Below are 54,369 nucleotides of genomic sequence, written 5' to 3'. Positions count from 1 at the left end.
TCGGCGGCGACCCGGGGCGGGTCACGGTGTTCGGGCAGTCCGCCGGCGGCGACGCGGTGGCGCACCTCCTGGCCGTGCCCGCCGCGGCCGCCCTGGTCTCCCGCGCGATCGTGCAGAGCGCGCCGCTCGGCATCTCCCGCGGACGGGCACGGATGAACGCCGCCATGGCGCGCGCGGCCGCGGGCATCTCGCCCCGGACGCCCGTGGCGGACGTCGTGGCGGCGGAGGCGCGGGTCGCCCGGGCGGCGACGGGGGCCGGCCTGCGCGCCGCGATGCCGTTCGGCACCCAGTACGGTCACGACCCGCTGCCGCCCGAGGACGAGGTCGACGCCGCCTGGGACGCCGCCGCGCCGCAGGTCGCGCTGCTCGTCGGGAGCACGGCCGAGGAGGCGCGGCTGTTCGTCCGCCGGATCCCCGCGGTCCGCCGGCTCGCCGCGCTGCCCGTCGTCGGGCCGGGGATGCGACGCGCAATGGTCGCCGCCGTCACCGCGGCGGTCTACGGGCGGCCCGCGCGCCGGTTCGCGGCCCGGCACGCGGCGGCCGGCGGCACCGCCTACCGGTACGTCGTGACGTGGGGCGCGCCGGGCAACCCGTGGGGCGCCGCGCACACGGTCGACCTGCCGCTGCTGTTCGGCGACGAGAAGGCGTGGGCGACGGCGGCGCTCACGGACGGAGCGTCGTGGGACGACCTCCAGCGCTCCGCGCGGCGGGTGCGTGCCGTGTGGGGCGCGTTCGCGCGGGGCGAGGACCTCGGCGACCGGCTCGACGTCCCCGGCGCCCTGACCGTCCGGCGGGTGCGGCGATGACGCTCCTGCTCGACCCGCCCGCCTGGCCGGCGCACGGCACCCTCTGGTCGCACCTGGTCTCGGACACGTCGCTGCACGAGCTCCGCTCGTTCGCGCGCGCCCAGGGCGTGGGCGACCGGGCCTTCGACCTCGACCACTACGACGTCCCCGCCGAGCGCCACGACGCCCTGGTGGCCGCCGGGGCCGTGCCCGTGACCGGCGGCGAGCTGTCCCGCCGCCTCGCCGGCTCCGTCCTGCGGGTGCCCGGGCACGAGCGGCGGCGCGCGTCCCACGACGAGCTGCTCGCCCGGTGGGCGACGCTGTGGGAGCCGGGCGACGGCGCGCGGGCCGCGCCCGCCGCGGCGCACGACGTCGGGACCGACCTCGTGGGCCGCTGGCGCGAGCCGCACCGGGTGTACCACTCGCGCCTGCACCTGGCCGACTCCCTCGACGCCCTGGACCTCCTCGTCGCCGACGGGGCGCCCGGCTCGCGCTGGCACGCGGCGGCCGCGCTGTGGTTCCACGACGCGGTGCACGACGGCGAGGCGGGCCGGGACGAGGAACGGTCGGCGGCGCTGGTCGGCGCGGCGCTCGGCCCGCTGACGGGCGCCGTCCGGCCGGCGGGCACGGGTCGCGCGCTCGGGGAGAGCGACGTCGCCGAGGTCGCCCGGCTCGTGCTGGTGACCACGGCCCACGACCCCGTGACGGCGGACGCCACGGGCGCCCTGGTCAGCGACGCGGACCTCGCCGTCCTCGGCGCCGAGCCCGGCCGGTACGCGCGCTACGCGGCCCAGGTCCGCGCCGAGTACGGCCACGTGCCCGACGACGCGTTCCGCGCCGGGCGGGCCGCCGTCCTGGACCAGCTCGCCGGGCTGCCGAGGCTGTACCGCTCGCCCGCAGCCGTGTCCCGGTGGGCCGACGCCGCGGGACGCAACCTGCGGGCCGAGCGCGCCGCCCTCCGCCCCTGACGTAGGTTGCGGGCGTGACCTCGACCCCGCCCGCCACGGACCCGATCCCGGCCTCGCTCCCCGTCCGTGCCCGGCGCCGTCGTGCGCTGCGGGTCTCCGCCGCGACCGCCGGGGCGCTCGCCCTGGCCGTCGTCGTGCCGGTCGCCTGGGTGCAGCTGACCGGCCAGGCGCGGGTCCGGCCGTCCGTCGAAGCCGTCGAGCCGGTGGACGCGATCCTCGTGCTCGGGGCGGGCATCCGGCCCGACGGCACCCCCTCGCCGTACCTGCAGCGCCGCCTGGACGCGGCGGCGGAGCTGTACCACGCCGGCGTCGCCGACCGGGTGGTGCTCAGCGGCGACGGGCAGCCACGCCGGGACGGCACCCCCTACGACGAGCCCGCCTCCATGCGCGAGTGGATCCTCGGGCGGGGCGTGCCGGACGAGGCGCTGACGCTGGACCGCGAGGGCCTCGACACGACGGCGTCCTGCCGCCGCACCGCCGAGCTGGGTGCGCGCACCGCCGTCGTCGTCACGCAGGACTACCACCTGCGCCGCGCCCTGTTCAGCTGCAACCGCGCGGGTCTGGACGCGCAGGGCGTGGGCGTCTCGGCGGCGAGCGCGAGGCCCCGGCAGTGGGTGTGGTGGCACGTGCGAGAGATCCCGGCGTCGTGGCGCGCGGCGGTCCGCGAGCTCTGACGAGGACTCGGACGGGAGCCACGGCGGCCGCTATCGTCGCGGCATGACCGACGACGTCCTCACCAGCGCCGCCGAGGGCGTCGCCACGGTGACCCTGAACCGGCCCGCGAAGAAGAACGCGCTCACCACCGCGATGTACGCCGCGCTGGCCGACGCCCTCGACGCGGCGGAGGCCGACGCGGACGTCCGGGCCGTGGTGCTGCAGGGCGACGAGACCGTGTTCTGCGCGGGCAACGACATCGGCGACTTCCTGGACCGCCCGCAGGCCGGCACGGACGACCCGGCGTTCCGCTTCCTCCGCACGATCGCGCGGTTCCCCAAGCCGCTCGTCGCCGGGGTCTGCGGCCCGGCCGTCGGGGTCGGCGCGACGATGCTGCTGCACTGCGATCTCGTGTACGCCGGCGAGGGAGCGACGCTCCTCTTCCCGTTCGTGGACCTCGGCCTGGTCCCCGAGGCGGGGTCCAGCCTGCTGCTGCCGCAGGTCGTCGGGCACCAGCGCGCCGCGGCGGCCCTGCTGCTCGGGGAGCCGTTCACCGCCGCCGCGGCTCTCGACGCCGGCCTGGTCAACCGGGTGCTGCCGGACGCCGAGGTGCTCGGTCTCGCCCGCGCGCAGGCCGCCCGGCTGGCCGCGAAGCCCGTCGCGGCGCTCGTCGAGACCAAGCGCCTCCTCAGGTCCGGCACGCAGGCCGCCGTTCTCGAGCGGATCGACACCGAGGGCGCGGTGTTCACCCGCCTGCTCGGCGAGCCCGCGGCGCAGGCCGCGCTGGGCTCCTTCCTCGCCCGGCCCTGAGCGCGGCTACGGCAGGCGCAGCCGTCGCATCGCGCCGAGCGCGACGGACAGCACGCGGCTCGGCGTCTCCCCGCCGAGCGCGTACAGCGTGTCGAGGGACAGCCCGAGCCGGGCGCCGCGCTGGACGGCGACGGTCTGCACCTCGGTGACGGCCTCGATGCCCTCGCGCCCGTGCCGGCGGCCCTGCCCGGAGGACTTGAAGCCGCCCATCGGCGCGGCCGCGGAGCCCCAGGCCGAGGCGTACCCGTCGTTGATCACGACGGTGCCGGACTGCACGCGCGCCGCCAGGCGCCGGGCCCGGGCGACGTCGGTGGACCAGATGCTCGCGTTCAGCCCGAACTCGGTGTCGTTCATGACGCGCACCGCCTCGTCGTCCGACGCCACGCGGGTCACCGCGACGACCGGGCCGAACGTCTCCTCGCGGGCGCACAGGGCGTCCGCGGGGACGTCGTCCAGCACGGTCGGTGCGTAGAAGTACGGGCCGACGTCGGAGCGGTGTACCCCGCCGACGACCGCGCGGGCGCCCTTCGCGAGCGCGTCGTCCACGTGCCGGGTGACGCGCTCGAGCTGCGCGGCGGAGACCAGCGAGCCCACGTCGGCGGTGTAGTCGAGCCCGGTGCCCAGGACGAGGTCGCGCACCGCGACGGCGAACCGCTCGAGGAACGCGTCCGCGATCCGCTCGTGCAGCACCAGGCGCTCGATCGACATGCACAGCTGGCCGGCGTTCGAGAAGCAGGCCCGCACCACGCCGGGCACGGCCGAGTCCAGGTCCGCGTCGGCCGCGACGTACAGCGGGTTCTTGCCGCCCAGCTCGAGCGTCGTGCCGATGAGCCGCTCCCCGGCCCGCGCCGCGACCTTGCGACCCGTCGCCGTCGAACCGGTGAAGGCGATGTGGTCCACGTGCTCCACGAGCGCCGCGCCGACGTCCCCGCCGCCGGCGACGACGAGGAACAGGTCGTCGGGCAGCCCCGCCTCCTGCAGCAGCTCGGCGGTCCACAGGGCCGACAGGGTGGTCTGCGGGTCCGGCTTGAGCACCACCGCGTTCCCCGCCAGCAGGGCCGGGATCGCCTCGGACAGGACCAGGGACAGCGGGTAGTTCCACGGCGCGATCGCGCCGACCACGCCGACGGGACGGCGGTGCACGCGCACGCCCGTGAGCACCGGCAGCATGCCCGGCACGCGCCGCTCGCCGAGGTACCCCGGGCCGCGCACGGCGTAGTGCCGGCACGCGATCGCGACGTCCGCGACCTCCTCGAACGCGCTGCGCCGCGCCTTGCCCGACTCCATCTGGATCAGGTCGAGGATCTCCGACTGCCGCTCCAGCACCAGGGCGCCCAGTCGTTCCAGCACGGCCGTGCGCTCGCGCAGCGTCGCGCGCGCCCACCCGGGCTGCGCGGCCCGGGCGCGGGCCGCGGCCGACGCGACGTCGTCGGGCGACGACAGGGGGAACGTCGCCAACGGGGCACCCGTGAAGGGGAGGATCGAGCGGTGCGTCCCGACGGTGTGGGACGTGACGATGCGCCGCGTCAGCGGCTCCACGACGTCGGGCTCCAGGACATAGGTGGCGGCGGGCAGCTCGGGGTCAAGAAGTTCCCCGAGAGCGCCTTCGCCCTCGTGCGCGGTGGACATGGCCGACACCCTACGCGGGTCGCCCGACACCGCGGCAACCGTCGTCCCCGTTCGTCCGGGTCGTTCGCTCTCAGCGCGACCCGTCGAACCACTTCCCGAGCACGACCGTCTCCTGGTCGCCGTACCCGAGGCGGTCGTAGAAGCCCACCACCTGTGCGTTCGTGGCGCGGACCATGAGCTGCACCTTGCGCGCCCCGGCCGCGCGGAGCCAGTCCTCGGCGGCGGCCACCGTGGCGCGGCCGAGACCGCTCCCCTGCTCCTGCGGGTCGACCGCGACGTAGTACAGCCAGCCGCGGTGCCCGTCGTACCCGGCGAGCGCGGAGGACACGACCCGGTCGCCCGCCACACCGACCAGGACGGTCGACGTCGGGGTGCGGCGCGCGTCGGCGACGTCGCGCCGCGGGTCGTTCCACGGCCGGGTCAGGCCGCAGGCCTCCCACAGCGCGACGACCTGCTCGACGTCGCCGTCCCCGACCTCCCGGAACGCGACGGCGGGCGCGTCCCGGGTCGTGGCGTCGGCCGTCATCAGGGGATCACCGCGGCTGGTACGGGGAGACGACGACCTCGACCCGCTGGAACTCCTTGAGGTCGGAGTAGCCGGTCGTGGCCATGGCCCGGCGCAGGGCGCCGACGAGGTTCAGGGTGCCGTCGGCGGAGCCGCTCGGCCCGAACAGGACCTGCTCGAGCGTGCCGGCCGTGCCGACCTCGACGCGCTCGCCGCGCGGCAGCGCCGGGTGGTGGGCCTCGGGCCCCCAGTGCCAGCCCTGGCCCGGCGCCTCCTCGGCGCGGGCGAGCGCGGCGCCCAGCATGACGGCGTCGGCGCCGCAGGCCACGGCCTTGACGATGTCGCCGGAGCGGCCCACGCCGCCGTCGGCGATGACGTGCACGTACCGGCCGCCGGACTCGTCGAGGTAGTCGCGGCGGGCCGCGGCGACGTCGGAGACGGCCGTGGCCATCGGCGCGTGGATGCCGAGGCCCACGCGCGTGGTGTGGGCGGCGCCGCCGCCGAAGCCGACCAGGACGCCGGCCGCACCCGTGCGCATGAGGTGGAGCGCCGCGGTGTACGTGGACGCGCCGCCGACGACGACGGGCACGTCGAGCTCGTAGATGAACCGCTTGAGGTTGAGCGGCTCGGCGTTGCCGGACACGTGCTCGGCCGAGACCGTGGTGCCGCGGATGACGAACAGGTCCACGCCGGCGTCGACCACCGTCTGGTAGTGCTCCTGCGTGCGCTGCGGGGACAGCGCGCCGGCCACGGTCACGCCCGCGGCGCGGACCTCCTTGAGGCGCTGCGTGATGAGCTCGGCCTTGATCGGCTCGGCGTAGATCTCCTGCATGCGCTGCGTCGCGCGGTCGGCGGGCAGGTCGCGGATCTCGGCGAGCAGCGTCTCGGGCGACTCGTACCGCGTCCACAGGCCCTCGAGGTCGAGGACGCCCAGGCCGCCGTGGTTCCCCAGCGCCACCGCGGTGGCGGGGCTCATCACGGAGTCCATCGGCGCCGACATGATCGGCAGGTCGAAGTGGTAGGCGTCGATCTGCCACTCCACGGACACGTCCTTCGGGTCGCGCGTGCGCCGCGAGGGCACGATCGCGATGTCGTCGAAGGAGTATGCGCGGCGGCCGCGCTTTCCGCGCCCGATCTCGATCTCGTTGCTCACCCGGACAGCCTACCGGCGCGTGCTGTCGGTGGCCGGTGGCACAGTCCGGGGGCATGACGACGTACGCGGAGCCCGACGCACCGCAGGCCGCTCCCGACCCGGGCTGGTCGCGCGGGCCCCTGCTCGGCTTCGACACGGAGACCACCGGGCTCGACGTCGAGGCCGACCGCATCGTGACCGCCGCGCTCGTGCTGCGCGGCCCGGACGGCAGCCGGTCCGTGCGCACCTGGCTGCTCGACCCCGGCGTCGAGATCCCTGCCGAGGCCACGGCCATCCACGGCATCTCCACCGCCGAGGCCCGCGCGCACGGCCAGGACGCCGTCGGGGCGCTCGAGGAGATCGCCGCGATCCTCGTCCACCACGTGCGCGGCGGCGTCCCCCTCGTCGCCTACAACGCGTCGTTCGACCTGTCCCTGCTGGACAGGGAGCTGGCCCGCCACGGGCTGCCGACGGTGCCCGAGCGGCTCGGCCGGCCCGTCGCGCCGGTGCTCGACCCGCTCGTCCTCGACCGGTGGCTGGACCGCGCCCGGGAGGGCAAGCGGCGCCTCGGCGACCTGTGCGCCCTGTACGGGATCGAGGGCGACGGCGAGCTCCACCAGGCGGACGTCGACGTCCTCGCGACGCTCGACGTCCTCGACGCCCAGCTCGTGGCCCACCCGCGGCTCCGGAGCGCCGCGCTCGACGCGCTGCACGCCGCCCAGGCCGGCGCCCACCGCGCGTGGGCGGAGCGAGTGAACGCGGAGCGCGACGCGACGCCCGGTGGTCGACCGCCCACGTCGCCCGCCTGGCCGGCGTCCACCGGCTCGGCTCACCTGGGCGCCGTCGCCGGCTCCTGACCGCGCCAGGCGGCGGCGCAGCGACAGCCCGGGTCGTCGCACAGGAGCGCCCGCGGGTCGGCCAGGAGGGCGGCACGGGCCGCGGCGAGCACGTCGGCCACGCCCGTCCGGCGCAGGCGGGCGCGCCCGACGCGGACCTCGCGCGTGCGTGACCGCAGCGTGGGCTCGAGCTCGTCGAAGCGGTGACTCTCCCCCGGCAGGTTCGGCAGCTCGGCCCAGGCGCCGGGCCCGACCTTCGCGTAGCGGTGGAACCGCCCGCGGCCCCGGCGCTGCTCGGCGAGGTGGATCGCCGTGCTCGCCGTGTGCCCGACCCCCAGGAGGAGCACGTCCCCGCCGGCGTCCGCCACGGCGTCGACCGGCGCCAGCGGGTGGTCGAGGGTCTGCGCCCCGACGACGTCGGCGGCCCGCTGCCCCGTCGCGACGAAGCCCTTGAGCGGGTGCTCCGTGCGCCGGTGCGGGTGGCCGAGGCGGACGGCCTCCGGGACGGCGCCCATCTCCCGGTCGACCGGCAGGTCGGGGACGAACGCGTCGGCACGGGCGACGGCCTCGTCGTGCTCGGCCCACGTCGCGGCGTTCCCGTAGGCGTTCCACGGCCGCTCGAGGCCGGGCGGGGCCGGGACGCCGGTCCGGTCCCACGTGTCCGCCGGGACGACGACCGTGCCGCACACGTCGACCAGCGCCCGTGCGACGGCCGCCGCGCCGCCGTCGACGTGCCCGAACGCGCGCAGCGAGCTGTGCACCAGCACCGTGGACGACCGGCCCAGCCCCAGCTCGCGCAGCCCCGCGGCGACCTGGTCGGTCGTGACGGCGGGCTCTCCCGCCCGAGCACCGTGGTCCATGGTGCCCAGCCGACCACGACGCCGTCCTGACGTCACGCCCTTTCGCGCGGCGGACCTACCGGTCGTACACCGCGTCGACCTCCACCTCGACCAGCCAGCCGTCCACGGGCAGGTTCTCGATCTCCAGCGCGAACCGGGAGGGCCGCGCCTCGTTGACGACCATGGGCTCACCGGCCGCCGACCCGAGCTGGACGTCGAGCGTCTCCCCGGTGGCGAGGTTCGTGTTGGCGAAGAACTGCCGGTACGCGCGGTTCCAGCCGGCGAAGTCCATGGCCTCCTCGCCGTCGGGGTTCTGCAGGAAGACGCGCATGGAGACGACGTCGTCGTAGGACAGGCCCGCGCGCTCGAGGTTCTCCCCGATCCGCATCAGCGCGTTGATCCCCTGGGCCTCGGTGAGCGTCACCCCGTCGGGCAGCTCGCCGCCGGGGAAGACGTCGGTCGGCACGTAGCGCTCCTCGGCGGTCGCGCCGGGCGCGCGGTTCAGGGCGGACGGCCCCAGACCCGACGACTTGTACCAGGCCACGTTCTTCCCGAGGGCCACACCGTCGGCGATGGACGGGGTGTCCCCGGTGACGAAGGAGTGCGCCTCGGTCGGCCTCGGCTCGAAGAGGCGGCCGCCCGCGACGGCGGTGGCAGGGACGGCGACGGCGGTCGTGACGGCGACGGCGAGGACGACCTTGGTGGTGTTCTTCATGCGGGGAACGTAGGGGCGCACCGTTTCGGCCGGATGACGGGGGCGGGTCGCGCACGATTCGCTGACCTGGGGCGACGCCGTCGAAACGCGCCCGTTACCCGGGGCGACGACACGGTAACCCCGCCGACCCCGGGGCGTGACGCGGACCTCCTACCGTCGGGCCCGGTGCTGACGGCGGCGCCCGGCATCCAGGGCCGCCCGCGTCCGTCCGTCAGACCTTTCGACACGAGAGGTAGTGCCACATGGTCTCTGACACGGTCACCGACGGGGTCACCGACGGCCGCCCGTCCGGCGTCTCCCGCCGCGGCTTCCTCCAGGCCGTCGGCGTCGGCTCCAGCGCCGGCGTCATGTTCGCCACGATGGGGGCGATGGGGCTCGCCCCGACGGCCGCCGCCCAGCCCACGGCCGCGGCCTGGACACCGCCCCGGGGCAGCGACTTCACGCTCACCGGCCGCGCGGCGAAGAAGGTCGTGGTCGTCGGCGCGGGTCCGGCGGGCCTCGCGTCCGCGTACGAGCTGCAGAAGGCCGGCTACCGCGTCACGGTGCTCGAGGCACGGCACCGGCCGGGCGGCCGCACCCTGACGATCCGCGGCGGCGACTCCGAGACGGACGTGGACGGCGTCACCCAGACGGCGCGCTTCGACGACGGCGTCTACATGAACGCCGGCGCCGGCCGCATCGCGCAGTGGATGGTCACGATGGACTACCTGCGCGAGCTGGGCGTGCCCTACGAGGTCTTCACCAACGCGAACGCCGACGCGTACCTCTACAACGAGAAGACCGGGGCGACCCCGGGCCACCCCGTGCGCTACCGCACCGCCAAGGCCGACGTCTTCGGCTACACCTCCGAGCTGCTGAGCCACGCCACCGACCAGGGCGCCCTGGACCAGCGGCTCACCGCCGAGGACAAGGAGAACCTGCGGTCCTTCCTGCGCAGCTGGGGCTCGCTCAAGGCCGACGGCACGTACGCGGGCGGGGACAACCGCGGGTTCGCGACCTACCCCTCCGCCTGGAACGAGCACGGCACGCCGCTGCCCGGCCCCGGCACGGTCTCGGAGGTGCTCGCCTCGAAGGTGGGGCAGTACTTCCCGTTCGAGATCAACTGGGAGCAGTCGATGCTCATGTTCCAGCCCAAGGGCGGCATGGACACGACCTACCAGTACTTCGTGCGGGCCATCGGCAAGCAGAACGTGCACTTCGGCTCCCCCGTCACCGCCGTGGAGAACACGAGCCACGGCGTGCGGGTCACCTACACGCCCGGCCACGGCCGCCCCCGGCAGATCGAGGCCGACTTCGCGATCGTGGCGGCGCCGGCGGGCGTGATGCGCCGCTGGGACACGAACTGGGGCGCGGGCGTGGACGCCGCGCTCGGCGAGTTCTCGACCGGCTCCCCCGCGGGCAAGATCGGCCTGCAGTACCGGTCGCGCTGGTGGGAGGACGACCACCGCATCTACGGCGGCATCACCGAGACCGACATGGACCTGGCGCACGTCTGGTACCCCTCGTACGGGTACGGGGAGCGCAAGGGCCTCGTGGTCGGCTACTACAACACCGGCACGAACGCCCGGACCTACGCCGACCTCACGCCCCGGGAGCGCGAGCGGCGCGCCGTCGCGCAGGGCGTGAAGATCCACGGGGAGAAGTACCGCACGGAGCTGGAGTCGTCGTTCTCCATCGCCTGGCACAAGGTCCCCTACATCGAGGGCGCGTGGGCCTACCCGAACACGGAGTCCTCCGGGTTCAAGCAGCTCCAGCAGGGTGCCGGTCGCGTCTACTTCGCGGGCGACTGGATGTCCGAGGTCTCCGCCTGGCAGCACGGTGCGTTCTGGTCCGCCCGGTACGCGGTCCAGGCCCTGCACGCGCGCGTCATGGCGAGCTGACGGCGGGACGACGGAGGCCCGGCACCCCTGGGGTGCCGGGCCTCCGTCGTGACCGTCGTGCGGGTCGGCTCAGAACCCGGCGTAGTTCGGCGCCTCGACCGTCATCTGCACGTCGTGGGGGTGGCTCTCCTTGAGCGACGCGGAGGTGATGCGCACGAACCGGCCCTTGGCCTGGAGCTCGGGGATGGTGCTGGCGCCGACGTAGAACATCGACTGGTGCAGCCCGCCGACGAGCTGGTGCGCGACGGTGTTCAGCGTGCCCTTGTACGGCACCTGCCCCTCGATGCCCTCCGGCACGATCATGTCGTCGCTGGTGACCTCGGCCTGGAAGTAGCGGTCCTTCGAGTAGGACTTCTTGCCGCGCGACGACATCGCGCCCATCGAGCCCATGCCGCGGTACGCCTTGTACTGCTTGCCGTTGACGAGGATCGTCTCGCCCGGCGCCTCCTCGGTGCCGGCCAGCATCGAGCCGAGCATGACGGTCTCCGCGCCCGCGACGAGCGCCTTGCCGATCTCGCCCGAGTGCCGCATGCCGCCGTCGGCGATGACCGGGACACCGGCGGCGCGCGCGGCCAGGGACGCCTCGTACACGGCGGTGATCTGCGGGACGCCGACGCCGGTCACGATGCGCGTGGTGCAGATGGAGCCCGGGCCGACACCCACCTTGATCGCGTCCGCGCCCGCGTCCACGAAGGTCTGCGCGCCCTCCTTCGTCCCGACGTTGCCGCCGATCACCTGCACGTGGCGGGTGGCGGGGTCGGTCTTGAGCTTGCGGACCATGTCGACGAGCATCCGCACGTTGCCGTGCGCGGTGTCCGCGACGAGCACGTCGACGCCGGCGTCGACCAGCGTCGTCGCGCGCTCCCACGCGTCGCCGAAGTAGCCGATCGCCGCGCCGACGAGCAGGCGGCCCTGGCCGTCCTTCGACGCGTTCGGGAACTGCTCGGACTTCACGAAGTCCTTGACGGTGATGAGGCCGGCGAGACGGCCCTCCGCGTCGACCAGCGGCAGCCGCTCCAGCTTGTGCTTGCGCAGCAGCAGCGTGGCGTCCTCGCGCGAGATGCCGGCCTGCCCGGTGATGAGCGGAGCGGGCGTCATGACCTCGGAGACCTTGGTCGTGGCCCACTCGGCGACCGGGGTGAAGCGCAGGTCGCGGTTGGTGACGATGCCGGTGAGGTGGCCGCCCGCGTCGACCACGGGGAAGCCGGAGATGCGGTACTCCCCCGCCCGCTTGTCGAGCTCCTCGAGGGTCGCGTCCGGCCCGATCGTCACCGGGTTGGAGATGATGCCGGTCTGCGTCCGCTTGACCAGGTCCACCTGGTACGCCTGGTCCTCGATCGACAGGTTGCGGTGCAGCACGCCGATGCCGCCCTGACGGGCCATCGCGATCGCCATCCGCGACTCGGTGACGGTGTCCATCGCGGCCGAGACGAGCGGCACGCGCAGGGAGATCTCGCGGGTGAGGCGCGAGGTGGTGTCGATGTCCGACGGGGCGAGGTCGGAGTACCCCGGCAGCAGCAGGACGTCGTCGTAGGTGAGGCCGAGGAATCCGAACGGGTCGTGCGCGGGCGAGGTCGAGTCCGTCATGACAGGAGTCTACGTTCTGGGCGGCCCCGTTATTCCGGCCCGTCCGGCCTTCGGGGCCCCGCCGTGGCGGACCTCACGTCACGGCTCGCCTCACGGATCACGTCACGACGGCGAGCGCCTCGTGCAGCATCGCGGTGAACGACCGCACCCGCTGCACGGTGGCTGCCAGCGGCAGCTCGCTCGCGGCGTCGTCCCGCCGCAGGCTCACGATGACCGGGAGCTCGGCGAAGCCCTCGTGCACCGCGTGGATGAGGTCCAGGTCGGGACGCCGCTGCGCCGTCGCGAGGACGAGCGCCGCCGGCCGCACCATCGTCACCAGCTCGAGCGAGCGGTGCGTGCTCGCGGGGCCGGTCACGATGCGCGCCGTCGCCCCCTTCGCCGTCAGGGCGGCGGCGAGGGCGTGCGCGGACAGCGGCACCACCTCGTCGGGGGCGGCGAAGATGAGCACGATCTTGCGCATCCGGCTCGGGTGGTTGGCCGGCGGGGCCCCACCCGCGACCATGGCGCGCTCGAACGCCTCGGTGAAGTCGCGCAGCGCGCGCAGGGCCGCCGTGGCGAGCACCACCTCGGGCACCGCGCCCGGGCCGGCGAGCACCGTCCGCTGGGCGACGCGCTGCCAGGCCGGTTCCGCGATCTCGGTCCACCAGGCGGCGGGGTCGCCCTGCGCCGGGATGGCGAGCAGGTCGTCGCACCCGGCCTGGTCGTAGGCGAGGGCGGCGTCCACCACGGCCGACACCCGGCCGGAAGCGCTCCCACCGGGCACGTGACCGGGAGCCGCGGAGGCTCCTTCGCCGCCCCCGGGCAGGGCGCGGAGGTGGCCTCGCCCGCGCGGGGCGTCGCCGTCGGCGGCGTGCGCCGGTCGCTCCGGGTCGGGCTCCGCGTCGTCGCCGTCGTCCGCCTCGGCACCGGCGCTCGCGGCCTCCTCGGTCGCCTCCTCGAGCTCCTCGACGCCCGCCTCGAGGGCGGCCTTCGCGGCGTCGACCGGCGCGACGCCCTCGAGCGTGAGCCGGCGCATGACGAGCAGGCGCGCCACGTCCTCGGGCGTGTAGCGGCGGTGCGATCCCGCGGTGCGGGCGGACGGGCCGAGCCCGTAGCGACGGTCCCACGTGCGCAGGGTCGCCGGAGCGACCCCCAGGCGCCTGGCGACCGCCGCGACGGCGAGGCCCGCGCTCGACGCGCGAGACCCGCCCCCGTGAGGAGCGGGTCGGGATGAGGTCATGGCGTCGATTCTGCCGAGAGGACCGGAGGGTCGCCACTGCTCCCCCGGGCGCGCCGCCGTAATGGTCGACGGCGCAGGTCAAAGCCGTTCAGATGCCAGGCGAACCCATTCAGCCACGGCCGTGAAGTTGAACACTGAATCATCGAATCCGGTCACGAAATCGGACCTTGAACAACTTCTGCACAACTTGTAGGTTGTTCGCCATGACGGAGATCTCGAGGCTTCCCGGTCCGGTGATGGAGCTGTGGGAGTGGCAGTACCAGGGCTCCTGCCGCGACGCGGACGACACGTTGTTCTTCCACCCCGAGGGTGAGCGCGGTTCGACGCGGCGACGCCGGGCCGAGGCGGCCAAGGCGATCTGCCGCTCGTGCCCCGTGATGATGCAGTGCCGGGAGCAGTCGCTCCGGGTCCGGGAGCCCTACGGGGTGTGGGGCGGCCTCAGCGAGGACGAGCGCTCCGCGATCCTCGCCGGAAGCGCCCGCAAGACCGGCTGACAGCACGAAGGCCCCGCACCGACGACGGTGCGAGGCCTTCTGCGTGCTGGGCGTCGTCAGGCGACGACGACCGCGAGGATGTCGCGGGCGGAGAGGACGAGGTAGTCCTCCCCGGCGTACTTGACCTCGGTGCCGCCGTACTTGCTGTAGATGACCTTGTCACCGACCTTGACGTCGACGGGGACGCGGTTGCCCTTGTCGTCGAAGCGACCCTCGCCCACGGCCAGGACCTCGCCCTCCTGGGGCTTCTCCTTGGCGGTGTCCGGGATGACCAGGCCGGAAGCGGTCGTGGTCTCGGCCTCGATGGCCTTGACGACGATCCGGTCCTCGAGCGGCTTGATGGGGACCGACACGTCGGACCTCCTTGATTCGCGATGCGTGGATGGACTAGCTGATTGACCAGGTCGCGTCCGAGGGCTGGCCGTCGTCGCGGGTGCCGGTACAGCCTTGCGGTCGCTGACGACAAATCTAGGCAGGCGTTAGCACTCTGACAAGTCGAGTGCCAGAGGTCGGCGGGTCGTTCGCCCAGGGCGTCACCCGCGCGCCTGAGACGATGGCCCGATGGACCCCTCCTCCGTGAGCAAGCTGCTGAGCCCGGACGGGTGGGCGCTGGTCAACTCGCTGCCGCCCTACGACGAGAAGCAGGCCATGTCCCTGGCCACCCGGCTGCGGGCCGACGGCGTCGACCCCGACCTCGCGGCGGCCGCGCTCACCCAGTCGCGGCTGCGGGCCAAGGCCCGCGCCAAGCTCGGCGACTTCGCGGACGGGATGCTCTTCACGCCCGACGGCGTCGAGCAGGCCACCCGGCTCGTGGTCGCGGCCCTGCACGCCCGCCGCTACCTCGCCGCCGGCGCCACCAAGGTCGCGGACCTCACCAGCGGGATCGGCGCCGACGCGCTCGCGTTCGCGGGCGTCGGCCTGCACGTGCTCGCGACCGACGTCGACGAGGTCACCGCCGCGCTCGCCACCGTGAACCTGCGGTACTTCCCCGAGGCCGAGGTACGGCACGCCGACGGCCTCGCGCTCGACCTCGCCGCCGAGGGCGTGGACGGCGTCTACGCCGACCCGGCCCGCCGCACGCGCGGGGGCCGGCGGGTGTTCGACCCGGCCGCCTACGCTCCCCCGCTCGACGCCGTGTGGGACCTGCGCGCGCAGGTCCCCGCCCTCGGGATCAAGGTGGGGCCCGGCATCCCGCACCAGGGGCTGCCCGAGGACGCGGAGACGCAGTGGGTCTCGGTGGACGGCGACGTCGTCGAGGCGGGGCTCTGGTTCGGGCCGCTCGCCCCCGCGGGGCCGGGACGGTCCGCGCTCGTGCTCGCGACCTCCGGCGGGACGACGACGTCGCGCACCCTGCGCGCCGACCGGCGTGCGGACGGCGACGGCGCCGAGCTCGTGCCCGACGTCGGCCCCGTCGGCGCCTACCTGTACGAACCGGACGGCGCCGTCATCCGCGCCGGGCTCGTGGCGCACGCCGCCGCCGAGCTGGGCGGGCGGCTGCTGGACCGGACCATCGCCTACGTCACGACCGACCAGCCCGCCCCGCCGCCCACGGACGGCACGGCGCCGCTGGCCGCCGGCTACCGCGTGCTCGACGTCATGCCGTTCAACCTCAAGCGGCTCAAGGCCTACCTACGCGAGCGCGGCGTGGGCCGCCTCACGATCAAGAAGCGCGGCACCGCCGTGACGCCCGAGCAGCTGCGCGCCCAGCTCTCGCCGAAGGGCGACGCGGAGGCGACCCTCGTGCTCACGCGCGTCGCCGGCGCGCAGCACGTGCTCGTCGTCGAGCCGCTGCGCTGACGCGCGCCGGGCCCGCGGCGGCCCGTCCGACGAGACGCGGCCGGACCGACGCGCGGCCCGGCGTCCCCGCGTGGAAGCATGGCCCGCATGGTGCTGGAATTCGCCGCCTCCGAGCGGTCGAGCGTCGGGCTCGAGTGGGAGCTCGCGCTGGTCGACGCCGACTCGGGCAACCTGCGGCAGGTGGCGCCGGCCGTCATCGAGGCGGTGGCCGACGACGTCCGGCACCGCTACGTGAAGCCCGAGTTCCTGCGGAACACGGTCGAGGTGATCAGCGACGTGCGCCGTACGGTGCCCGAGGCGATCGCCGACCTCGAGCGCGGCATCGCCGCCATCCACGACGCCACCGGTCCCATGCGCGTCGACCTCATGGGCGCCGGCACGCACCCGTTCGCGCACTGGTCGCAGCAGAAGGTGACCGACAAGAAGCGGTACGCCACCGTCGTCGACCGGGCGCAGGTCGTGGGGCGCCAGCAGATCGTCTACGGCGTGCACGCGCACGTGGGCATCGAGGACCGCGCCAAGGTGCTGCCCATCGTCAACTCGCTGCTGGTGTACCTGCCGTACCTGCAGGTGCTGTCCGCGTCGTCGCCGTTCTTCGGCGGCGACGACACCGGCTACGCCTCGATGCGCACCATGATCTTCCAGCAGCTGCCCACCGCAGGGCTGCCGTACCAGTTCGGGGCCTGGTCCGAGCTGGAGCGGTACACCGCCGACATGCTGCACACCGGCGTCATCGACGACTTCACGGAGGTGCGCTGGGACGTGCGGCCCGCGCCGCACTTCGGCACGGTCGAGATGCGGATCTGCGACGGCACGTCGAACACGTTCGAGCTCGCCGCCCTCGGCGCCCTCGTGCACTGCCTGGTCGAGCACCTGTCGACCCTGCTCGACGAGGGACGCCCGCTGCCCACGATGCCGCCGTGGTTCGTGCACGAGAACAAGTGGCGCGCGGCCCGCTACGGCACCGACGCGATCATCATCCTCGACGACGCGGGCGAGGAGGAGCTCGTCACCGACGCCCTCCCCCGCCTGCTCACGACCCTCGAGCCCGTGGCGGACCGGCTCGGCTGCGCCGCCGCGCTCGACGGCGTGCGGGAGATCGTGCGCCGCGGTGCGTCGTACCAGCGCCAGCGCGAGGTGGCGCGCGCGCACGGCGGGGGCCCCGCGGCGCTGGAGGCCGTGGTCGCGTCGCTCGTCGCCGAGCTGCACGCCGGGCGACCGCTGCCCGCGGCGGGCTGACTACTCCTTCTCGAAGTCCCACACGATGAGGGTGGGCGTCCGGGCGTACGCCGCGTGGGCGGCCGCCTCGACCCACGGCATCATCTGCCAGATGTCGGGCGGCCTGGTCGGGTCCTCGAGCTCCAGGTCCGCGCCGGGGTCGAACGCGCCGTTCCCGGCGTGCGCGGCCGCGGTGTACTCCCGGCCGCCGTCGTCCTCGTCCGCGCCGCCGCCCGCGTACTCGCGGCAGAACCGCGGCGCCAGGCCCACGGGCAGTGCCGCCTGCAGGTACTCGCTGGTGGCGTGCTGCCAGTTCGGGATGTACCCGAACTCGCCGTCCGCTCCCTCGACCAGCGGATAGAGGGGCGAGCCGACGAAGTACCCGCGCGTGTCGGAGACGACGAGGCGCCCGCCCGGCCGCAGCACGCGCGACAGCTCGGCGAACACCGGCCCCAGGTCCCGCACGTGGCACAGCGCGAGGGTGACGAGAACCAGGTCGGCGGAGGCGTCGGGGACCGGCAGGTCGTGCAGGTCCCCCTCGGCGAACCGCGCCCCCGGGACCTTGGTGCGGGCGACCGCGAGCATGTCGGGCGACGAGTCGACGCCGAGCACGTCGTGCCCCTGCTCGACCAGCCACTCCGTGTGCCGGCCCGTGCCGCACGCGGCGTCGATCGCCACGCCGCGGGGCAGCCCCTCCATGAGCGGCCGGACGAGCGGCTCCTCCATGCCCCAGAACCCGTTCGGGCCGTCGTAGCGGGGCGCCCAGTGCCGGTACCCGTCGCGGGTGCTGATCGGCGGGACGTCGCGGCCGTCGCCGAACCTGTCGGCCGCGTCGAGCAGCGCGCGCACGTCGGCCAGCCGCGCCTCGACGAACGCCCGGTCGTGCTCCCCGGCGAACGCGCGCATCAGCGCCACGCCCTCCAGCCCGACGAGGTACGCGAGCGGGTGCTGATAGATGGCGGGGCGGTCGGTGTCCACGCCCGGGACGCTACCGAGGCCCGGGCGGCGTGCCGAGGCCTTTTCCGCCAGGCCCGACGCGGCGGGGTCAGACGGTGATCGTGGTCATCGGCATCGACGAGTCGACCGGGAAGTCGAAGCTCGACGGCGCCGCCCCGGCGCGCACGACGGCGGAGCCCAGCGCGGCGATCATCGCGCCGTTGTCGGTGCAGTAGCGGATGGGCGGGATGCGCAGGTCGATGCCCGCCTCCGCGCACCGCTTCGCCGCCATGTCGCGCAGCTGGCTGTTCGCGGAGAAGCCGCCGCCCACGACGAGGGTCTCGACGTCGTGCCGCCGGCACGCGGCGATCGTCTTGGCCGTGAGCACGTCGGCGACGGCGGCGGCGAACGACGCGGCGACGTCGGCCTCGGGCACCTCGCGCCCGGCGTCGACGCAGGCCTCGATCCAGCGCGCGACGGCCGTCTTGAGGCCGGAGAAGGAGAAGTCGTAGGCATGCTCGGCCTGGTCCTTTGCAGCGGTCAGGCCGCGCGGGAAGCGGATGGCCTCCGGATCGCCCTCGCGGGCGAGCCGGTCCACGTGCGGGCCGCCGGGGTACGGCAGGCCGAGCAGGCGGCCGACCTTGTCGAAGGCCTCCCCCGCCGCGTCGTCGAGCGTGGATCCGAGCTCGGTGACGTCGGTCGCGACGTCGTCCACGAGCATCAGCGTGCTGTGGCCGCCCGAGACCACCAGCGCCATCGTGCGGCCGTCGAACGGGCCGTCGACGAGCTGGTTCACCGCGGCGTGCCCGATGACGTGGTTGACGCCGTACAGCGGCTTGTTCAGGCCGATCGCGAGCGCCTTCGCCGCGGACGCGCCGATCGTCAGCGGACCCACGAGCCCGGGGCCGGCGGTGACGGCGATCGCGTCCACCTCGGACAGGTCGACGTCGGCCTCGCCGAGCGCACGCCGGATCGTCGGGACCATCGCCTCCAGGTGGGCGCGGCTCGCGACCTCCGGGATGATCCCGCCGTAGCGCGCGTGCTCGTCCATGGAGCTGGCGACGGCGTCGACCAGGAGCTCGTCGCCGCGGACGAGCGCGACGCCCGTCTCGTCGCAGGAGGTCTCGATGCCGAGGACGAGGGGGTCGCCGACCCCGTGCGCGGATGCCATGGCCCCATGATCGCACCGGCACCACGGCGACCGCTCCGGCCACCTCTCCGGCACCGCCCGGACCAGCCGTAACACGATGGTGACACCGAACTCACCGCGGGGACACGTGGGCGTACTTGGGTTCATCTGAACCTAACCGGGCCTGGCCCACCGGGTTCGTCCGCACCTCATCGGGCCCACGGGCCACGGCCACGAAGGAGCACCATGCGTCCTCGAAGCAGCACGGGCACCACGCGTACCGGCACGCGTACCGGCACCACCCGACCTGTCGTCGCCTCGCTCGCCGTCGTCGCCGTCGCGGCCCTCTCGGCCTGCGGGGCACGGGTGGACGCGGCGAGCGGCGACGCCTCGGCCTCCGCGGCCGCGGGCTGCGTCGACACCTCGGGCGACACGGTCCAGATCGGCTTCCTCAACTCGCTGTCGGGCACGATGGCGATCTCCGAGCAGACCGTGCACGACGCGCTCCAGCTGGCCGCTGCCGAGATCAACGCGGACGGCGGGGTGCTCGGCAAGCAGCTCGAGGTCGTCTCCGAGGACGGCCAGTCGGAGCCCACGGTCTTCGCGGAGAAGGCGACCAAGCTCATCACCAGCGACTGCGTCGCGGCCGTGTTCGGCGGCTGGACGTCGGCGTCGCGCAAGGCCATGCTGCCGGTCTTCGAGGCGAACGACTCGCTGCTGTTCTACCCCGTCCAGTACGAGGGGCTCGAGGCCTCCGAGAACATCTTCTACACGGGCGCCACGACCAACCAGCAGATCGTGCCGGCCCTGGACTACCTCGCCGAGCAGGGCACGAAGTCCCTGTTCCTCGTGGGCTCCGACTATGTGTTCCCGCGCACCGCGAACAAGATCATCAACGCGTACGCCGAGGCGCACGGCATCGAGATCGTCGGCGAGGAGTACGCGCCGCTGGGCCACACGGACTTCTCCACCATCGTCAACAAGGTGAAGGCCGCCGGGGCCGACGCGGTGTTCAACACCCTCAACGGCGACTCCAACGTCGCGTTCTTCAAGGAGTACAACAACGCCGGCCTGTCCGCCGAGGACATGCCCGTCGTCTCCGTCTCGATCGCGGAGGAGGAGGTGGGTGGCATCGGCGTGGACAACATCGAGGGCCAGCTCACCGCCTGGAACTACTACCAGACGGTCGACAGCCCCGAGAACGACGCGTTCGTCGAGGCGTTCCAGGCCGAGTACGGCGACGACCGCGTGACGTCCGACCCGATGGAGGCGGCCTACACCTCGCTGTACCTGTGGAAGGCGATGGTCGAGAAGGCGGAGTCCTTCGACGTCGCGGACGTGCAGGCGGCCGCGGACGGCGTCACCTTCGACGCCCCCGAGGGCACCGTCGTCGTGGACGGCGACAACCACCACGTCGCCAAGACGGCGCTCGTCGGGCGCATCGGCGCGGACGGGCTCATCCACACCGAGTGGAGCTCCGAGGAGCCCATCGAGCCGGACCCGTTCCTCGAGGGCTACGACTGGGCCGACGGGCTCTCCTGAGCCGGGGGCGGCGGACACGACATGGACACCCTCCTCTCCCAGCTCTTCGCGGGCCTGAGCCTCGGCTCGGTGCTGCTGCTCGCGGCCCTGGGCCTCGCCCTGACGTTCGGTCAGATGGGCGTGATCAACATGGCCCACGGCGAGTTCATGATGGCGGGCGCCTACACGGCGTTCGTGATCCAGGGGCTCCTCGGCGACCCGGGCGCGAGCCTGCTCGTGTCGCTGCCGCTCGGCTTCCTCGTCGGCGGGGCGCTCGGGCTGCTGCTCGAGGCCACGCTCATCCACCGCATGTACCGGCGGCCGCTCGACACCCTGCTCGTCACCTGGGGCGTCGCCCTGCTGCTGCAGCAGGTGGCGCGGGACGTGTTCGGCGCCCCCAACGTGGACGTGGCCGCGCCCGGCTGGCTGTCGGGTGCGGTCACCGTCGGCGGCCTCGCGCTGCCGAAGACGCGCCTCTTCATCCTCGCGCTGGCGGTGACGTGCGTCGTCGTGCTGGCCCTCGTGCTGCGGGCCACGCCGCTCGGGCGCCGGATCCGGGCCGTCGTGCAGCACCGTGACCTGGCGGAGGCCTCCGGCATCTCGTCGCGGGCCACCGACCGGCTCACCTTCTTCGTCGGCTCCGGGCTCGCCGGGATCGCCGGCGTCGCGCTGACGCTGCTCGGCTCGGTCGGACCGACGCTCGGCACCGGCTACATCGTCGACGCGTTCCTCGTCGTCGTGGCCGGCGGCATCGGGCAGATCAAGGGCACGGTGATCGCCGCGACGGCGCTCGGCCTGATGCAGGCGTTCTTCGAGTACTCCACCACGGCGTCCGTCGCGAAGGTCCTCGTGTTCGTCGTCATCGTCGCGTTCCTGCAGGTACGACCCCAGGGCCTGGTCTCGGTCCGGACGAGGAGCCTCGCATGACGGGCACGAGCACCCGCACCGCACGGTTGTCCGCTCTCCTCCGCCCGGGCCGGGCACGCGCCCTGGCCGGGTTCGGCCTCGCCGCCGTCCTGCTCCTCGCCGTCGCGCCGGTGCTGCTCAGCCCGTTCCGGCTCGGCCTGCTCGGCAAGTTCCTGTGCCTGGCCATGGTGGCCGTCGGCATCGGCCTCGCCTGGGGCCGCGGCGGTCTGCTCACCCTCGGCCAGGGGGTGTACTTCGGCCTGGGCGCCTACGTCATGGCGATGCACCTCAAGCTGGCCGACGCCGGCCCCGGCGGCGTCCCCGACTTCATGCTGCTGTACGGCACCGGCGAGGTGCCCGGCTGGTGGGAGCCCCTGCGCTCGCCGGTCGTCGCCCTCGCCCTGGTGGTGCTCGTGCCCGCCGCGCTCGCCGCGGCCCTCGGCTGGGCCGTCTTCACGCGGCGCGTGCGGGGCGCGTACTTCGCGATCCTGTCGCAGGCCCTCGCCGCCGCGTTCGCCATCCTCCTGATCGGCCAGCAGCAGACGACGGGCGGCACCAACGGGCTGAACGGGTTCCGGTCGTTCTTCGGCTACGACCTCGCCGACCCGGTCAACCAGCGGATGCTCTACCTGATCGCCGCCGGGGTGCTGCTCGTCATGGTCGTCGTCGCCCGCCAGCTCATGGTGTCGCGGTTCGGCGAGGTACTCGTCGCCGTCCGCGACCAGGAGGACCGGGTCCGGTTCCTCGGCTACGACCCGGCGGCCGTGAAGACCGTCGTCTACGTGGTCGCGGCCGTGATGGCGGCGGTCGGCGGGGCGCTCTTCGTGCCGATCGTCGGGATCGTCTCCCCCGCCGACGTCGGCGTCGTGCCGTCCATCGCCTTCCTCGTCGGCGTCGCCATCGGCGGCCGGGCGACCCTGCTCGGCCCGGTCCTCGGGTCCGTCGCCGTGAGCTGGGCGCAGACGTCGCTGTCCGAGCAGTTCCCCTCCGGCTGGATCTACCTCCAGGGGGCGCTGTTCGTCCTGGTCGTCGCCTTCCTGCCCGGCGGCCTGGCGTCGGTCGTGCCGATGCTGCGCCGCCGGCGCCGCGCCGCCCGCGGGGCGGAGCCGGCCGCGCCGGACGACGCCCCGGCCTCCGACCTCCTGCCCGAAGGGAGCCGCGCATGAGCGAGCAGACCGAGCAGACCGAGCAGATCGACCTCGCCGCCGCCGACGCGCTGCTGGGGGACGACACCGCCCGGTTCCGCCACGACTACCTCGAGGTGCGCGGCCTGCGGGTCGAGTTCGGCGGGTTCGTCGCCGTGCGCGACGTCGACCTCACCGTCACCCAGGGCGACCTGCGGTTCCTCATCGGGCCCAACGGCGCGGGCAAGACGACGCTCATCGACGCCGTCACCGGCCTCGTGCGGGCCGCCGCCGGGTCGGCCCGGTTCGGCGGGACGGAGCTGCTGGGGAGGGCCACGCACCGCGTCGCCCGCGCGGGCGTGGGCCGCACGTTCCAGACCGCGAGCGTGTTCGAGCAGCTCACCGTGCTGCAGAACCTCGACATCGCCGCGGGCGCCCGCCGCCGGCCGACGACGATGCTGCGCCGTCGCCGGGGCGTCCCGGAGGCGGTCGAGCAGGCGATGGAGACGGTCGGCCTCGCGGCGCTGCGCGACGTCCCGGCCGGCGTCCTCGCGCACGGCCAGAAGCAGTGGCTCGAGATCGGGATGCTGCTGGTGCAGGACGCGCACCTGCTGCTGCTCGACGAGCCCGTCGCGGGCATGACCCAGGCGGAGCGCGAGGAGACCGGCGAGCTGCTGCGCCGGGTGGGCTCGCAGCGCGTCGTGGTGGTCGTGGAGCACGACATGGAGTTCCTGCGCTCGTACGCCGACTCCGTGACCGTCATGCACCAGGGCCGCGTCCTCGCCGAGGGGACGGTGGCCGAGGTGCAGCAGGACCCGGCCGTCGTCGAGGTGTACCTCGGTTCCCCGGCCGGAGACCGAGGCACGGCCGACGCCACGACCACGGAGGGACGCGCATGATGCTCGAGCTGAGCGGCGTGAGCACGGGGTACGGCCGCACGGCCGTCGTGCACGACGTCGACCTCGCCGTCGAGGACGGCACGCTGACCGCCGTCCTCGGCCACAACGGGGCGGGCAAGACGACGCTCCTCAAGGCCGTGCTCGGCCTGCTGCCCGCACGGGCCGGGACCGTGCGCCTGGCCGGCGACGACGTCACGCGGTGGCCGACCCACCGGCGGGTGCGCGCGGGGATCGCGTACGTGCCGCAGGGCCAGCAGTCCTTCGGCCAGCTCACCGCCCGGGAGAACCTGCAGGTGGTCGCGGACGCCCACGGGACCGCCGGCCGTCGCCGCACCGACGACGCGCTCGACCTGTTCCCCGCGCTGCGCGAGCTGCTCGGCCGTCAGGCGGGGCTGCTGTCCGGCGGCCAGCGCCAGCAGCTCGCCATCGCCCGCGCGCTCGTCACCGGCCCTCGGCTGCTGGTGCTCGACGAGCCCGCCGAGGGCATCCAGCCGAACGTCGTGAGCGAGATCTACGCGGCGATCACCACGCTGACGGCGGAGGGCGGGCTGTCCGCGCTGCTCGTCGAGCAGCACCTCGGCTACGCCGTCGAGCACGCGGCCGAGTACGCCGTGCTGGCGTCCGGGCGCGTGACCCACCGGGGGGCGGGCGGCGGCGTCGACGCCCTCGCCGGCGCCCGCGAGGCGATGGCGCTGTGAGCCGACCTGCCGTGCGAGCCGCCGTCCGAGCCGCCGTGCGAGCCGCCGTCCGAGCCGAGGAGGAACCGTGCACCTGACCCCCGCCGACACCGAGAAGCTGCTGCTCGCCGTGGCGGGGATGGTCGCGCGCGACCGCCTCGCCCGCGGCGTCCGGCTCAACCACCCCGAGACGGTCGCCCTGCTGTCGTGCTGGGTGATCGAGCGGGCCCGCGACGGCGCCGACGTCCCGACGCTCATGCAGGACGGGCGCGAGGTGCTGGGCCGCGAGCAGGTGATGGACGGCGTGCCCGAGATGCTCGTCGACGTGCAGGTCGAGGCCACCTTCCCCGACGGCCGCAAGCTCGTCACGCTGCACCACCCGATCCCCTGACCCCGACCCGACTGGAGGACCCGTGTCCGCACACGCCACCGCCGGCCCCGGCGCCACCCGCGTCGCCCCCGGCCGCCTCGAGCTCAACGTGCGCCCCCCGCACGAGCGGCTGCGCCTCGTCGTGGAGAACACCGGCGACCGGCCGGTGCAGGTGGGCTCGCACGTGCACCTGCCCGACGCGAACGACGCGCTCCGCTTCGACCGCACCGCCGCGCACGGGTTCCGGCTCGACGTGCCGTCCGGCACCTCGCAGCGGTTCGAGCCCGGCGTGAGCCGGGAGGTCGACCTGGTGACGATCCGCGGGGCGCGGCGCGTGCCGGGCATCCAGCGGGGCAAGCACGACGACGGCGCACTCGGCGCCGTGCCGACCCCGCAGGCCGCGGAGTCGCACGAGGAGCAGGAGGACTGATGGTCTGGATCGACCGCGAGCGCTACGCGGCCCTGTACGGGCCCACCGTCGGCGACCAGCTGCGCCTCGGCGACACCGACCTGTGGATCGAGGTCACCGAGGACCGCACGGTCGGCGGCGAGGAGGCGGTGTTCGGCGGCGGCAAGTCCATCCGGGAGTCGATGGCGCAGTCCACCCGCACCCACGCCGAGGGCGCCCCCGACACCGTGATCACCGGCGTCGTCGTGCTCGACTGGTGGGGCGTGGTGCGGGCCGACGTCGGGCTGCGCGGCGGGCGGATCGTCGCGCTCGGCCGCGCGGGCAACCCGGACGTCGCGGACGGCGTGCACCCCGACCTGGTGATCGGGCCGTCCACGGACGTGATCTCGGGAGAGGGCCGCATCCTCACTGCCGGCGGCTTCGACCCGCACGTGCACCTGCTGTCGCCGTCGGCGCTGCACGAGGCGCTGGCCACCGGCATCACGACCGTCGCCGGGGGCGGCACCGGCCCCTCGGAGGGGTCGAAGGCCACCACCGTGACGCCCGGCGCCTGGCACCTGCGCTCGGTGCTGCGCGCGCTGGACCACCTGCCGCTCAACGTGCTGCTGCTGGGCAAGGGCAACACCGTCAGCGCCGCGTCCCTGGCCGAGCAGGCCCTGGCCGGGGCGGCGAGCTACAAGGTGCACGAGGACTGGGGCTCCACCCCCGCGGCCCTCGACGCCGCGCTGCGGGCCGCGGACGAGTGGGGCCTGCAGGTGGCGCTGCACTCCGACTCGCTCAACGAGGCCGGGTTCGTGCAGTCCACGATCGACGCGATCGACGGCCGGGGCATCCACGCGTACCACGTGGAGGGCGCGGGCGGCGGGCACGCCCCCGACATCCTCACGATCGCGAGCCTGCCGCACGTGCTGCCGGGGTCGACCAACCCGACCCTCCCCCACACCGTGAACACCGTGGCGGAGCACCTGGACATGCTCATGGTCTGCCACCACCTCAACCCCGCCGTCCCCGAGGACCTGGCGTTCGCCGAGTCGCGCATCCGGGCCTCCACGATCGCGGCCGAGGACGTGCTGCACGACCTGGGCGCCATCTCCATCACCTCCTCCGACGCCCAGGCGATGGGCCGCATCGGCGAGGTGATCACCCGCACCTGGCAGGTGGCGCACGTGATGAAGCACCGCCGCGGGCCGCTGTCGGGCGCCGAGCCGGCGGACAACGAGCGCGCCCGCCGGTACGTCGCGAAGTACACGATCAACCCGGCCGTCGCGCACGGCGTCGACGCCCACATCGGCTCGGTGGAGCCGGGCAAGCTGGCCGACCTCGTGCTGTGGGACCCCCGGTTCTTCGGGTTCCGGCCCGAGCTCGTGATCAAGGGCGGCGTCATCGCATGGGCGGCGCTCGGCGACCCGAACGCGTCCATCCCCACCCCGCAGCCGGTGCTGCAGCGGCCGGCCTTCGGCGACGCGATCGGCGCGGACACCTCGCTCGCGTTCGTGGCGCCGGCGGCGATCGAGGACGGCCTGGCCGGGCGGCTCGGCCTGCGCCGCGACCTGGCCCCCGTCGCCCCCACCCGCGACGTCACCAAGGCCGACATGCGCAACAACGACGCGCTGCCGGAGATCGACATCCGCCCCGACACGTTCGAGATCCGCGTGGACGGCGACCTGGTGGAGCCCGCGCCCGCGGTCCGGCTGCCGCTGGCCCAGCTCTACTCGATGTTCTAGGGCCGCCCATGTCGTTCCTGTCCCCGCACCCCACCACGGTCGCGCTGCTGCTCGCGGACGCCCGCCTGCCCGGCGGCGGGCACGCGCACTCCGCGAGCCTGGAGCCGGCGCTGCGCGGCGGGATGCCGCCGGCCGACGTCGCCGCGTGGATGGTCGGGCGGGCGACGACGGTGAGCCTCGTGGAGGCCGGCACGGCGGTGGTCACCGCGCGGCTGCTTGCCGACGCCGAGCCCCGCGCGACCGCGGTCGACGACGACGGGTCCGCCGCCGGGGCCGTCGACGCGCCGGACGTCCGGGTCGACGGGGTGGTGCGCGCCTGGGCGGCGCGGACGCCCTCCCCCGCCCTGCGGGACGCGTCGCGCCTGCTGGGCCGCGGGTACCTGCGGGTCGCGCGCACGCTGTGGCCGGACAGCGCGGCGGTGCGCCTCGTCGTCCGCCACGACGCGGCGAGCCGTCGCCGGGAGAGCGCAGGGCACGTCGTCCCGCACGGCACCGGCGCGCTGCCGCGCGCCGTCGTGCTCGGCGCGATCTGCGCGGCCGCCGGTCTCCCGCCTGCGGACGTCGTCCGCCTGACCGTCTACGACGACGCCCAGACGGCGGCGTCGGCCCTGCTCAAGCTCGAGCCGTTGGACCCGCTCGCCCCGGCGAGGTGGGTCCTGGACGCGTGCGCCGCCGCGGAGGAGCACGTGCTCCGCGTCGCGGCGTGCGCCACCCCGGAGGACATCCCGGCCTCCGGCGCCCCGTTGACCGAGGGCTGGGCCGAGGCCCACGCCCTCACGACCCAGAGGTTGTTCCGTGCCTGAGACCACTCCCCCCGCGACCCCTGCGACCCCCGCCCGTGCCCTGCGCCTGGGCGTCGCCGGCCCGGTCGGCGTCGGCAAGTCCTCCCTGATCGCGACCGTGTGCCGCGCGCTGGCCGACGAGCTGCGGATCGGCGTCATCACCAACGACATCTACACCGACGAGGACGCGCGGTTCCTGCGCTCCGCGGGCGTCCTGGACCCCGAGCGCATCCGCGCGGTCGAGACCGGCGCCTGCCCGCACACCGCCATCCGCGACGACGTCACGGCGAACCTCCTCGCGGCGGAGGACCTCGAGCGCGACTTCGCGCCCCTCGACCTCGTGGTCATCGAGTCGGGCGGCGACAACCTCACCGCCACGTTCAGCCCGGCGCTGGTGGACGCGCAGATCTTCGTGCTCGACGTCGCGGGCGGCGGCGACGTCGCGCGCAAGGGCGGGCCCGGCATCGGCCGCGCCGACCTGCTCGTGGTCAACAAGACCGACCTCGCGCCGTACGTGGGCGTGGACGTCGAGCGGATGGTCGCCGACGCGTCCGCCGCCCGCGAGGGCCGCGCCGTCGTCGCGCTGTCGCGCACCGACGACGCCTCCGTCGCCGCGCTGCGCGCGTGGCTCCTGGGCGTCCTGGAGCGGTTCCGCGGCGGCGAGCACGTGGCGCAGGACCCCGGCCCGATGGCGCCGCACTTCCACGCCGACCCCGACGGCGGGGGCGTCCTGCACAGCCATGACGACGGCGACCGGTCGCACGGGCACGAGCATGCGCACACCCACGCGCACTGAGGCGCGCCGCACGCTCGTCGAGGTCCTCCCGGGCGCCGTGCCGGGCGCCCCCGTGCGCGTACGCACCCGGGACGGCCTGCTCGCCGCGCGGACCGTCGCGCGCGCCGCGGCCCGCGCGGAGGTGGCGCTGGTCGCGACCGGGGCGGTGCTGCTCGGCGGCGACCACGTGACGGTGCAGGTGCGCGTGGCCGACGGGTGCGCGCTGACCCTCACCGACGTCGGCGGCACGGTCGCGTACGACGGCGAGGGCGTCCCGTGCCGCTGGGACGTCGAGGTCCACCTCGGGCCCGGCGCGCGGCTCGACTGGGAGGGCCTGCCGTTCGTCGTGTCCACGGGCGCGGACGTGACCCGGTCGACGGACGCCGTCCTCGGCGCCGGCGCGCGGCTGCGGCTGCGCGAGACCGTCGTGCTGGGACGCGGCGGCGAGCGTGGCGGCCGCGTGGTGCTGCGCTCCTGCGTGCGCGACGACGAGGGGCCCCTGCTCGTCGAGGAGGTCGTGGCCGCGGGCGACCGTCCCGTGCCGGGGGTGCTGGGCGGGACGCGCGTGGTCGACACGGTCACCGACCTGCGCGGCACGGGCGACGACGACCCCGTCGGTGACGCCGATGTCGGTGCCGACGCCGGCACGGATGCCGGCGGGCCCGGGGCCGACGGCGCCGTGACGCTGCGCCTGGAGCGCGGCGGCACCCTGACCCGCTGGCTCGGGCCCGCCGCTCATCTCAGCCCGTTGCACCGGTCTCATCCCGTACCGGCCCGTGACGTCCCGGAGCCGCCCGTACCGCCCGTCGCACGTCTGGAGCACGTATGACCCGGACCGCCCTCGTCGTCGCCGCCCTGCACGTCGTGGGGATCGGCGGCCTCGCCGCCACCCTCGCGCTGGACGGCGGGTCCGGCGCGATCACCCTCGTCATGGCCCTCACGGCGTACGGGCTCGGCCTGCGGCACGCGTTCGACGCCGACCACATCGCCACGATCGACAACACGACGCGGCGGCTCGTGCGCGAGGGACGCGACGCCCGCGGGGTGGGCCTGTGGTTCTCCCTCGGCCACTCGACGGTGGTCGTGGGCGCCGCGCTGCTGCTCGCCGTCGGGGTGCAGGCGCTGGCCCCGGCCCTCGAGGACGAGTCGTCGCCCTGGCGCCGGTTCACCGGCGTGTGGGGGCCCGTGGTGTCGGGCACCTTCCTGCTGACGATCGCCGTGGTGAACGTGCTGCTGCTGCGTCGCGCGCTCCGCGGCGCCGGCCACCACCACCACGACCTCGACGCCGTGGGCGGCCCGGTCTCGTGGGCGCTGCGCCGGTTCGCCTGGGCCACCGACCGGCCCGGCCGCATGTACGGCGTGGGGCTCGTGTTCGGGCTCGGCTTCGACACCGCCACGGAGATCGGCCTGCTCGCCATGACGACGTCGACGGCCCTCGGTCAGGTGCCCTGGTACGCACCGCTGCCGCTGGCGGTGCTGTTCGCCGCGGGGATGTCGCTGCTCGACTCCGTGCAGGGCTCCGCCGCCCGGCGCGCGTACGCCCAGGCAGGCGTCGGCGCGGGGCGGGGCCGCCTGCGCTACGACGTGCTGGTCACCGGCGTCTCCGCGGCGGCCGCGGTGGGCATCGGAGGCGTGACCCTGCTGCAGGTGGCCGCGGAGCACGTGCCCGCGCTCGCCCGGGTGCCGGGCGCGTCGGTCGGCCTCGAGCCGTACGGCCTGGTGCTCGCCGGGGTGCTACTGGTCGCGTGGTTGGTCGCCCTGCTCCGCCTCCGCCAGCCGCGCGTCGAGGCCTGACAGCACGTCCCGCCCCCGGGACGACAGGTGGACGCGGACGACGCGACGGTCGAAGGCGTCCACCTCGCGGTACACCAGCGCGCGGGTGACGAGCGCGTCCACGCGGCGCCCGAGGGTCGCCTTGTCCATGACCGTGGCGGCGCGCAGCTCGGACATCGTCGCGCCCGGACGGCGCCGCAGCGCGTCCAGCACGAGCCACTCGTCGAGGGTGCAGCCCGCCGGTGCGAGGGCGTCGGACGCGCGACGCGCGGCGCGTCGCCCGGCCACCACGGAGCCCCGCAGCTCGGCCGCGGGACCCGCCCCGGACGCGTGCGCACCGAGGCTCGCCGTGGGGCTCTCCGACCGCGTCGACGTCCGCATGCTGACCCGCCTTCCCTCGCCCTCGTACACTACCGGCCATCACAGGCCGGGGCCCGGACCGGGGTCCCTCGCGCGGACGGGACGTCATGTCGGACTTCGTCGTCGGCGTCCTGCTGCACTTCCAGGGGCCGGGCGGGATCTACGGCCCCTCGTGCCAGGCCGTCACGGAGCTCGCGGTCGCCGAGCTCAACGCCGCGGGCGGCATCCTCGGTCGCCCGGTGCGCGCCGAGCTGCTCGACGCCGGCCAGCCGGTCGACCGGCTCCGCCGGCGCCTCGGGGCGGCGCTCGACGGCGGGCGCCTGCACGCGCTCACCGGGTGGCACACGTCGGCGGTGCGGCGCGCCGTCGTCCCCCTCGTGCAGCGCCGCGTCCCCTACGTCTACCCGGCGGCGTACGAGGGCGCGGAGACGCGCCCCGGGCTCTACGTCACCGGGGAGGTGCCGTCGGCGCAGCTCTTCCCCGCGATCGAGCGCCTGCGGGCCGAGGCGGGCACGCGCCGGTGGTTCGTCGTCGGGGACGACTACGCCTGGCCCCGGGGCACGTACGCGGCGCTGGCGCCCCAGCTGGCCGGGCTCGGCGCGGGGTTCGCGGGCGCGCGCTTCCTGCCGGAGCAGGGGGCGAGCCATGCGCAGCTGGCGGCCACGCTCGAGGAGGTGGAGCGCTCGGGCGCCGAGGGCGTGCTGCTGCTGATGGTGGGGCAGAACGGGGTGCGGTTCAACCGCCTGTTCGCCCGGCGCGGCCTGCACGAGCGGGTGGTGCGGCTCAGCACCCTCATGGAGGAGAACATGCTCATGGGCAGCGGCGCGGGCGCGACGGCGAACCTGTACTCGGCCGGCGGCTGGTTCCGCAGCCTCGCGACCGGCGAGGCCCTCGACCTCGTGGGCCGCTACACCGCGCACCACGGGCTGCACGCGCCCGCGATCGGCGCCGCCGCGGAGGCCTGCTACGAGGGGATCCTCGCGCTGCGGTCGATCGTCGAGCGGGCGGGAAGCGCCGCCGTCGCCGCGACCGACCGCTCCGTCGACGGGCTCGCGTACGAGGGGCCGCGCGGCCTCGTCCGGTTCCACGGCAACCACGCCGAGCAGCGGCTCTACCTCGCACGCGCCGACGGGTTCGACTTCGAGCCGCTCACGGCGTTGTGACCCCTGTGGGGCACGTCACGGCCGGAGGCGGAATCATGCGTCTGCATCTATGTGTTCCGGCAATCATGACCGAGACCCTCACGCACCCCTCCACGTCCCTCGCCGTCGGCGACGACGTGGCGGACCTCCTGTTCCGCGCCGCCCGCACCACCTCGCTCTTCACCGACGAGCCCGTCACCGACGAGCAGCTCACCTCCGCCTGGGACCTGGCGAAGTTCGGGCCGACGGCGATGAACACGCTGCCGCTGCGCGTGCTGGTGCTGCGCTCGGGCGACGCCCGCGAGCGCCTCGTGGCCCACATGGGCGACGGCAACAAGGACCGCGTCGCCGGCGCGCCGGTCTCCCTGGTGCTGGCCGCGGACCCGGCCTTCCACCAGCACCTCGACACCCTCTTCCCCGCCTACCCGGGCATGAAGGAGCAGCTGGAGCCCGCCGCGGAGGTCCGCGAGCAGATGGCCCGCAACAACGCCCTCATCCAGGCCGGGTACCTCATCGTGGGCCTGCGGGCCGCCGGTCTCGCCGCCGGCCCGATGAACGGCATGGACTTCGACGGCGTCGACACCGAGTTCTTCGCCGAGTCCGGCTGGAAGTCGTTCCTCGTCATCAACGTCGGGCACGCCGAGGGCGAGGGCTCGCCCTACCCGCGCGGCCCGCGCCTCTCCTTCGACGAGGTCGCGCAGGTCCTCTGACCGCGACCCCACGACGCACGAACGGCCCGGCCCTCAGGGGACCGGGCCGTTCGTTGTCCGGCTCGCGCCTACGGGTGCAGCACGATCTTCCCGACGTGCGCCCGGCGGGCCAGCTCCTCCTGCGCCCGCGCGGCCTGCTCCAGCGGGAACGTCGCCGCGACCACGGGCTCGATCGCGCCGTCGCGCGCCAGGCCCATGAGCAGGTCGAAGTGCGCGCGCGTGTGCATCGACGAACCGACGACCTGGGCGTTGTGGAGGTACAGCCGGCGGACGTCGAACGCCACCTCGTGCCCGCCGAGCGCCCCGGCGACGACCCACCGGCCGCCCTCGCGCAGCAGCGGCAGACCGTCGCCCAGCAGGTCGCCCGCGACCACGTCGAGGGCGACGTCGACGCCGTCCGGGGCCGCCGCGCGGACCTGCTCGACGACGTCCTGCGCCCGGTCCACGACGACGTGCGCGCCCGCCTCCCGCACCGAGTCGATCTTCGTGCCGCTGCTCACGGCGAGCACGCGCGCCCCGCGGGCGCGGGCGAGCTGGACGAGCGCGAGCCCGACGCCGCCGGAGGCTCCCGTGACCAGCGCGGTCTCGCCCTCCCGCAGCCCGCCGCGCTCGATCATGCCGAGCGCGGTGCCGTAGGCGGTGGGCAGGGTCGCGAGCTGGTCGTCCGTGAGGGGCGATCCCGTCATGTCGTGCACCTGGTCGGCGGGCGCCGTCACGTACCGGGCGTACCCGCCGTCCCGTTCGCTGCCCATGAGGCCGACCGGGTGGGCGTCCCGGCCGGCAGCGTCGTAGCTCGCCGGGTCGACCACGACCCGACGCCCGACGAGGCCCGCGTCCGACCCGGCGCCGACGGCCACCACCTGCCCCGCCACGTCTGCTCCCTGCGTCCGCGGGAAGTCGACGGGGCCGCGCCAGCCCGACAGGGCCGTCGGGTCGCCCGGCCTGCCGTAGGCACCCTCCCGGGTCCACAGGTCGGTGTTGTTCAGCGCCACCGCGGTCACACGGACCAGGGCTTCTCCCGGTCCGGGCGCCGGGACGGCGACCTCTTCCACCTGAAGGACCTCCGGGCCCCCGTGCCGGTGGATCCTGACCGCGTGCATCGTCTCGGGCGTGCTCATCGCTCGACCTCCCGTGTATACAGATCGGTATACATGCGACGCTAACACGGCTCCCGGGGAGCACCGGGAAGGACGACGACGCTAGGGCCGCCCGCCCGTGGCCACCGGGCGCGACGGGTCGTTCGACCACTGCGACCAGGAGCCCGGGTACAGGGCGGCGGGGATGCCCGCGCACGCCAGCGCGGCGATCTCGTGCGACGCCGTCACGCCCGACCCGCAGTAGACGCCGACGGCGAGCACGGCGTCGTCGCCCTCGTCGGTCGCGCTCAGGCCCAGGTCGGCGAACCGGCCCTGGAGCGCCTCCTCGTCGAGGAACGTGCCGTCCTCGCGCAGGTTCTCCGCGGTCGGCGCGCTCACGGCGCCGGGCACGTGGCCCGCCCGCGGGTCCACCGGCTCGGTCTCGCCCCGGTACCGCTCGGCGGCCCGCGCGTCCAGCAGGGTCCCGGTCTCGGCCAGCTCCGCCGCGTCGTCGGCGTCGAGCACCGGCAGGTGCCCCGGACGCACGACGAGGTCGCCGGGCGCGTGGACGACGTCGCCGCTCTCCAGCGCCAGGCCCGCACGCACCCAGGCGGGCAGCCCGCCGTCGAGGATGCGCACGTCGTCCACGCCGAAGAAGCGCAGCAACCACCACGCCCGCGCCGCGGACGTGCCACCCACGGTGTCGTACACGACGACGCGCGACGTGGTCCGCAGCCCCCACGCCCGCGCGCTGCGCTGGAACGAGGACGCCGAGGGCAGCGGGTGGCGCCCCTCCTCCGGCGACGCCTCCGCGGCGAGCTCGGACTCCAGGTCCACGTAGACGGCGTCGGGCAGGTGGCCCTCGAGATAGCGCTCACGGCCGTCCGTCATGCCCAGCGCCCAGCGCACGTCGAGCAGCACCGGCGCGCCGTCCGCGGGGTCGGGCCCGGCGCTGAGCCGCAGGTCCGCCGCGAGCTCCGCGACCGAGACCAGCACCCGCGAGCGCGGCGTGTCCTCGCGGGTCACGACGCCGCCCCTCGTCGCGCGTGCGGGTCGCGCAGGTCGAGGCGCATCGTGTACGCGTCCTTGTCCTCCGGCTGGTAGTACCTCTTGCGCAGCCCGATCCGCTCGAAGCCGTGCCGCTCGTAGAGCGCGAGCGCCGGCTCGTTGTCGACGCGCACCTCGAGCAGGACGGCCTCCGCGCGGAGCTTGCGCGCGCGCTCGACGAGCGCCTCCATCAGGGCGCGCCCCACGCCGTGCCGCTGGTAGTGCGGGTCCACACCGATCGTCATGACCTGCGCGACGTCGCCGTCGAACCACAGCCCGGCGTACCCGACCACCGGCTTCGGCCCGACCCCGTACACCGCGACCGCGTCCGGCCCCGCCGGCTCGGCGACGACGTACCAGCGGCCGAGGGCGGCCAGCTCGTCGGCGAGCATCCCGTACGTCCACGCCCCCGCGCCGAACAGCACCCGCTCGAGCTGGAGCACCCGGTCGAAGTCCGCGCTGGCCAGCGGGCGCAGCCGGCACGACGGCGCGTACACCTGCTGCACGGTGCGGGGCAGCCCTTCCTGCGCGGGCCGCTCGGGCCCGTCGGCGACCGGCTCGGTGGTCGGCTGCTCGGTGGTCATGCCGGGCTCCCGGTGGCGGGCACGAGACGTGCCGGCGCGGGCTCCTGCACGTCGGGACGGCGCAGGTACAGCGGCTCGGTGGGCAGCTCCTCGCCGGCGGCGCGGCGGGCGAGCGCGAGCCGTGCCAGCACCGCGGCGTCCGGGACGAGCGGGGCGTCCTCGTCGGCGGGCAGGTGCTCCGGGTACAGGGTGGCGCCCTCCCCCACGACGACCAGGCGGCCGCCGTCGGCGGGCGCGTCCGCGAGCCGCGCGGCGACGTCGGCGGCCTTGTCCACCCCCGGGCCGGCCAGGGTCTCGACGACGGGGACCCCGTGCGGGCCCTCGTGCGCGACGACGCGGTAGTGCGCCCAGTAGACCTCCTTGCGGCGGGCGTCGGTCGCGACGAGCACCTCGTCGCCCGGCGTCAGCCCCAGGTCGGCGACCGCCTGTACCGCGACCGCGTCGACGCTCGGCACGCCGAGCACGTCGATCCCCAGGGCCAGGGCCAGCGTGCGCGCCGTGACCAGTCCCACGCGCAGGCCGGTGAAGGGCGCGGGCCCGGTGCCCACGGCGACGGCCGTGAGGTCCGTGCGGTCCAGGCCGGCGTCGGCGAGCACCGCGTCGACGAGCGGGGCCAGCGACTCGGCGTGCCGGCGGCGCTCGTCGGCCGACCGCGCGGCGAGCCGGGCGCCGCCGGGGTCGACGAGCGCGACGGAGACGGCTGCGGAGGTGTCCAATGCGAGAACTGCCACGGCCTCAGCCTACGTTTCCCGCGGCCCGGCCGGGGGAGTCGCCGTCCGTGCTGGATCCCTCCGGCGGGTTCAGCGCGCGGTGAGGGCGGCCAGGTCGACGTCGGCCCAGCGGGGGCCGACGCCGCGCAGCGTCGCGTGGCGCGTCCCGGCGCCGGGGTCGGCCTCCTCGTCGGCGTCGTCGCCGTCGGCGGAGGCCGCCGTGCCGCGTGGGCGCTCCAGGTCGATCTCGAGCCGGTCGTCGGTGAGCGCCTCGGCCAGCCCGCGTCCCCACTCGACGACGGTGACGGACTCGTCGAGCGACGAGTCCAGGTCGAGCGCGTCGAGCTCGCCCAGGCCGCCGAGCCGGTAGGCGTCCACGTGCACCAGCGCCGGGCCGCGGGAGCCGTCCTCGCGCGGCAGCGGCGGATGCTCGCGCGCCACGATGAACGTGGGCGACGCCACCTGGCCCCGGATGCCCAGCGCGGCCCCCAGGCCCTGGGTGAGCGTCGTCTTCCCCGCTCCCAGGTCCCCCGTGAGGATCACCAGGTCGCCCGCCCTGAGCACCCCGGCCAGGGCCGCCCCCAGCGCGCGGGTCGCCTCCGCGTCCGGCAGGTCCGTCTCGGTCCGCACGACGACGTCGCTCACCGCTGCACTTCCTTCCAGGTCTCCGTGTCGGTCGCGTCCAGGCCCGTGTACACGCGCACCGCGCGCGCCCCGATGCCCGTGACGATCTCGTAGCTGATGGTGCCCGCCGCGCGGGCCCAGTCCTCGGCGTTCGGCAGCGTGACGCCACGTGCGGCGCCGCGCTCCACGCCGTCGGACGCGCCGAACAGCGTGACGACGTCGCCGGCGTGCTCGGTCGCGTCGGGTCCGAGGTCGAGCACGAACTGGTCCATGCACACCCGCCCGGCCACGCGCAGCACCCGGGCGGACTCCCCGCTCCCGACGCCCACCGGCCCGCCGACACCGAGGCTGCCGCCCGACGCGTGCCGCTGGATGCCGTCCGCGTAGCCCAGCGGCACGACCCCCAGCCGGGTGTCGCGCGGCGTCGTGTAGTGGTGCCCGTACGACACCCCGTGCCCGGCCGGCACGTCCTTGACCGTGGCGAGCCGGGCCTGGAGCGTCATCGCGCCGCGCAGCCCGTGGTCGCCGGGCGCGGCGAGCTGCGGCACGGGCGAGTGCCCGTAGACGGCGATGCCGGGGCGGACGAGGTCGTAGTGCAGCCGGGGGTCCGTGAGCACGGCGGCCGAGTTCGCGAGGTGCCGCACCTCGAGCGCCGCGCCGGAGGCCTCGACGACGGCCACCGCGGCGTCGAACGCCGCCGCCTGGAGCGCGATCGACGGGTGCCCGGGCTCGTCCGCGCACGCCAGGTGCGACATCACGCCCACGACCCGCAGCACGCCCTCGGCCTCGAGCACGGCCGCCCGGCGCACGACGTCCGGCAGGTCGGCGGGCATGATCCCGCTGCGGCCGAGGCCGGTGTCGACCTTGAGGTGCACCCGCGCCGGTTCGCCCGCGGCTCGCGCCCCCGCGGCCACCTCGTCGAGCGCCCACGGGGCCGCGACCCCGACGTCCACGCCGGCGGCCACGAGCCGGTCGAAAGGCGCCCCCGGCGTCGCGAGCCAGGTGAGCACGCGCGCGTCCGCGGCCGTCACGCCGCCGGCGCGCAGCGCGAGCGCCTCGGCGGGCACCGCCGTCCCGAGCCACGTCGCACCGCCCGCGAGCGCCGCCCGGGCCACCGGCAGCATCCCGTGCCCGTACCCGTCGGCCTTCACCACCGCCATCACCGCCGCGCCCGGCGCGTGCCCGGCCAGGGCTCGCACGTTGTCGCGCACGGCGGACAGGTCGACGACGGCGCGCGCCAGCGCATGGTCGGGGAAGTCGTCGGGGACGTTGTCGGCATGCGGCAGGTCGGCCGGCGCGGCGGGGACGGTGTCGGTCGGGACCTCGGACGGGACCTCGGTGCTCACGGTCATCGATTCTCTCACCGCGGGCCGTCTCCCCTGCCGTCGCCCGTGCCATCGCCCCTGCCGTCGCCCATGCCATCGCCCGGCCGCGCCGCGAGACGACGCCGGGAGCGGAACTCCCGGGGCTCGCCGCTGAGGGGGTCGACGAACGCCAGCGAGCGGGCGAGGAGCTGCAGCGGCCGGTCCGGGTCGTCGGGCGCGTCCTCGCGCAGCACCGGCCAGAACGGGTCGTGCAGCAGCGGCAGCCCGAGCGAGGCCATGTGCAGGCGGAGCTGGTGCGTCTTGCCGGTGCGCGGCTCGAGCCGGTAGAGCCCGAGGCCGCGGGCGTCGTCGCGCGCGACGAGCGTCACCCGTGACTCGGCGTTCGGCTCCCCCGGCTCCTCCTGGGCGCGCACCGCGCCCCGGTGCTTGACGATGCGCGAGCGGACCGTCGTCGTGCCCTCCCGGTCCAGCTCCGACTCCAGCACCGACCCGGGCGCCGGCAGGGGCGCGACCGCCTCGTAGACCTTCCGCACCGCGCGGTCCTGGAACGCCGTCTGGTACGCCCCGCGCACCTCGGGCCGCACGGTGAGCACCAGCACGCCGGCGGTGGGCCGGTCGAGCCGGTGCGCGGGCACCAGCTCGGGCAGGTCGAGCGTCGCGCGCAGGTGCACGAGGACCGTGCGGGTCACCCACCGCCCGCGCGGCATCGTCGCGACGAGGTGCGGCTTGTCGACCACCAGGAGGTCGTCGTCGCGGTGCAGCACCTCGATCTCTCCGAGGGCAGGCACCTCCGGCTCGTCGGCGGGCGGGTCGCGGTACAGGTAGAGGAAGCCGCGCGGCTCGTACGGGGTGGCGTGGTCGACGACGGCGCCCGCGCCCGTCACCACCTCGCCCGCGGCGAGCTTCTCCCGCAGCCGGGCGGCGTCGGCGACGTCATGGCCGAAGCGCTCCAGCAGGTACTGCGCCGCCGTCGCGTAGCGGGCGACGGCGGCCGCGTCGTGGGGCAGCACCAGGCGCGTGGGGTTGAGGCCGTCCCGCACGGGCAGGGGCGGGACGTGCTTGCGCGGGCGGTGTTCGCGCGATCCGGGTGGCACCGGACCATTGTCGCGCGCGGCATGATGGCCCGTATGAGCCTCTACGACATCCCGTTCGAGAGCATGGACGGCACGACGACGACGCTCGCGGAGCACCGCGACGACGTCGTGCTGGTGGTCAACGTCGCCTCGCGCTGCGGGCTCACCCCGCAGTACGAGGCGCTCGAGCAGCTGCAGAAGACGTACGCCGACCGCGGCTTCACCGTGATCGGCTTCCCGTCCAACCAGTTCCTCCAGGAGCTCTCCAGCGACGAGAAGATCGCCGAGTTCTGCTCCACCACCTACGGCGTCACGTTCCCCGTGGTCTCCAGGATCCGCGTGAACGGCCGGCACACGCACCCGCTGTACGCCGAGCTGAAGAAGACGGCCGACGCCGGCGGGCACGACGGCCGCATCCGGTGGAACTTCGAGAAGTTCGTCGTGCTGCCCGGCGGCGACGTGCACCGGTTCTCCCCGCAGACCGTCCCCGACTCCCCCGAGATCGTCGGCCTCGTCGAGAAGGCGCTGCCCAGGTAGCCCGGGCCCGTCGCGGCCGGCTATCGAGCCCCCAGCAGCGCGGCGACCTCGCCGGGCACCGCGGCCGCGACGTCGAGGGCCGCCACGGGCCCGCCCGGGTTCGCGCGGTGGGCGGCGCGGCCGTGCACCAGCGCCGCCGCGGCGGCGACCTCGGCCGCGAGCGCCGGGTCCTCGACGACGTCGCGCGACCGCGCCGCGAGCATCGCGCCGAGCACTCCGGCGAGCACGTCGCCCGCGCCGGCGGTGGCCAGCCAGCCGGGACCGTCGGCCTGCGCCCACGCGCCGCCCGGGCCGACGACGACGGTCACACCGCCCTTGAGCAGCACCGTCGCGCCGGTGAGCTCGTGCGCCCTGCACGTCCACCGCAGCGGCTCGGCCTCGACGTCGGGCCGGCGCACGTCCTCGCCGCGGGAGCGCAGCAGCGCCGTCAGCTCGCCCGCGTGCGGGGTGAGCACGAACCACGCCGGGACGCGCTCGTCGAGCAGGCCCAGCCCGCCGGCGTCGACGACCGCGGGCACGGGGCCTCCCGCCGTCCCGGCGAGCCGCCCGGCCGCCGCCGCGAGGCCCGCCCGCCCCCGCTCGTGCTGGCCGTCGTCGAGACCGTCGGCCTCCCCCTCGTGGGCGGCCTCCGGCCCGCCGGGGACTCCTGGCCCCACCACCCACGACTGCACGCGGCCGGGCGCGGTGACGACCTCGGGGCGCGCGGCCAGCACCGCACGACCGACCGCCTCGGAGCCGCGGTAGCGCACCATCCCGGCGCCGGTGCGCACCGCCGCGGTCGTGGTGAGCACGGCCGCGCCGGGATACGTCGCCGTGCCCGCGACGACGCCGACCACGCCGCGCGTGTACTTGTGGTCCGCGGGGCCGGGTACCGGCCACGACGCCGCGACGTCGGCGGTCCCCAGCCGCCGCACGGCCGGCGGGCCGGCGAGGTCCAGGCCGATGTCGACCACGCTCACGTCGCCCGCGAGCCCCGCCGCCGGCGGCAGCAGCAGGCCCGGCTTGGCCGCGCCGAACGTCACGGTGCGGTCCGCCGGCAGGACCGGGCCGGCCACCGCGCCGTCGTCCACCCCGATGCCGGACGGCACGTCCACCGCCACCACCCACGGCCGCGGGCCGGCGGCCAGCGCATCCACCACGTCCGCGGCGAGCCCCCGCAGGGGGCCGTGCGCGCCGATCCCGACCAGGCCGTCGAGGACGACGTCGGCGCGGGCGGCGGCGTCGACCACCGGGGCGAGGGACCCGGGCGACGCGAACAGCTCCACGACCCGGCCGCCCGCGCGCTCCAGCGCCGCCCGGCCGTCGGCGTGGAACCGCTCGGCGACCAGCACCGCGGTCACCGCCAGGCCGCGCCGGGCGAGCACCGCGCCCGCGTGCAGCGCGTCGCCGCCGTTGTTGCCCGCCCCCGTGAGCACCACGACGCGCGCGCCCCGCACCGGGCCCCGGCGCGCGGCGACGTCGCGCAGCACGTGCGTCGCGAGCGCGAACGACGCCCGCTCCATCAGGGGTGCCCCCGCCGCGAGCAGCGGCTCCTCGGCGGCGCGGACGTCGGCGGCGGACCAGGCGGAGATCATGGGACGCATCCTCCCGCGCGCCGCCGTGCCCCGCAGCGTCGCCGCAGGTCCGGGCATAGGCTCGGGCCCATGCGATTCGGACTCTTCATCCCGCAGGGCTGGCGCCACTCGCTCACCGACGTCCCCCCGGAGCAGCACTGGGAGACGATGCTGTCCCTGCTCCACTACGCCGACAACGCCGCGGCCGGCGAGCCGATCCCCGGCGGCCCCTGGGCCTGGGACTCGGTCTGGGTGTATGACCATTTTCATACGGTTCCGATCCCCAGCACCGAGGCGACGCACGAGGCGTGGACGCTGATGGCGGCGTTCGCGGCGGCGTCCCAGCGCGTGAAGCTGGGCCAGATGTGCACGTGCATGTCGTACCGCAACCCCGCCTACCTGGCGAAGGTCGCCTCGACGGTGGACGCGATCTCCGGCGGCCGCGCCCAGCTCGGCATCGGCGCCGGCTGGTACGAGCACGAGTGGCGCGCCTACGGGTACGGCTTCCCCCGCGCGGGCGAGCGCCTGCGCGCCCTGGACGAGGGTCTGCAGATCATCACCCAGATGTGGCGCACCGGGTCGTCCGGAAAGTTCGACGGCGAGCGCTACCAGGTGGACGGCGCGCTGTGCTACCCGCAGCCGCTGCAGCGGCTGCCGGTGGGCGACGGCGGCGCCGAGGTGCCGAGCATCCCGCTGTGGGTGGCGGGCGGCGGCGAGAAGAAGACGCTGCGCATCGCCGCGCGGTTCGCGCAGTACACGAACTTCGACGGCTCGCCCGAGGGCTTCGCCCACAAGTCGTCGATCCTCGAGCAGCACTGCCGCGACGTCGGTCGTGACTTCGGGGAGATCACCCGCTCGTCCGACTACAACGTGGTCATCGGGGAGAACCAGGCGGAGGTGGACGACCGCTTCGCCTGGATCGAGTCGCACTTCCGCAAGCACGCCCCCGGCGAGCGCGGCGAGCAGGAGATCGCGAACTGGCGCAACAGCCCTGTCGTCGGCACGCCCGAGCAGGTCGTCGAGAAGCTCGCGGCGCTGCGCGACCTCGGCATGACGTACGCCATCACGTACTTCCCCAACGCTGCCGGCGACCGCGACCAGATCGAGCTGTTCCAGCGGCAGGTCATCCCCGCCCTGCAGGACTGAGACGTGGGCTCGCGGCACGAGCTCGACCTCCCCGACGGCCGGCAGCTCGTCGTGCACGACGACGGCCCGCCGGCCGCCGACGCCGTCGTCTGGCACCACGGCTCGCCGCAGTCCGGCGAGCTGCTGCCCCCGGTCGTCGCCGCCGCCCGGGCGCGCGGGCTGCGGGCGGTCTCCGCGGCCCGCGCCGGGTACGGCGGGTCCACCCGTCGGCCCGGACGAACCGTCGCGGAGGCGGCGTCGGACGTGGCGTACGCCCTGGACGCCCTCGGCGTGGCCCGGTGCCTCGCCGTCGGCGCCTCGGGCGGTGCCCCGCACGCCCTGGCCCTCGCCGCGCTCCGGCCCGACGTGGTGTCCGGCGTGGTCACCCTTGCGGGCATCGCGCCGTACCCCGGCCCCGGCCGCGACGCCCTCTGGTTCGCCGGGATGGCCGACGACGGCGGCCTGCGCTCGGCCCTCGACGGCCCGTCCGCCCGCCAGCGGCACGCCGAGACCGCGGAGTTCGACGGGTCGAGCTTCACGGCCGACGACTACGCGACCCTCGCGGGGACGTGGGCGTCGCTCGGCGCCGACGCCTCCCGGTCCGGCGAGGCGTGGCCGGGCGGCCTGGTCGACGACGACCTCGCGTTCGTGCGGCCGTGGGGCGTGACGCTCGGCGACGTCACGGCGCCGGCCCTGGTCGTGCAGGGTGGCGCCGACCGGGTGGTGCCCCGGCACCACGCCGACCTGCTGGTCGAGGGCCTGCCCGCCGCGGAGCTGTGGCTGCGCCCGCGGGACGGCCACGTCAGCGTGCTCACCGCGCTGCCGGTCGCGTTCGACTGGTGGCGCTCCGCCGCCTGAGGGGCGGTCAGCCCTCCGCCACGACCATCGCGGACGCGATGCCGGCGTCGTGGGAGATGGACAGGTGCCAGGCCTTCACGCCCAGCTCGTCGGCGCGGGCCTGGACGGTGCCGCGCAGCTCGACCTCGGGCGGTCCGCCGACGGTGCGGTGCACCGTCGCGTCGTGCCAGTGCAGGTTCCCCGGGGCCCCGAGCGCCTTGGCGATGGCCTCCTTGGCCGCGAAGCGCGCCGCGAGGGACGACGCCGGCAGGTCGCGCTCGGCCTCGGTGAAGAGCTTCTCGCGCAGGCGCGGCACCCGCTCCACCGTCGCCATGAACCGGGCGACGTCCACCACGTCGATGCCCACGCCGATGATCATGGCCCACAGCCTAGGTCCGTCGGCGTCAGGGGCGACGGTGTCAGGACGACGGTGTCGGTGCCGGGACCTAGCGTGCCCGCCATGCCCGACCACCCCGCACCTCTGCACCATGTCGAGCGCGGCGCGCCCGCGGCGCCCGGCACGCCCACCATGGTGCTGCTGCACGGGTTCCCCGTGGACCACCGCCTCATGCTGACGCCGTTCGAGTCCGCCCTCGACGGGCGCCCGCGCTGGCGCCGCGTCTACCTGGACCTCCCGGGGATGGGCGCGAGCCCGCCGTCGGGCGTGGCGAGCACGGACGACGTCCTCGCGGTCGTGCGGGAGGCGATCGACCGCCTCGTCCCCGGCCCGTACGTCGTGGTGGGCGAGTCGTACGGCGGCTACCTGGCGCGGGGCTTGGTGGCCGCGGAGCCGGAGCGCGTCCACGGGCTCGCGCTCCTGTGCCCCCTGATCGTGCCGGAGCACGACCGGCGCGACGTCCCGCCGCACCGCGTGCTGGTCCGCGACGACGCGCTGCTGCGGGAGGTCGGCGCGGCGGCGCTCGACGCCGACGACGTCGGCGTCGTCCAGACGTCGGAGACCTGGCGGCGCACGCTGGCCGAGGTGACGCCCGGGCTGGAGGCCGCCGACCCGGCGACCGTCGCACGGGTCGGGGCCCGCTACGCCGGCACCTTCCCGGTCGAGCCGCGGCCCTACGACGGCCCCACGCTGATCCTCACCGGCCGTCAGGACTCCTCGACCGGCTACCGCGACGCCTGGCGGGTCCTCGAGCACTACCCGCGCGCGACGTTCGCCGTGCTGGACCGCGCTGGCCACAACCTGCAGATCGAGCAGCCCGCGCTGTTCGACGCCCTCGTGGGCGAGTGGCTCGACCGGGTCGAGGAGGCGGCGTCGGGCGACTAGGACCGCGAAGGGCCGGGCGTCAGACCTCCGGGCGGACCCCGGCCTCGTCCGCCGGCTCCACCAGGTGCCGCCACCGGAACCACTTGCGGTCGATCTCCGCCTCGAGGTCGACGTCGAACCGGCGCGCGACGAGCAGCACCTGCGCGAGCACGTCGGCGAGCTCGGCACGGAACGCCGCGTCCACCTCGCCGGCACCCGCCCCGCGGTCGCGCGACCGGCCGGACCGCGCGAGGTACGCCTGCGTGAGCTCCCCGACCTCCTCGTGCAGCTTGAGCACCAGCCAGTCGTCGGTGCGCGCGACGCCGAAACGCCGCTCGTACACCCGCGAGATGATCTCGACCTCGTCGCCCAGCTCCGTGAGTTCCACGCCCCCACCCTAGGGACGACGACCGCGCGCCGTCAGGTTCCGTCGGCCCCGGCGTCGGGGGCCAGGGGGAAGGCCGCCCGCCGCCGCCAGCGCTCGCCGTCGAACACCAGCAGCGCGACCTCGCGCACCGTCGTCCGGACCGGCAGGCGGGGCGCCACCGCGGCCTCGGCCTCGTCGAGGACCTCGGGCTCCTGGCCGTCCGCCACGGTGAGGTGCGGGACGACGTCGTCGAACGCTCCGCCGTACGGCGGGGCCCCGGGGAACCGCGCGGCCACCACGGCGAGCAGCGCCCGCCACGCGGGGTCCGGCCCCGGGACGAGGTACAGCACGCCGGGGAAGCGACCGCACCCGGCGAACGTCGCGTCGAACGCGGGGTGGGCCCCCACGACGTCGCGCAGGCCGTCGAGCACGGCGGCGTCGAGGGCCGCGACGGGCAGGAAGGGGAACAGCACGGTGACGTGCGCGGGCACGCCGTACGCGGCGGCCACGTCGAGGTCGCTCCGCAGCCCGCCGACCACGGGCTCGGCCTCGGGCACCACGACGACCAGCGCCGTCTGCCCGTCGGCGAACCGCTCGGACCCGTCGCTCATCGCCTCGGCGCTCCCCCTTGCCGGCACCGCGCCGCCCGCGGCGCACCGGGCGGCGAGCCTATCGGCGCGGACGTGCCGCGTCGCCCGATTTGCAGGTCGAACCCGTTGCTCGGGCAGAATCGTGCAGGTGGCACCGCAGTCCCCCGACACCGCACCCGGCACGACGCCGAGCCCCGCCCCCGGCGCGGCTCCCCCACCCCTGGGCGAGCACCTCACGCGCCTCGCGCCGGCGTCCCCGTACGTCGACCTCGACCGCGCGGCGTGGAGCCGCCTGTCGGCGTCGACGCCGCTGCCACTGACGGACGCCGACGTCGAGCGGCTGCGCGGCCTGGGCGACCCGATCGACCTCGCGGAGGTGGACGCCGTCTTCCGCCCGCTGTCGCGGCTGCTCAACCTGTACGTGGCGGCGAGCGCGGGCCTGCACCGCGCCACGTCGACGTTCCTGCACGAGGAGCCGCCCCGCACCCCGTACGTCATCGGCGTCGCGGGGTCGGTCGCCGTGGGCAAGTCGACGACGGCGCGCATCCTGCGCGAGATGATGGCGCGCTGGCCGGACACCCCGCACGTCGAGCTGATCACGACCGACGGCTTCCTGTACCCGAACGCGGAGCTGCAGCGGCGCGGCATCATGGACCGCAAGGGCTTCCCCGAGTCCTACGACCGGCGGGCCCTCATCCGGTTCCTGTCGCGCGTGAAGGCGGGGCAGGCCGAGGTGCGCGCCCCTGTGTACTCGCACGTCGTCTACGACATCGTGCCCGGCGAGGAGGTGGTGGTGCGCAAGCCGGACGTGCTCATCGTCGAGGGCCTCAACGTGCTGCAGCCGGCGCGGCCCTCCGCGATCGACGAGTCGACCGTGGCCGTGAGCGACTTCTTCGACTTCTCCATCTACGTCGACGCCCGCACGCGCAACATCCGCCAGTGGTACGTGGAGCGCTTCCTGCAGCTGCGCCGGACGGCGTTCAGCAGGCCGGAGTCGTACTTCCGGCGCTATGCGGACCTGTCCGACGCCGAGGCGACGGAGCGGGCGCTGTCCATCTGGGAGTCGATCAACGCGCCGAACCTGGAGCACAACGTGCTCCCCACCCGTGGGCGCGCCACCCTCGTGCTCACCAAGGGGTCGGACCACTCCGTGCAGCGGGTGCGGCTGCGCAAGCTCTGACCGACCGTCCGGGTCAGGCCGCCCGGCTCGTCGGCTCGGCGTCGGCCTCGTCGTCGGCCTCGTCGTCGGCGGGCACCGGCTGCGCCTTCGGCGGGCCCGCGACGCGCTGCACGACCTGGTCGACCAGGACCCCGAGCAGGATGCCGGCGACCACGCCGACGGCCATGGCGAGCAGCGTGTTGTGCCCGAGCCAGGAGGCCGCGGCGAGGCCGATGAGCATGGAGTAGATGCCCCACGTCACGGCGGCGATCCCCGAGTACAGCATGAACCGGTGGCGCGGATAGCCCACGGCGCCGGCGGTCATGTTGACCGCCACCCGCCCGATGGGCACGTACCGCGCGGCGAGGATGAACGACGCGCCGCGGTGCTCGAGCGCGTGCCGCGCCCAGTCGACGGCCTTGCGCCCGCGGGCCGAGCGCAGGAAGGCGAACCGCTCCGTGCCGACGGCACGGCCGATCTGGTAGGCGATCTGGTCGCCCGTCCAGGCGCCGGCGATGGCGAGGGCGAGGACGCCGGGAAGCCACGGCTCGCCCTCGGAGTGCGCGAGCACGGTGAGGGTGATGACCACGGACTCGCTGGGGATCGGGGGGAAGAACCCGTCGATCGTCGCGAAGACGTACATGGCCGGGTAGATCCACAAGGACGCGCCGAGGTCGAGGACCCAGCCCTCCAGCTGTGCCAGCATCGTCGACAGGTTCACCAGGTCGGTCCCTCGGTTCGTCGGCCGGGAGGTGGGCCTCCGGCGGTCGCACGACGCCGTGCGGCGTCACGGCACCAGCCTAGGCAGAACCAGGGCACCGGCTGCATGGGGAATTCCCCCGGTTCCACCCTGAGCGCCGAATGTTCACCCGAGATCCACGAACCCCGGGTCCACGGCGTTCCCGTACCGCAGCAGGTTCTCGTTCGAGGTGAGCGTCCGCAGCAGCGCGTGGTCCAGGTACAGCTCGCCCGCCAGGTGGTCCGTCTCGTGCTGCACGATGCGAGCGGGCCAGCCCGTCAGGACCTCGTCGATCGGCGCCCCGGCCTCGTCGCGGCCGGTGAGCCGCACGCGCCGGTGCCGCGCGACGACGGCCTGCCAGCCGTGCACCGACAGGCAGCCCTCGTGGAACGCGGCCCGCTCCGGCTCCCCGTCGGGGCCCGGCAGCGGCTCGTACGCCGGGTCGAGCAGCACCCGGTAGGGCAGCGGCGACCGCTCCCGCGGGTCGTCGGCGCCGGCGCCGGCGCCGGCGTCCTCCACCACGGCGATCGCCAGTCCGATCCCGACCTGCGGCGCGGCGAGCCCCACGCCGGGCGCGGCGTGCATGGTGCGGCGCATCGCCTCGAGCAGCCGCGGCAGCGCGTCGCCGAGCTGCCCCGTGTACGGGGCCGCGGGGGCCCGCAGCACCGGCGCACCGGCCTGCACGATCGGCAGCAGGCCGGTGCCCGGCCCGTCCGCCGCCGCGTCCGCGCGGTCCAGCAGGTCGACGACGGCGGCCCGCAGGCCCTCGTCCACGCCCGCCGCGTGGCGGTCGGCCGAGGCGCCGTCGGTCACAGGGCCAGCCGGTCGCGCACGACGGCGGCGAGCGTGTCCGCCACGCCGTCGGCCTGCGTCTGGGTGGCCGCCTCGACCATGACCCGCACGAGGGGCTCGGTGCCCGACGGGCGCAGCAGCACGCGGCCCGTCTCCCCCAGCAGCGCCTCCGCGCTCTCGATCGCGGCGCGCACGCCCTCGTCGTCGCCCGCGCGGGCCTTGTCCACGCCCTTGACGTTGACGAGCGTCTGCGGGAGGCGGGGGACGTCGGCGGCGAGGTCGGCCAGGCGCCGACCGGTCGCCTTCACGCGCGCGGCGAGGTGCAGCGCGGTGAGGACGCCGTCGCCGGTCGTGGCGTGGTCGGCGAGGATGATGTGGCCCGACTGCTCGCCGCCGAGCCCGTACCCGTGCGCCCGCATCTCCTCGAGCACGTACCGGTCGCCCACGCCCGTCTGGATCGTGGTGATGCCTGACTCGCGCATCGCGAGCAGGAGGCCCAGGTTGCTCATCACGGTGACGACCAGCGTGTCCGACGGCAGCCGGCCCTCGTCCTTGAGCGCGCGGGCCAGGATCCCGAGGATCTGGTCGCCGTCCACCAGCACGCCCCCGTGGTCGACGGCGAGGCAGCGGTCGGCGTCGCCGTCGAACGCGACGCCGAAGTCGGCCTCCGCGGCCACGACGACGGCCTGCAGCTGCTCCGGGTGGGTGGAGCCGGCCTTCTCGTTGATGTTGCGGCCGTCGGGGCTCGCGTTGATGACGACGACGTCGGCCCCCGCCTCGCGCAGCGCCTCCGGACCGACCTGGCTCGCGGCGCCGTTCGCGGCGTCCACGGCGATGCGCAGGCCCTCCAGCGGGCGGACGTCCGGGGTGGTCCCGATGCTCGCCACGAGGTGCTCGACGTACTGCTGCGCGGCGATGCCGGTGTCGGAGCGCATGCGGCCGACGTCGGCGCCGATCGGCCGCTCCCAGTCCTGGCCGAGACGCGCCTCGATCTCGTCCTCGACGTGGTCGGCCAGCTTGAGGCCGCCGCGCGCGAAGAACTTGATGCCGTTGTCCGGCATCGCGTTGTGGGACGCGGAGATCATCACGCCGAGGTCCATGTCCATCGCCCCCACGAGGTGGGCCAGCGCCGGGGTGGGCAGCACGCCCAGGTTGACCACGTCCACGCCGGAGCTGGCGAGGCCGGCGCCGACCGCGGCGGACAGGAACTCCCCGGACACGCGCGGGTCTCGCCCCACGACGGCGCGCGGGCGGTGGCCGGCGAAGTCGCCCGACGTGCCGAGCACGTGGGCCGCCGCGCTGCCGAGCCCGAGGGCCAGGTCCGCGGTGACGTCCCGGTTGGCGAGCCCACGGACCCCGTCGGTGCCGAACAGTCGCACGATGTCTCCTCCTCCGGGCGCGGCGGTGGATCCGCACGCACACCCCACGGCGCCCCCGCGGACGCCGCACCGATCGTAGCCGGACATGAGGACGGCCCCGCCGGAAGAGTTCCGACGGGGCCGTCCGTGACGCTGACGCTCCTGTCGATGCCCGAAGGCCAGGAGCGCTCGATCAGCGCTTCGAGTACTGCGGCGCCTTGCGCGCCTTCTTGAGACCGGCCTTCTTGGACTCGACCGCACGCGGGTCACGCGTGAGGTAGCCGGCCTTCTTCAGCGCGGGGCGGTTCGCCTCGGAGTCGATCGCGTTGAGCGCGCGGGCGATGCCCAGGCGCACCGCACCGGCCTGGCCCGAGGGGCCGCCGCCGGTGATGCGGACGATGACGTCGAAGCGGCCCTCGACCTCGACCAGCTTCAGCGGCGAGTTCACGAGCTGCTGGTGCACCTTGTTCGGGAAGTAGTCCTCGAGGGTGCGACCGTTGATCTTCCACGTCCCGGTGCCGGGGACGAGGCGCACGCGCGCCACGGCCTCCTTACGGCGACCGACGGCCGCGCCGGGAGCGGTGATGGACTGGCCGCCGTCCGCGACGGGCGCGGCGGACTCAGAGGTGTAGGTGCTGGGCGTGTTCTCGTCCAGCTCGGTGTCGACGGTGGTCTCGGCCACTGTGAATCCTTCGCTTTGCATCCGGCAGCGGCTCAGGCCTGCTGCGAAACCTGGGTGATCTCGAACTGCTTGGGCTGCTGCGCCGCGTGCGGGTGCTCCGCGCCGCGGTAGACCTTCAGCTTGCCCAGCTGGTCGCGACCGAGGGACGTCTTCGGGAGCATGCCGCGCACGGCCTTCTCCACTGCCCGCTCGGGGTTCTTCTCGAGAAGCTCGCCGTAGTTGACCGAGCGGAGACCACCCGGGTAGCCGGAGTGGCGGTAGGCCAGCTTGGTCTCCCGCTTGTTGCCGCTCAGGGCGACCTTGTCCGCGTTGATGACGATGACGAAGTCACCGCCGTCGACGTGCGGGGCGAAGGTCGGCTTGTGCTTCCCGCGCAGGAGGGTGGCGACCTGGCTCGCCAGGCGGCCGAGGACGACGTCGGTCGCGTCGACGACGTACCAGTCGCGCTGGACGTCGCCGGGCTTGGGGGTGTAAGTACGCACGGTTGCGTCACCTTTTCGTGTTCGGTGTCGTCGGGCGAGAAGCAGCGCCCGATGAGTCAGGTGTTGTGCGCGGGTGCTCCGGTGGCGTCCTGGCCGAGGCATCGTCGGTGCGAGTGGGCGCGCTGACGACGCGGGACGCCGGAGGCATAGCACAACGACGAGCCAGTTTAGCGGTCGCCCTGCACACGGGTCAAAGCGACGCCGGTCACGCCGGCACCGGGGTCCGACGACACCGGGGACGGTCTCAGCGACGCCCGCCGCCGAGCAGCCCGCCCAGGCTGCCGAGCAGCCCGCCGACGTCGAGACCGCCGGCCGACCCGCCGCCGCCGAGCAGCCCGCCGAGGAGGTCGCCGAGGCCACCGCCGGCCGAGCCCTCGGCAGGCTCGCCCGACGCGGTCGCCTGACCGCCGCCGAGCTTTTTCGACAGGAAGGACAGGGCGAGCGGTGCGAGGATCGGGAGCAGCTTCTGCAGGACCCCCGAGTCCGTGCCCGCCGCCCCGGACAGCTGCGCGACCACCTGGTCCTTGTTCGCGCCGAACACGTGGTCCACGATCTTCTCGCCGTCCGCCGTGTCGACCTGGGCGACGTCGATCCCGCCCTCGACCAGGCCGGGGTCGTGCTGGGAGAGGGCACCCGCCAGCGACGCCGCGCCGGCCGGGTCGTCGGCGTTCGCCTTGAGGCCGCCGAAGAGCGCGGGCAGCGCCCCGCCGACGGCCCGCTGGGCCTGCTCGGCGTCGACGCCGAGCTGTCCGGCGATCTGGTCGATCGGGATCTCGGCGAGCAGGTCGTCGATGGACGCGCCCGCCGCTCCACCGGACGCTGCACCGGGCATGGAAGCAGGCATGGAGGGCTCCTCGTCGTGCCGCGCCCGTCGGGCGCACCTGCCGGTCACGCTAACGGGCGCGGGCGGCCTCGCAACCGCACGGTCCGGCCCGGCCGCCCTCGTTGCAGCGGCACCGCCGCGGGTGCACCGTGGTGACATGACCCAGGAGACACCCGGCACCTCCCCGGACCCCGAGACCGGCGCCGAGGGCGACGAGGACCAGCTGCCCCAGGAGGACACGCTCCTCGATCCCGACCTCGACGACGTCCTCGACGAGGGCTACTCCCCGCTGGAGCGGTCGCGGTCGAACCACTGGGGCGAGACGGCGTGGGAGGAGTCCGCCGGCGAGCCCTTGGACCAGCGCCTCGCCGAGGAGCAGCCGGACGTCTGGGAACGCGACCCGCTGGATCGCCCGGACACGACCCGTGCCGGTCGGCTCGCGGAGGACCCCTTCGCCGACCCCGGGGAGGACGGCGACCGCGAGAACGACGTCTACGGCGAGGACGCCGGCATCGACGGCGCGGGTGCCAGCGCCGAGGAGGCCGCCGTCCACTGGGTGGAGGAACCGTAGCGTCGACGAGCCGCCGCCGGGGCCCCTCGGGCTCAGCCGGCGTCGACCTCGCCCGGGTCCCGCCGGGCGCGGACGCGCTCGGCGCGCGCGGCGAGCTCGTCGTCGTCCGGGTAGGCGACCCGCTCGAGAGTCAGCCCCCGGGCCGCGACGACGCCGGACGCCGCGGAGCGGGACCGCCCCGCCAGCACCGCGGCGGGCTCGTCCGGGCCGCGGCGCCCCTCCCCCACGGCCAGCGACATGCCGACCAGCGCGCGCACCATCGAGTGGCAGAACGCGTCGGCCTGCACGGTCGCGACGACGAGCCCGGCGTCCGGCCCGTCCGCGGGGCGGTCCCACGACAGGTGCGTGAGCTCGCGGATGGTCGTGGCGCCCTCGCGGGGCTTGCAGAAGGCCGCGAAGTCGTGCAGCCCGACCAACGGCTGCATCGCCCGGTGCATCGCCTCGACGTCGAGCGGGCGGCGGTGCCAGAGCACCCAGTCACGACGCAGCGGGTCGCGCAGGTCCGGGCGGTCGGCCACCCGGTAGGCGTAGCGGCGGTGCAGCGCGGAGAACCGCGCGTCGAACCCCGCCGGTGCCACCGCGGCCCGGTGCACGACGACGTCGGGCGGCAGGACGCCGGCCAGCCGGTCGGCGAGGGCGACGCCGGGCTCCCGGTCGGACCGCCCGGGCATCTCCGCCCAACGCTCGCGCGACACGTCGACGTGCGCCACCTGGCCGCGGGCGTGCACCCCCGCGTCGGTCCTCCCCGCCACCGTCAGCCGCGGGCGGGGCAGGCCGAGGGGTCCGGTCCGCAGCACGGTCGCGAGGGCGTCCTCCAGCACCCCCTGCACGGTGCGCAGCCGCGGCTGGGTGGCCCAGCCCGCGAAGTGGGTGCCGTCGTAGGCGAGGTCGAGCCGCACCCGGAGGGCGTCGGCGGGAGGTGTCGGCGTGCTCACGGACCCATTGTGGCCGGATGATGTCCCGTGATGGTCGACCCAGGCGCCACGGCGCGCACCCCCGAACCCGGCCCCGGCGGCGGTACCTCCCGAGCGCCCGCGCCCTCCGACGTGCTCACCCTCGCCGTCGACTGCGGCGGCGGGGGCATCAAGGCGGCGGTGCTGGACTCCGCGGGCACCGCGCACGCGTCGCCTGTGCGCGTCCCCACCCCCTACCCGCTGCCCCCGAGCCTGCTCCTGGACACCGTGGCAGGCATCGCGGAGCGTCTCCCCGCCGCGCACCGGGTCACCCTCGGGATGCCGGGCATGATCCGCCACGGCGTGGTCGTCCACACCCCGCACTACGTCACCCGCTCGGGCCCCCGCTCGCGGGTGCTGCCCGAGCTCGTGGAGGCGTGGGCCAGCTTCGACGTCCGCGGCGCGCTCGCCCGACGGCTCGGCGTGCCGGCCCTCGTGCTCAACGATGCCGAGGTGCACGGCGCCGGCGTCGTCGCGGGCTCCGGGGTCGAGCTGGTGCTCACCCTCGGCACCGGGTTGGGGTCGGCGCTGTTCGACGGCGGTCTGCTCGCCCCGCACCTGGAGTGGTCGCACGCCCCCGTGCGCCGCGGCGCGACGTACGACCAGTACGTCGGCGAGCCGGAGCGACGGCGGCTGGGCGACGGGCTGTGGTCGCGGCGGGTCGTCGCGACGGTCGACGGGCTGCGCCCGGTGTTCCGCTGGGACCGCTTGTACCTGGGCGGCGGCAACTCCCGCCGCATCACGCCGGCCGCCCTCGACCGCCTGGGCGACGACGTCGTGGTCGTCCCCAACTCCGCCGCGCTCGTCGGGGGTGCGCGGGCGTGGGACCTGACGCTCACCTGACCGGCGCCGGCGGTCCCGCTCGGACGACGGGTGCCGCGTTGCGGTCCACCTCCGCCGCGGCCACGACCGCCTCGGCCTCGAGGAGGGCCCGGGTGAAGGCGACCGGGGCGTCGAGGCTGACGAGGTGGCGGGCGTGCGGCACCACGACCAGCCGGGCCGGCGCGCCGCCGGCCCGGGCCGCGGCGACGAACGCGCGCTCCTGCCCGCGGAAGTGGTCGTAGCGCCCGTTGACGAACCACACGGGGCTGCTCGCGGCCGCGAGGGCGCCGAGCGTGTCGGTCGGGCCCACCTCCCGCAGCACCTCGGTCATGGCGCGCAGGGCGTACCCGCCGGCCCCCAGGTCCTCCGCCCCTTCGCCGTCGAGGGCGAGGCGGACGAACGTGTCGTTCAGCCGGGCGCCCTGGTCGGGCCAGCCCTCGATCCACCGGGCGAGCGACAGCCACGCCGGGCGCAGCGACGACGACGACACCGTGCAGCAGGACGCGGCGACGAGGCCGGCGCACTGCCCGGGACGGCGTGCGCGGTGCTCGATGGCGACGTAGCCGCCGAGGGACAGGCCCGCCACGATGGCGCGCCCGCCCAGCGCGTCGACGTCGCGGCGCACCGCCTCCACCGCGCCGTCGAGGGTGAACGGCTCGCCCCGGCGCGTGCCGTGGCCCGGCAGGTCCGTCGCGACGGCGGGGACCCCGGCGCGCCCCAGCGCCTCGAGCTGGCGCCGCCACATGGTCGCGGACGTGCGGGAGCCGTGCACGAGCACCACCGGCACGGGCGGGAGGGAGCGGGACGGCGTCTCGGGGCGGGCGACCATGATCCCCAGCCTAGGAACGACGAGGCCCCGCGCCACCTCTCGGGGGGGGGGGGGGGGCTGTGTCGCCCCCGGGGGGAGGGGGGGGAGGGGGTCTTTTTTTTCTCCCCCCCCCCCCCCCCCCCCAAAACCCCCCCCCCCCCTGCCT

60 protein-coding genes (1 of these 60 only partly in view) are annotated in these 54,369 nt (G+C 75.3%); 30 read left to right on the top strand and 30 right to left on the bottom strand.

Features of this window, described 5'->3' with window-relative positions; all coding sequences use genetic code 11:
* The 4 genes in view from ACFVS0_RS17085 to ACFVS0_RS17070 are tightly spaced (at most 43 nt apart) and all read left to right on the top strand, a layout consistent with a single transcriptional unit that may run on beyond the window.
* Positions 1-806, top strand: the 3' portion of a protein-coding gene (locus tag ACFVS0_RS17085) for a carboxylesterase family protein (RefSeq protein ID WP_430588616.1). 532 nt of this gene lie to the left of the window's left edge; 806 of the gene's 1,338 nt are visible here — the last part of the coding sequence; the start codon falls outside the window, past its left edge; it ends in the stop codon at positions 804-806.
* Positions 803-1,753, top strand: a complete 951-nt coding sequence (locus ACFVS0_RS17080) for a DUF4031 domain-containing protein (protein WP_430588615.1) — start codon at positions 803-805, stop codon at positions 1,751-1,753. Before ACFVS0_RS17085 ends, ACFVS0_RS17080 begins: the two co-directional genes overlap by 4 nt.
* Positions 1,754-1,767: 14 nt before the next feature.
* On the top strand, positions 1,768-2,427 hold the full coding sequence (locus ACFVS0_RS17075) for a vancomycin high temperature exclusion protein (protein WP_430564566.1): 660 nt from the start codon (positions 1,768-1,770) through the stop codon (positions 2,425-2,427).
* Between the two features lie 43 nt (positions 2,428-2,470).
* Complete coding sequence (locus tag ACFVS0_RS17070; RefSeq protein ID WP_430588614.1) at positions 2,471-3,217, top strand: enoyl-CoA hydratase; 747 nt, start codon at positions 2,471-2,473, stop codon at positions 3,215-3,217.
* A 6-nt stretch (positions 3,218-3,223) separates the two neighbouring features.
* Here ACFVS0_RS17070 and ACFVS0_RS17065 read toward each other — a convergent pair whose 3' ends face one another.
* The 3 genes from ACFVS0_RS17065 to ACFVS0_RS17055 all read right to left on the bottom strand — a co-directional run bounded on the left by ACFVS0_RS17065 (position 3,224) and on the right by ACFVS0_RS17055 (position 6,504).
* Complete coding sequence (locus ACFVS0_RS17065) at positions 3,224-4,846, bottom strand: succinic semialdehyde dehydrogenase (protein ID WP_430588613.1); 1,623 nt, start codon at positions 4,844-4,846, stop codon at positions 3,224-3,226.
* Positions 4,847-4,916: 70 nt separating this feature from the next.
* Positions 4,917-5,372: a GNAT family acetyltransferase gene (locus tag ACFVS0_RS17060; RefSeq protein WP_430588612.1), complete on the bottom strand. Its 456-nt coding sequence runs from the start codon at positions 5,370-5,372 to the stop codon at positions 4,917-4,919.
* A 7-nt stretch (positions 5,373-5,379) separates the two neighbouring features.
* The gene (locus ACFVS0_RS17055) at positions 5,380-6,504 is read right to left on the bottom strand and encodes a GuaB3 family IMP dehydrogenase-related protein (RefSeq protein ID WP_430550441.1); all 1,125 of its coding nucleotides are present in this window, start codon (positions 6,502-6,504) and stop codon (positions 5,380-5,382) included.
* Positions 6,505-6,557: 53 nt separating this feature from the next.
* Between ACFVS0_RS17055 and ACFVS0_RS17050 the strand changes: the two genes are divergently transcribed.
* A complete protein-coding gene (locus ACFVS0_RS17050) occupies positions 6,558-7,340 on the top strand; it encodes an exonuclease domain-containing protein (protein ID WP_430588611.1) in 783 nt (260 codons plus the stop codon).
* Here ACFVS0_RS17050 and ACFVS0_RS17045 read toward each other — a convergent pair.
* Both ACFVS0_RS17045 and ACFVS0_RS17040 read right to left on the bottom strand, forming a co-directional pair.
* Positions 7,313-8,179 (bottom strand): AAC(3) family N-acetyltransferase, encoded by an 867-nt coding sequence (locus ACFVS0_RS17045; RefSeq protein ID WP_430588610.1) that lies wholly within the window; start codon positions 8,177-8,179, stop codon positions 7,313-7,315. The genes ACFVS0_RS17050 and ACFVS0_RS17045 overlap by 28 nt on opposite strands.
* A gap of 55 nt (positions 8,180-8,234) precedes the next feature.
* Positions 8,235-8,873, bottom strand: coding sequence for a Rid family hydrolase (locus tag ACFVS0_RS17040; RefSeq protein ID WP_430550444.1), 639 nt, complete (start codon positions 8,871-8,873; stop codon positions 8,235-8,237).
* A gap of 242 nt (positions 8,874-9,115) precedes the next feature.
* Between ACFVS0_RS17040 and ACFVS0_RS17035 the strand changes: the two genes are divergently transcribed.
* Positions 9,116-10,753: a flavin monoamine oxidase family protein gene (locus ACFVS0_RS17035; RefSeq protein WP_430588609.1), complete on the top strand. Its 1,638-nt coding sequence runs from the start codon at positions 9,116-9,118 to the stop codon at positions 10,751-10,753.
* A 69-nt stretch (positions 10,754-10,822) separates the two neighbouring features.
* Here the strand turns inward: ACFVS0_RS17035 and guaB are convergent, their stop codons facing one another.
* Both guaB and ACFVS0_RS17025 read right to left on the bottom strand, forming a co-directional pair.
* The gene (guaB, locus tag ACFVS0_RS17030) at positions 10,823-12,340 is read right to left on the bottom strand and encodes an IMP dehydrogenase (protein WP_430550446.1); all 1,518 of its coding nucleotides are present in this window, start codon (positions 12,338-12,340) and stop codon (positions 10,823-10,825) included.
* A gap of 97 nt (positions 12,341-12,437) precedes the next feature.
* The gene (locus tag ACFVS0_RS17025) at positions 12,438-13,559 is read right to left on the bottom strand and encodes a MerR family transcriptional regulator (protein WP_430588608.1); all 1,122 of its coding nucleotides are present in this window, start codon (positions 13,557-13,559) and stop codon (positions 12,438-12,440) included.
* 203 nt (positions 13,560-13,762) lie between these two features.
* Between ACFVS0_RS17025 and ACFVS0_RS17020 the strand changes: the two genes are divergently transcribed.
* On the top strand, positions 13,763-14,053 hold the full coding sequence (locus tag ACFVS0_RS17020) for a WhiB family transcriptional regulator (RefSeq protein WP_166845770.1): 291 nt from the start codon (positions 13,763-13,765) through the stop codon (positions 14,051-14,053).
* Between the two features lie 56 nt (positions 14,054-14,109).
* Here the strand turns inward: ACFVS0_RS17020 and groES are convergent, their stop codons facing one another.
* Positions 14,110-14,406, bottom strand: a complete 297-nt coding sequence (groES, locus tag ACFVS0_RS17015; protein WP_079572552.1) for a co-chaperone GroES — start codon at positions 14,404-14,406, stop codon at positions 14,110-14,112.
* Positions 14,407-14,614: 208 nt separating this feature from the next.
* Between groES and ACFVS0_RS17010 the strand changes: the two genes are divergently transcribed.
* Both ACFVS0_RS17010 and ACFVS0_RS17005 read left to right on the top strand, forming a co-directional pair.
* Positions 14,615-15,850, top strand: coding sequence for an SAM-dependent methyltransferase (locus ACFVS0_RS17010; protein WP_430588607.1), 1,236 nt, complete (start codon positions 14,615-14,617; stop codon positions 15,848-15,850).
* A gap of 87 nt (positions 15,851-15,937) precedes the next feature.
* Complete coding sequence (locus ACFVS0_RS17005; protein ID WP_430550449.1) at positions 15,938-17,089, top strand: glutamate--cysteine ligase; 1,152 nt, start codon at positions 15,938-15,940, stop codon at positions 17,087-17,089.
* Here the strand turns inward: ACFVS0_RS17005 and ACFVS0_RS17000 are convergent, their stop codons facing one another.
* Both ACFVS0_RS17000 and tsaD read right to left on the bottom strand, forming a co-directional pair.
* On the bottom strand, positions 17,090-18,046 hold the full coding sequence (locus tag ACFVS0_RS17000) for a class I SAM-dependent methyltransferase (protein ID WP_430588606.1): 957 nt from the start codon (positions 18,044-18,046) through the stop codon (positions 17,090-17,092).
* Positions 18,047-18,113: 67 nt separating this feature from the next.
* Positions 18,114-19,175 carry a tRNA (adenosine(37)-N6)-threonylcarbamoyltransferase complex transferase subunit TsaD gene (gene tsaD / locus ACFVS0_RS16995; RefSeq protein ID WP_430564234.1) on the bottom strand — a complete coding sequence of 354 codons (1,062 nt, stop codon included), beginning with the start codon at positions 19,173-19,175 and terminating at the stop codon, positions 18,114-18,116.
* A 204-nt stretch (positions 19,176-19,379) separates the two neighbouring features.
* On the opposite strand from tsaD, the gene urtA reads away from it, so the two are divergent.
* The 12 genes from urtA (at position 19,380) to ACFVS0_RS16935 (ending at position 30,114) form a co-directional block, all read left to right on the top strand.
* Positions 19,380-20,675 (top strand): urea ABC transporter substrate-binding protein, encoded by a 1,296-nt coding sequence (urtA, locus tag ACFVS0_RS16990; RefSeq protein WP_430564235.1) that lies wholly within the window; start codon positions 19,380-19,382, stop codon positions 20,673-20,675.
* Positions 20,676-20,696: 21 nt separating this feature from the next.
* Entirely contained in the window at positions 20,697-21,581 is an 885-nt protein-coding gene (gene urtB / locus ACFVS0_RS16985; protein ID WP_430588605.1) for an urea ABC transporter permease subunit UrtB, read from the top strand.
* Entirely contained in the window at positions 21,578-22,726 is a 1,149-nt protein-coding gene (gene urtC, locus ACFVS0_RS16980) for an urea ABC transporter permease subunit UrtC (RefSeq protein ID WP_430588604.1), read from the top strand. The genes urtB and urtC overlap by 4 nt, the downstream gene beginning before the upstream one ends.
* On the top strand, positions 22,723-23,583 hold the full coding sequence (gene urtD / locus ACFVS0_RS16975; protein ID WP_430564237.1) for an urea ABC transporter ATP-binding protein UrtD: 861 nt from the start codon (positions 22,723-22,725) through the stop codon (positions 23,581-23,583). Before urtC ends, urtD begins: the two co-directional genes overlap by 4 nt.
* Complete coding sequence (locus ACFVS0_RS16970) at positions 23,580-24,281, top strand: ATP-binding cassette domain-containing protein (protein ID WP_430588603.1); 702 nt, start codon at positions 23,580-23,582, stop codon at positions 24,279-24,281. The genes urtD and ACFVS0_RS16970 overlap by 4 nt, the downstream gene beginning before the upstream one ends.
* Before the next feature lie 67 nt (positions 24,282-24,348).
* Complete coding sequence (locus ACFVS0_RS16965; RefSeq protein ID WP_430550457.1) at positions 24,349-24,651, top strand: urease subunit gamma; 303 nt, start codon at positions 24,349-24,351, stop codon at positions 24,649-24,651.
* Positions 24,652-24,673: 22 nt separating this feature from the next.
* Positions 24,674-25,060, top strand: coding sequence for an urease subunit beta (gene ureB / locus ACFVS0_RS16960; protein WP_430550458.1), 387 nt, complete (start codon positions 24,674-24,676; stop codon positions 25,058-25,060).
* Positions 25,060-26,763 carry an urease subunit alpha gene (locus ACFVS0_RS16955; RefSeq protein WP_430588602.1) on the top strand — a complete coding sequence of 568 codons (1,704 nt, stop codon included), beginning with the start codon at positions 25,060-25,062 and terminating at the stop codon, positions 26,761-26,763. The genes ureB and ACFVS0_RS16955 overlap by 1 nt, the downstream gene beginning before the upstream one ends.
* 8 nt (positions 26,764-26,771) lie before the next feature.
* Positions 26,772-27,566 (top strand): urease accessory protein UreF, encoded by a 795-nt coding sequence (locus tag ACFVS0_RS16950; RefSeq protein ID WP_430586482.1) that lies wholly within the window; start codon positions 26,772-26,774, stop codon positions 27,564-27,566.
* Positions 27,559-28,341, top strand: coding sequence for an urease accessory protein UreG (gene ureG, locus ACFVS0_RS16945; protein WP_430550461.1), 783 nt, complete (start codon positions 27,559-27,561; stop codon positions 28,339-28,341). Before ACFVS0_RS16950 ends, ureG begins: the two co-directional genes overlap by 8 nt.
* Positions 28,319-29,149: an urease accessory protein UreD gene (locus ACFVS0_RS16940; protein ID WP_430588601.1), complete on the top strand. Its 831-nt coding sequence runs from the start codon at positions 28,319-28,321 to the stop codon at positions 29,147-29,149. Before ureG ends, ACFVS0_RS16940 begins: the two co-directional genes overlap by 23 nt.
* Positions 29,146-30,114: a HoxN/HupN/NixA family nickel/cobalt transporter gene (locus ACFVS0_RS16935; protein WP_430588600.1), complete on the top strand. Its 969-nt coding sequence runs from the start codon at positions 29,146-29,148 to the stop codon at positions 30,112-30,114. The genes ACFVS0_RS16940 and ACFVS0_RS16935 overlap by 4 nt, the downstream gene beginning before the upstream one ends.
* Here ACFVS0_RS16935 and ACFVS0_RS16930 read toward each other — a convergent pair.
* Positions 30,055-30,474: a MarR family transcriptional regulator gene (locus tag ACFVS0_RS16930; protein ID WP_430564244.1), complete on the bottom strand. Its 420-nt coding sequence runs from the start codon at positions 30,472-30,474 to the stop codon at positions 30,055-30,057. The genes ACFVS0_RS16935 and ACFVS0_RS16930 overlap by 60 nt on opposite strands.
* Positions 30,475-30,560: 86 nt before the next feature.
* On the opposite strand from ACFVS0_RS16930, the gene ACFVS0_RS16925 reads away from it, so the two are divergent.
* A complete protein-coding gene (locus tag ACFVS0_RS16925) occupies positions 30,561-31,616 on the top strand; it encodes a substrate-binding domain-containing protein (RefSeq protein ID WP_430564245.1) in 1,056 nt (351 codons plus the stop codon).
* A gap of 65 nt (positions 31,617-31,681) precedes the next feature.
* Entirely contained in the window at positions 31,682-32,305 is a 624-nt protein-coding gene (locus tag ACFVS0_RS16920; RefSeq protein ID WP_430550466.1) for a malonic semialdehyde reductase, read from the top strand.
* 68 nt (positions 32,306-32,373) lie between these two features.
* On the opposite strand, the gene ACFVS0_RS16915 is transcribed toward ACFVS0_RS16920, so the two are convergent.
* The 7 genes from ACFVS0_RS16915 to ACFVS0_RS16885 form a co-directional block, all read right to left on the bottom strand.
* Positions 32,374-33,423, bottom strand: a complete 1,050-nt coding sequence (locus ACFVS0_RS16915) for a zinc-binding dehydrogenase (RefSeq protein WP_430588599.1) — start codon at positions 33,421-33,423, stop codon at positions 32,374-32,376.
* Positions 33,424-33,504: 81 nt separating this feature from the next.
* Positions 33,505-34,407, bottom strand: a complete 903-nt coding sequence (locus ACFVS0_RS16910; RefSeq protein WP_430550468.1) for a sulfurtransferase — start codon at positions 34,405-34,407, stop codon at positions 33,505-33,507.
* Positions 34,404-35,012: a ribosomal protein S18-alanine N-acetyltransferase gene (rimI, locus tag ACFVS0_RS16905; protein WP_430550469.1), complete on the bottom strand. Its 609-nt coding sequence runs from the start codon at positions 35,010-35,012 to the stop codon at positions 34,404-34,406. Before rimI ends, ACFVS0_RS16910 begins: the two co-directional genes overlap by 4 nt.
* Positions 35,009-35,743 (bottom strand): tRNA (adenosine(37)-N6)-threonylcarbamoyltransferase complex dimerization subunit type 1 TsaB, encoded by a 735-nt coding sequence (tsaB, locus tag ACFVS0_RS16900; RefSeq protein ID WP_430550470.1) that lies wholly within the window; start codon positions 35,741-35,743, stop codon positions 35,009-35,011. The genes rimI and tsaB overlap by 4 nt, the downstream gene beginning before the upstream one ends.
* A 69-nt stretch (positions 35,744-35,812) precedes the next feature.
* The gene (tsaE, locus tag ACFVS0_RS16895) at positions 35,813-36,367 is read right to left on the bottom strand and encodes a tRNA (adenosine(37)-N6)-threonylcarbamoyltransferase complex ATPase subunit type 1 TsaE (protein ID WP_430588598.1); all 555 of its coding nucleotides are present in this window, start codon (positions 36,365-36,367) and stop codon (positions 35,813-35,815) included.
* A complete protein-coding gene (gene alr / locus ACFVS0_RS16890) occupies positions 36,364-37,698 on the bottom strand; it encodes an alanine racemase (protein ID WP_430588597.1) in 1,335 nt (444 codons plus the stop codon). The genes tsaE and alr overlap by 4 nt, the downstream gene beginning before the upstream one ends.
* 8 nt (positions 37,699-37,706) lie before the next feature.
* The gene (locus ACFVS0_RS16885; protein WP_430588596.1) at positions 37,707-38,765 is read right to left on the bottom strand and encodes a pseudouridine synthase; all 1,059 of its coding nucleotides are present in this window, start codon (positions 38,763-38,765) and stop codon (positions 37,707-37,709) included.
* Between the two features lie 33 nt (positions 38,766-38,798).
* Here ACFVS0_RS16885 and ACFVS0_RS16880 point away from each other — a divergent pair, with 33 nt between their 5' ends.
* On the top strand, positions 38,799-39,281 hold the full coding sequence (locus tag ACFVS0_RS16880; protein ID WP_430550474.1) for a glutathione peroxidase: 483 nt from the start codon (positions 38,799-38,801) through the stop codon (positions 39,279-39,281).
* Between the two features lie 20 nt (positions 39,282-39,301).
* On the opposite strand, the gene ACFVS0_RS16875 is transcribed toward ACFVS0_RS16880, so the two are convergent.
* Entirely contained in the window at positions 39,302-40,855 is a 1,554-nt protein-coding gene (locus tag ACFVS0_RS16875; RefSeq protein WP_430588595.1) for an NAD(P)H-hydrate epimerase, read from the bottom strand.
* 69 nt (positions 40,856-40,924) lie between these two features.
* Between ACFVS0_RS16875 and ACFVS0_RS16870 the strand changes: the two genes are divergently transcribed.
* A complete protein-coding gene (locus ACFVS0_RS16870; protein ID WP_430550476.1) occupies positions 40,925-41,980 on the top strand; it encodes an LLM class F420-dependent oxidoreductase in 1,056 nt (351 codons plus the stop codon).
* Between the two features lie 3 nt (positions 41,981-41,983).
* Positions 41,984-42,817: an alpha/beta fold hydrolase gene (locus tag ACFVS0_RS16865; protein WP_430588594.1), complete on the top strand. Its 834-nt coding sequence runs from the start codon at positions 41,984-41,986 to the stop codon at positions 42,815-42,817.
* A gap of 7 nt (positions 42,818-42,824) precedes the next feature.
* On the opposite strand, the gene ACFVS0_RS16860 is transcribed toward ACFVS0_RS16865, so the two are convergent.
* On the bottom strand, positions 42,825-43,175 hold the full coding sequence (locus ACFVS0_RS16860; RefSeq protein ID WP_429727874.1) for a holo-ACP synthase: 351 nt from the start codon (positions 43,173-43,175) through the stop codon (positions 42,825-42,827).
* 81 nt (positions 43,176-43,256) lie between these two features.
* On the opposite strand from ACFVS0_RS16860, the gene ACFVS0_RS16855 reads away from it, so the two are divergent.
* Positions 43,257-44,078, top strand: a complete 822-nt coding sequence (locus ACFVS0_RS16855) for an alpha/beta fold hydrolase (protein ID WP_430564253.1) — start codon at positions 43,257-43,259, stop codon at positions 44,076-44,078.
* 19 nt (positions 44,079-44,097) lie between these two features.
* On the opposite strand, the gene ACFVS0_RS16850 is transcribed toward ACFVS0_RS16855, so the two are convergent.
* The gene (locus ACFVS0_RS16850) at positions 44,098-44,445 is read right to left on the bottom strand and encodes a pyrophosphatase (RefSeq protein WP_430550480.1); all 348 of its coding nucleotides are present in this window, start codon (positions 44,443-44,445) and stop codon (positions 44,098-44,100) included.
* Positions 44,446-44,477: 32 nt separating this feature from the next.
* Complete coding sequence (locus ACFVS0_RS16845; RefSeq protein ID WP_430588593.1) at positions 44,478-45,035, bottom strand: 2'-5' RNA ligase family protein; 558 nt, start codon at positions 45,033-45,035, stop codon at positions 44,478-44,480.
* A 199-nt stretch (positions 45,036-45,234) separates the two neighbouring features.
* On the opposite strand from ACFVS0_RS16845, the gene coaA reads away from it, so the two are divergent.
* A complete protein-coding gene (gene coaA / locus ACFVS0_RS16840; RefSeq protein WP_430547513.1) occupies positions 45,235-46,194 on the top strand; it encodes a type I pantothenate kinase in 960 nt (319 codons plus the stop codon).
* A gap of 13 nt (positions 46,195-46,207) precedes the next feature.
* On the opposite strand, the gene ACFVS0_RS16835 is transcribed toward coaA, so the two are convergent.
* The 6 genes from ACFVS0_RS16835 to ACFVS0_RS16810 all read right to left on the bottom strand — a co-directional run bounded on the left by ACFVS0_RS16835 (position 46,208) and on the right by ACFVS0_RS16810 (position 51,070).
* Positions 46,208-46,894: a DedA family protein gene (locus ACFVS0_RS16835; RefSeq protein WP_430550482.1), complete on the bottom strand. Its 687-nt coding sequence runs from the start codon at positions 46,892-46,894 to the stop codon at positions 46,208-46,210.
* Positions 46,895-47,038: 144 nt separating this feature from the next.
* Positions 47,039-47,725 carry a peptide deformylase gene (locus ACFVS0_RS16830; protein WP_430588592.1) on the bottom strand — a complete coding sequence of 229 codons (687 nt, stop codon included), beginning with the start codon at positions 47,723-47,725 and terminating at the stop codon, positions 47,039-47,041.
* Positions 47,722-49,086, bottom strand: a complete 1,365-nt coding sequence (gene glmM / locus ACFVS0_RS16825; protein WP_430550764.1) for a phosphoglucosamine mutase — start codon at positions 49,084-49,086, stop codon at positions 47,722-47,724. Before glmM ends, ACFVS0_RS16830 begins: the two co-directional genes overlap by 4 nt.
* 169 nt (positions 49,087-49,255) lie before the next feature.
* Positions 49,256-49,744, bottom strand: coding sequence for a 30S ribosomal protein S9 (rpsI, locus tag ACFVS0_RS16820; RefSeq protein WP_380243297.1), 489 nt, complete (start codon positions 49,742-49,744; stop codon positions 49,256-49,258).
* Positions 49,745-49,776: 32 nt separating this feature from the next.
* Entirely contained in the window at positions 49,777-50,226 is a 450-nt protein-coding gene (rplM, locus tag ACFVS0_RS16815; RefSeq protein WP_429764738.1) for a 50S ribosomal protein L13, read from the bottom strand.
* 244 nt (positions 50,227-50,470) lie between these two features.
* Positions 50,471-51,070, bottom strand: coding sequence for a DUF937 domain-containing protein (locus ACFVS0_RS16810; protein WP_430550484.1), 600 nt, complete (start codon positions 51,068-51,070; stop codon positions 50,471-50,473).
* A gap of 136 nt (positions 51,071-51,206) precedes the next feature.
* Here ACFVS0_RS16810 and ACFVS0_RS16805 point away from each other — a divergent pair, with 136 nt between their 5' ends.
* Positions 51,207-51,620 (top strand): DUF5709 domain-containing protein, encoded by a 414-nt coding sequence (locus tag ACFVS0_RS16805; protein ID WP_430550485.1) that lies wholly within the window; start codon positions 51,207-51,209, stop codon positions 51,618-51,620.
* Positions 51,621-51,652: 32 nt separating this feature from the next.
* On the opposite strand, the gene truA is transcribed toward ACFVS0_RS16805, so the two are convergent.
* A complete protein-coding gene (gene truA / locus ACFVS0_RS16800; protein WP_430550486.1) occupies positions 51,653-52,555 on the bottom strand; it encodes a tRNA pseudouridine(38-40) synthase TruA in 903 nt (300 codons plus the stop codon).
* A gap of 30 nt (positions 52,556-52,585) precedes the next feature.
* Here truA and ACFVS0_RS16795 point away from each other — a divergent pair, with 30 nt between their 5' ends.
* Entirely contained in the window at positions 52,586-53,416 is an 831-nt protein-coding gene (locus ACFVS0_RS16795; RefSeq protein ID WP_430550487.1) for an ROK family protein, read from the top strand.
* On the opposite strand, the gene ACFVS0_RS16790 is transcribed toward ACFVS0_RS16795, so the two are convergent.
* On the bottom strand, positions 53,409-54,224 hold the full coding sequence (locus tag ACFVS0_RS16790; RefSeq protein WP_430588591.1) for an alpha/beta fold hydrolase: 816 nt from the start codon (positions 54,222-54,224) through the stop codon (positions 53,409-53,411). The genes ACFVS0_RS16795 and ACFVS0_RS16790 overlap by 8 nt on opposite strands.
* Positions 54,225-54,369 lie beyond the last annotated feature (145 nt).

Origin of the sequence: Isoptericola sp. NPDC058082, assembly GCF_042885055.1 — a bacterium.
Classification (GTDB): domain Bacteria; phylum Actinomycetota; class Actinomycetes; order Actinomycetales; family Cellulomonadaceae; genus Isoptericola.
Note: the sequence above shows the minus strand (reverse complement) of the source record. Positions and strands in the feature narration are given on the sequence as shown.

Coding starts and splice junctions, on each gene's coding strand:
- ACFVS0_RS17060 (WP_430588612.1), bottom strand. CDS start 5,372: ATGACGGCCGACGCCACGACCCGGGACGCGCCCGCCGTCGCGTTCCGG.
- ACFVS0_RS17050 (WP_430588611.1), top strand. CDS start 6,558: ATGACGACGTACGCGGAGCCCGACGCACCGCAGGCCGCTCCCGACCCG.
- ACFVS0_RS16860 (WP_429727874.1), bottom strand. CDS start 43,175: ATGATCATCGGCGTGGGCATCGACGTGGTGGACGTCGCCCGGTTCATG.
- ACFVS0_RS17040 (WP_430550444.1), bottom strand. CDS start 8,873: ATGAAGAACACCACCAAGGTCGTCCTCGCCGTCGCCGTCACGACCGCC.
- ACFVS0_RS16795 (WP_430550487.1), top strand. CDS start 52,586: ATGGTCGACCCAGGCGCCACGGCGCGCACCCCCGAACCCGGCCCCGGC.
- urtB (WP_430588605.1), top strand. CDS start 20,697: ATGGACACCCTCCTCTCCCAGCTCTTCGCGGGCCTGAGCCTCGGCTCG.
- urtD (WP_430564237.1), top strand. CDS start 22,723: ATGAGCGAGCAGACCGAGCAGACCGAGCAGATCGACCTCGCCGCCGCC.
- ACFVS0_RS16970 (WP_430588603.1), top strand. CDS start 23,580: ATGATGCTCGAGCTGAGCGGCGTGAGCACGGGGTACGGCCGCACGGCC.
- ACFVS0_RS16880 (WP_430550474.1), top strand. CDS start 38,799: ATGAGCCTCTACGACATCCCGTTCGAGAGCATGGACGGCACGACGACG.
- ACFVS0_RS16845 (WP_430588593.1), bottom strand. CDS start 45,035: ATGAGCGACGGGTCCGAGCGGTTCGCCGACGGGCAGACGGCGCTGGTC.
- ACFVS0_RS16950 (WP_430586482.1), top strand. CDS start 26,772: ATGTCGTTCCTGTCCCCGCACCCCACCACGGTCGCGCTGCTGCTCGCG.
- ACFVS0_RS16870 (WP_430550476.1), top strand. CDS start 40,925: ATGCGATTCGGACTCTTCATCCCGCAGGGCTGGCGCCACTCGCTCACC.
- ACFVS0_RS16920 (WP_430550466.1), top strand. CDS start 31,682: ATGACCGAGACCCTCACGCACCCCTCCACGTCCCTCGCCGTCGGCGAC.
- ACFVS0_RS16855 (WP_430564253.1), top strand. CDS start 43,257: ATGCCCGACCACCCCGCACCTCTGCACCATGTCGAGCGCGGCGCGCCC.
- ACFVS0_RS17035 (WP_430588609.1), top strand. CDS start 9,116: ATGGTCTCTGACACGGTCACCGACGGGGTCACCGACGGCCGCCCGTCC.
- ACFVS0_RS16955 (WP_430588602.1), top strand. CDS start 25,060: ATGGTCTGGATCGACCGCGAGCGCTACGCGGCCCTGTACGGGCCCACC.
- ACFVS0_RS17020 (WP_166845770.1), top strand. CDS start 13,763: ATGACGGAGATCTCGAGGCTTCCCGGTCCGGTGATGGAGCTGTGGGAG.
- ACFVS0_RS17005 (WP_430550449.1), top strand. CDS start 15,938: ATGGTGCTGGAATTCGCCGCCTCCGAGCGGTCGAGCGTCGGGCTCGAG.
- ACFVS0_RS16915 (WP_430588599.1), bottom strand. CDS start 33,423: ATGAGCACGCCCGAGACGATGCACGCGGTCAGGATCCACCGGCACGGG.
- ACFVS0_RS16790 (WP_430588591.1), bottom strand. CDS start 54,224: ATGGTCGCCCGCCCCGAGACGCCGTCCCGCTCCCTCCCGCCCGTGCCG.
- ACFVS0_RS17070 (WP_430588614.1), top strand. CDS start 2,471: ATGACCGACGACGTCCTCACCAGCGCCGCCGAGGGCGTCGCCACGGTG.
- ACFVS0_RS16940 (WP_430588601.1), top strand. CDS start 28,319: ATGCGCACACCCACGCGCACTGAGGCGCGCCGCACGCTCGTCGAGGTC.
- tsaD (WP_430564234.1), bottom strand. CDS start 19,175: ATGGCATCCGCGCACGGGGTCGGCGACCCCCTCGTCCTCGGCATCGAG.
- alr (WP_430588597.1), bottom strand. CDS start 37,698: ATGACCGTGAGCACCGAGGTCCCGTCCGAGGTCCCGACCGACACCGTC.
- ACFVS0_RS16805 (WP_430550485.1), top strand. CDS start 51,207: ATGACCCAGGAGACACCCGGCACCTCCCCGGACCCCGAGACCGGCGCC.
- ACFVS0_RS17045 (WP_430588610.1), bottom strand. CDS start 8,179: ATGGACCACGGTGCTCGGGCGGGAGAGCCCGCCGTCACGACCGACCAG.
- ACFVS0_RS16810 (WP_430550484.1), bottom strand. CDS start 51,070: ATGCCTGCTTCCATGCCCGGTGCAGCGTCCGGTGGAGCGGCGGGCGCG.
- ACFVS0_RS16935 (WP_430588600.1), top strand. CDS start 29,146: ATGACCCGGACCGCCCTCGTCGTCGCCGCCCTGCACGTCGTGGGGATC.
- ACFVS0_RS17065 (WP_430588613.1), bottom strand. CDS start 4,846: ATGTCCACCGCGCACGAGGGCGAAGGCGCTCTCGGGGAACTTCTTGAC.
- ACFVS0_RS17080 (WP_430588615.1), top strand. CDS start 803: ATGACGCTCCTGCTCGACCCGCCCGCCTGGCCGGCGCACGGCACCCTC.
- urtA (WP_430564235.1), top strand. CDS start 19,380: ATGCGTCCTCGAAGCAGCACGGGCACCACGCGTACCGGCACGCGTACC.
- ACFVS0_RS16925 (WP_430564245.1), top strand. CDS start 30,561: ATGTCGGACTTCGTCGTCGGCGTCCTGCTGCACTTCCAGGGGCCGGGC.
- ACFVS0_RS17010 (WP_430588607.1), top strand. CDS start 14,615: ATGGACCCCTCCTCCGTGAGCAAGCTGCTGAGCCCGGACGGGTGGGCG.
- ACFVS0_RS16930 (WP_430564244.1), bottom strand. CDS start 30,474: ATGCGGACGTCGACGCGGTCGGAGAGCCCCACGGCGAGCCTCGGTGCG.
- ACFVS0_RS17025 (WP_430588608.1), bottom strand. CDS start 13,559: ATGACCTCATCCCGACCCGCTCCTCACGGGGGCGGGTCTCGCGCGTCG.
- urtC (WP_430588604.1), top strand. CDS start 21,578: ATGACGGGCACGAGCACCCGCACCGCACGGTTGTCCGCTCTCCTCCGC.
- ACFVS0_RS16875 (WP_430588595.1), bottom strand. CDS start 40,855: ATGATCTCCGCCTGGTCCGCCGCCGACGTCCGCGCCGCCGAGGAGCCG.
- rimI (WP_430550469.1), bottom strand. CDS start 35,012: ATGACCACCGAGCAGCCGACCACCGAGCCGGTCGCCGACGGGCCCGAG.
- guaB (WP_430550446.1), bottom strand. CDS start 12,340: ATGACGGACTCGACCTCGCCCGCGCACGACCCGTTCGGATTCCTCGGC.